Raw genomic sequence first — 57671 nt, forward strand, 5'->3', positions numbered from 1 at the left:
GCGCGTTGGACGGCGCAATGTCTGGCGGGAGAAATCGCCCTGCCACAGGCTATCCGTTTACAGTTGGCTTGTTGTCTGGTGGCGGCCGAACAAGCGCCGACAATGGAACAGGCCGTCGCGACAATCAGGAAACGGCTGGGATAAGTCGATGAGTGCGGTATCTGACTGTTATCGTGACTATTTTCCTCTCAGAGAAGGACTACCATGCAACAGAGCTTAGATTATTTTGATGCGTTGAATCGTGATTACCTTGCTGTTCATCAGGCGAAAGAAGACCTGTTCTGGCAGTTTTATATGGGAACGGGGAATGAAGATGTCTCGGCGCAATTTTCGGCAGCGGAAAGTGCCTACAAACGCTTTATCTCTCAACCGCAGCGTTTAGTTGAATTACGTCACCACATTGCGGCGTTAGCGTCTTGTCCGACAGACGATCGCCAACAGGCATTACTGCACGGCTTGCAAGGGTGGTATCGCTTTTTTGACTGTAATGTGATTGAAGACATGCAGGCTCAGGCGCTGATGGATGAGATCATTACGGCGGAAAGCGCACTGTACGAGAAGCGAAAAGCGTATGAAATGACACACCTGAATGCGCAAGGGCAACGCGTGTCAGCATCGTTGGGCGAGCTTCTGACCAATCAGGCAACGAATGATACGGAAGGCTATCGGCAAAGTTCTCAGCAGGCGCTACGTGATTTAGAACAGTGGCTATTGCATAACGGTTTCCCTGAGTTGATCGGCCTGCGTAACCGCTTTGCCCGCCAGATGGGATATCGCAATTATTTTGACTACAAGATCAATAAAACCGAGCAGATGTCGCCGGAACAGCTTTTCGCGATCCTGGATCCGTTTGAGGAGCAAACCCGTGAGGCCAATGTTCGTCGCCTGCGTGAACTGGCTGAGGAGAAAGGTCAGGATGCGCTGCAACCGTGGAATATTCGCTATGCCAGTACGGGGGATGTGACTCGGCAGCTTGATCCTTACTTCCCATTTTCAGCTTCTCTGGCTCGTTGGATCAATAGTTTTAAACGCCTGCGTATCGGTTTTAATGGGGCAGAGTTACAGCTCGATTTGTTGGTGCGTAAGGGGAAATATGAAAATGGATTTATGCATGCACCCGTCCCTGCATGTGTTCAGCAGGGAAAATGGGTTCCTGCTCGCATTAATTTCACTAGTCTGGCGAAACCGGATCAGGTAGGAAGCGGTGCCAGCGGTATCAACACGCTGTTTCACGAAGGTGGTCACGCTGCGCATTTCGCCAATATTCGCCAGAATGCACCGTGTTTTTCACAGGAGTTCCCGCCAACGTCGATGGCCTATGCGGAAACGCAGTCCATGTTTTGTGACAGTTTATTGCACGATGCTGACTGGCTTAAACGTTATGCCAAAAACGTGCAGGGTGAGGCGATCCCTGATGAGCTGATTCATGCAGATATCAGCACGCGTCAGCCGATGCGTGCCTTTAATGAACGTCACATCCTGCTGGTGCCTTATTTCGAATGGGAGCTTTACTCGTGGGATGATGAACAGCGCACGCCAGAGGCGATGACGCAACTCGCTCGTGAGGTAGAACAGCGAATTTTGGGGATCAACGGAAGCCCTCGTCCGACGTTGGCGATCCCGCATTTACTGTCAATGGAATCAGCCTGTTCCTATCAGGGTTATTTATTGGCCCTGATGGCTGTGGAACAAACCCGACACTATTTTCTGCAACGGGATGGTTACTTAACCGATAATGCGGCCATCGGTCCCGATTTGGCAAAACATTACTGGTTACCCGGTAATAGTGTTAGCCATGATGATACGCTGAGAAGTCTGACTGGCGAAGGCTTCAATCCGGCTTATCTGGCGCAGGCTTGCAACCTGACGGTTGATGAAGCCTGGCAGCAGGCGGAACACACGATGGCTCAGGCGCGATTACGTCCTCAGCCTGCTGCTGATTTTGATTTGGCGGCGCATATTCGTATTGTTGATGGCGATCGTGTGCTGGCTGATAATGAAAACGGTGACGATGAGATGTGTCAGGATTTTGCCGAGTTTATTGAGCGAGAATATTCACGCTAAGATGAAAACTAAAGGGTGCTTTCGCACCCTTTAACGTATGAGTGAAAACTCAGGAAACGTGCTGTAAAAACTCACGTAAGCGATCGCTTGGTGGATTGGTGATAAGTGTTTCTGGATCACCATCTTCAGCAATTCGCCCTTTATCAATAAAGATGAGCCGTGAAGCCACCTTATGGGCAAAGCCGACTTCGTGAGTCACGATAACCATTGTCATCCCTTCTTCCGCGAGATCCTTCATGACCGTCAGCACTTCGTGGCGTAACTCAGGGTCAAGTGCGGAGGTCGGCTCATCAAACAGCATCAACTTTGGTTTAACCGCCAGTGCCCGAGCAATGGCCACGCGCTGTTGTTGCCCGCCAGACAGTTCGGAAGGGTAGTGATTGGCCCGTTCGGATAAACCGACTTTTGCCAGGAGCTCTTTAGCGAGTTTTTCCGCTTCGGCTTTACCCGTTTTACGTACGCGAATCGGACCAAAAGCCACGTTTTCCAGTGCCGTTAGATGAGGGAAAAGGTAGAACTGTTGGAACACCATACCGGCTTCCTGGCGGATCAACCGTTCATCCACTCGCGGATCGTTAACTTTCAAGCCATCAACAATCAACTCACCGCTGGTGATCTCTTCAAGCTTATTGATACAGCGTAATAGCGTAGATTTACCGGAGCCAGAAGGCCCGATGATCACGACAACTTCACCCTGGTTAATTTTCAGATCGATATCATGTAAAACTTTCGTCTGACCAAAGTGTTTAGAAACATTTTTAAATTCAATCATATAATCTTAAGTCTTCTTTCCAGACGACGTAGGATGAAACTGAGAACCAGCGTGATAAACAAATAAATCACGGCCACCGCACTCCATATTTCCAGTGCACGGAAATTACCTGCGATGATTTCCTGGCCGGAACGTGTAAGTTCCGCCACGCCAATGACGATAAATAACGACGTGTCTTTGATACTGATGATCCACTGATTACCCAGCGGCGGCAGCATGCGGCGCAGCGCCAGTGGCGCAATTACGTGCCGCAACGTCGCGCGGCGTGACAGCCCCAACGCCAGACCCGCTTCACGAAAACCGTTATGGATAGACAATACTGAACCACGCGTGATTTCCGCGATGTAGGCACCCGAGTTAATCATGATCGTCACGACGGCGGCGGCAAAAGGGTCGATCCTTACGGAGGTCAAAATCATTGGTAACGCGAAGTAAATGAACATCACCTGAACAACAATCGGTGTGCCTCGAATAATTTCAATAAATACCAACGCGATACGGCTGGAAAACCACCCGCCGTAAGCGCGGGCAAAGCCCGCGAGAACGCCGATAACCAAGCCACCAAGCAGGCCTAGTACCGAGATCAACAATGTCATTTTTGCCCCTTCTAACAAAAGGGGCAGAGAAGGCCAAATGGCACTCCAATCAAACTGCATGGAATATCTCCAGATTAAATCGGCAATTACTTAGGTTCTACACCAAACCATTTCTTGTAGATTTCAGCATAAGTGCCGTTGTCACGCAGTGTTTGAAGTGCGCCATTAACTTTTTCACGCAGATCGCTGTTTTTCGGAAAGGCGATGCCGTATTGCTGTGCTTTGATGGAATCACCAACCGCTTTGAACTGACCGTTACCCGCGGTTTTGATGAAGTAAAGAATATTGGGCGTGTCATGCAGGACAGCATCAGCACGATTAGTTCCTAACTCCATGTAGGCGTTGTCAATATTTGGAAACTGGCGCAAGTCTTTGGTCTTGATGTTCGCTTTGGCATAGTCAACGGAGCCTGTACCGCTTTTCACGGCAACGACTTTGCCAGTTAAATCCTGCTCACCCTTGATCTCATTGTTGTCGGCTTTAACCATTACCAACAGGCCACTGTTATAATAGCCATCGGAGAAATCGATTGCTTTTTTACGCTCGTCAGTAATCGTGATCCCAGCCAGTGCCAGGTCAACGTTTCGGGTTTGCAATGCGGGAATGATTCCGCCAAAGTCCATGGGTTTCAGGGTGTACTTCAGGTCGAGTTGTTTGGCGATGGCATCCCAAAGATCGATATCAAAACCAACGTATTTATCGCCTTGTTTGAACTCGAATGGAACGAAAGCGGTGTCGGTTGCGACAATCAACTCTTTTTCTGCAGCATAGCTGGAAACGCTCATCGCTAACGTTAATGCAGCCAAAGAGGCTTTAAGTAATGATTTCATCAAATCCTTCCTATTTATACTGGTTGGAGATGCCCATTATTTCATAAGGGCAATGTTTTTACAGGCATGATCAAGCATAGTACGAAAGTAATGGCCGTACGAAAATAAAAAAACCTTTAAAAACATTAAATTATTGACAGGTTGTTTGACTTGATCTGTCATTTTTATGTAATCACCCATGCTGATGATAAGTATTTTTTATCCAATATCATCCGTTCAGGGTAACGTTATGATTAAGAATCTATCCCACCAGGGCTATTCATCTGCCATTTGCATCAGACAGCACTCAAAACCCCACGTACTGCACGTACATTCCGGCTGTTGCGCACTGTCTGTGTCCAAACGGATTGAACCATAACGTCTACCGGAATAGTTTCTAACTCATTCATACAGGGGAAACAACCGTTGATTGTTGTTATCTTGAATTATTATGGGAGAAAGGTAATTTTTTGAGCACTAAAGCGTAGAAAATAGTGAATGACAATGCAGATGGGCGATATCGTGAGCAATCGGGAACTTGATAGCAGCAGGATAGAAAAGCAATAAAAAGAGAAGGACCGCCGAGGCGGTCCTGTGATACCTGATGACTCGAGAGCGGTGGATATCTCAACGATTATTCAATGTTGGATTCGATAAACCACAGGAATTTATCCAGATCGCGTGATGCCGCCGTCAGAATATCGGCGGTATCTTCATCCTCTGCCTTAGCGATCGCTTTACGCACATCGTTCGCAACGACGGCATAACGTTCCGCTAGCGCTTTCAGATGCTCTTGTACGCTGTGGATATTGGTTGGGTAACTTTTCAGCGACGTCTCTTTGCTGACAATTTGCACGGTCCCCAGTGCGATGCCACCGAGCTGGACAACACGTTCTGCCATTGTGTCCTGGTGTTCAGTAATTACAGTACGGAACCCATCAATCATTTCATGTACGGCAATGAAGTTTGCGCCACGCATGTTCCAGTGTGCCTGTTTCGTGATCAGGGACAGATCAATAAAATCAACTACCAGGTGGTTTAACAGCTTGATAGTAGAGGTCTTCACGCCATCATCCAAATCGTTGCGAGTATAGATAAGTTCGGAAGATGCGGATTCAACCAGTTTAGCGGTACGCATAATATAGTCCTCTTATTTAATTTTCATCATCTAACTGTTTAATGAGGTTTATTATAGCAGCGATAAAATGAGATATTGAAAAGAATCATCTATTAAATTAATAGCTATTTTATTTCTGCTGATTTAGCAGGTTTTATTGTCATTGTGGCACCGATAGAGGCAATTATAATAAATAAAAGCGCCATCCACTGGGTAAGCATTAAATGTTCATTAAGAAAGAAAATGCCGGAAATGGCGGCGATGGCGGGTTCCATACTCATTAAGGTGCTGAAGGTTCTGGCTGGCAGTCGGGTTAATGCTATCATCTCCAGAGAATAGGGGAGTGCAGTGGAAAGAATCGCGACAGCAATACCCAGTGGTAATATAGAAAGAGAAAACAGTGCGGGTTCTGAATAAATAATGCCAATAGGACAAAAAATAAATGCGGCGATGAATGAACCTACGGCAACCGTTCCAGGTCCATGATTCAAGCCCGCTTTTTGACCAAAAAGAATATATAACGCCCAGCAAACGCCTGCACCAATGGCACAAAGTGCACCTGTTATATCGACATTGCCGATATTATGGCCAAAGGGTAATAAGAACCATAGCCCAAGGACTGCCAGAATGACCCAAAGGAAATCAATCAACCGGCGTGATGATAACATCGCCACCGCAAGGGGGCCGGTAAATTCCAGGGCGACGGCAATGCCGAGGGGAATCGTTCTCAATGAGAGATAAAAGAGAAAATTCATTCCTCCCAGCGTGATACCGTAAACGATAAGCGACAGTCGGTTACTGCCAAAATGCATCCGCCAGGGCTTAAAAATGAGGCAAAGGATGAGTGTGCCGATGCCAAGGCGCAGCGCGGTTATCCCTGTCGCGCCGACAATTGGAAACAGGCTTTTAGCCAGCGCGGCACCACTTTGAATAGAGATCATGGATATCACGATCAGAAAAATTGAAAGTAACGCTGAAAGACGTTGGGAAGAAAAGGTCATTCTTACGGCCTTAATTGCAGGATAAATATTGAGTTAACTAAGGGATACGCTGCTGCCAGACTAATCAATTGTAAAGGATTTGTCCGGATAAAGCTTACTTTTATTGACTTTTATTTACGATATATTTAATGACTGTATTTTTTATGCGAATTAATTAGCGCATAAACTGAACGGAAAGTTAAGAATTGTCTGTTTTGGTGATAAAAAAAGAATTAATTTTTGAACCTGTTGTCCTCTAAAAAAAACCAATGTAATTAGCGTAGTAGCATGGCTTTGAAAATATTTGTTACATCAAAGGTATAATTGAAAAATATTTACTACACGGCATGACTGTCATTTTTTTGTTATATTTATGCCGTTGGGTATTTTTTCGTAAGATGAATTTGAGGCTGTATATATGAAAAAAATCGCGTGTCTTTCAGCACTGGCTTGCGTATTAGCCGTTAGTGCAGGTTCAGCAATGGCTGGTCAGAGTACTGTTACTGCTGGTTATGCTCAGGGTGATGCCCAGGGTGTTGTAAATAAAGCAAAAGGCTTTAACCTGAAATATCGTTACGAACAAGATAATAACCCATTGGGCGTAATTGGTTCTTTTACTTACCTGCAAGATAGTAATACAACTGATGGTTTTTATACTAAGGGCCAATACATGGGTATTACTGCGGGTCCTGCTTACCGTCTGAATGATTGGGCGAGTATTTATGGTGTGGTAGGTATCAGCCACGGTAAATACACGGGTAACGAAACTGATGGCTCTTTCCACCAGAGCAATGACGATTATGGCTTCACCTATGGTGCTGGCTTGCAGTTCAATCCAATCCAGGACGTTGCTCTGGATGTTGGTTATGAACAAAGCCGTATCCGCAGTGTTGATGTCGGTACCTGGGCAGTTGGCGTCGGTTACCGTTTCTAATTCCAATCGAGTGGATTTTCCCTCAACGTTGGTTGTTAGATGTGTCGATAAAAAATCCGTCCTTGTGGACGGATTTTTTTATGCCCAGTTTCCCTGCCGCTGGGGGCAGTAAAGCTTTTAACCTTCTGTCGGGCGATAACGCCATAACCAGCGTCCGCTAACCATACGCTGGTAGTAAAAAAAGCCGCGAACAATCCAGTCAAGGAACATGCCCATCCAAACGCCAATGACGCCGAACCCAAGGATGACGCCAAGAATATAACCAGCAATGACGCGACATCCCCACATGCCTGCCATGGCGATCCACATCGTATAGCTGGCATCTTTCGCGCCTTTTAAGCCTGCAGGAAGCACCCAGGATGCCGCCCAAATCGGCATGAACAGCGCGTTTAGCCAAATCAGATGCTGGACAACTTCAATTACTTCTGGTTCATCGGTATAAAACGAGGCCATGTAGCGTGCGCCGGGAATGGACATCACCGCCAGGATGCATAGTCCAAAATTGGATAGCCAAAAAATATAGTTTAACTGTCGGGTCGCTTGCATGATCTGCCCCTTACCTAAGCGCGTACCGACAATAATCGTGGCTGCTGAACCAAGAGAGTTACCCGGCAGGTTGATGAGTGTTGCGATAGAAAACGCGATGAAGTTGCCAGCGATGACCTCGGTTCCCATACCCGCGACAAACCGTTGAGTAATCAGTTTACCCACATTAAACATGACGGATTCAATACTGGCAGGAATGCCAATACTTAGCACTTCATACAAAATCGTGACGGTAAACGGCGCAAAATAAGATTTGAAGGGGATTCTCAGTGCGCCGTTGAAGCCATGCATGAGCGTCAGAATGACCAGTAGTGCGCCAATATAGCGGGAGATCGTAATCCCGATACCCGCGCCGATAAAGCCAAGGCCATCCCAGGCGAAAAAACCGTAAATCAGTATGCTACTGATCACGATATTGAGAATATTCATCCCAATATTAATGACCATGGGGAGCTTGGTATTACCTGCACCGCGTAAGGCACCGCAGCCCACAAGTGCGATGGCGAGTGCGGGATACCCCCAGACCGTCCAACGAAGGAATGTTAATGCCAGAACTTTGACAGACGCTTCGGCTTCGCCAGCGATCAGTTCAATAATGGCTTCACCCGCGAATTCAACCAGTGCAACCAGCAGGAGAGAGATAATAACGAGCAGAGAGATAGATTGCCGTGATGCCGCTCGAGCCTGTTTTCTGTTCCGCTGACCGAGGCTAAACGCGACGACAACGGCGGTACCCAAGGCAACCGCAGTAAAAAAGGCGATAATAACCATATTAAAACTGTCTGCCAAACCCACGGCAGCCATCGCTTCTTTACCCAACCAACTCACCAATAGGGTACTAAACAGCCCCATCAAAACAACACACAGTCCTTCTATAAAAATAGGAAAGGCGAGTGGTGAGATTTCGCGCCAGAACAGCACTCGATTTGAATATCGCTTTTTGTACCAATCAGTGTTTCGATATTTGCTCATTAGACGAGCACGGTGGTTTCTCAACATTTTCCCGCTGAATTCCATAGAAAGCAGATAGATGCGTGAACCTTCCGGTTAACGCCCCTGTGCAATGGGTAACTAAAAAATAAAGCTGAGCGGTGTGCAATGTTCAGGGGAATCGATGATCTTATTGCTATCTTGTTCCCTTTTTACGTATGGATTAACCCGCGACACGCATTGGTTTTCTGAAATCAACCATTTCTTTACAGATTAACAGTCACATACCTGATGCTCCAGTGCATTGTAGTCAATTATATCTGAAATAACTTGCTCTACCGTAATATTTAATTTAGATTTTACTTAATTAGTCTTTTCTAAATTATAGGCAAGTAGAGGTGATTGATCATGCCAGCCCCGCTTTCTGTCTCTCCTTTAGATGCTCATAAGCTACTGAATGAAGGTGCAGCGATGGTTGATATCCGGGAATCACAAGCGTTCGCCCGTGAACATATCGTATCGTCTTGCTCACATCCTCTGAATTCACTACCTGAACAATCGCTTCCGGTAGCATCTGATGCTTCAATCGTTATTTTCTATTGTCTTTCAGGTATGCGTACCCAGCAAAATGCAGCATTGTTGGCCAACGCAGTGGCACCAGCGCGGGCCATGTTGATGGAAGGAGGCATTAACGCGTGGAAAAATGCGGGATTGCCAACAGTCATCAATCGCAAACAGCCCATTGACATCATGAGACAAGTCCAGATTGCTGCTGGTGCGCTAATTCTCTGCGGTGTAGGACTGGGATACAGTGTTAGCCATGTTTTCTTTATGCTGTCTGGCATTGTTGGTATCGGGCTTTTGTTTGCCGGGGTGAGCGGTTTCTGTGGTATGGCTAAATTGTTGATGAAAATGCCGTGGAATGCGCGCCAGAATCACACCTCATAACCTGAGTTGTGAGGTGTGATTCGGAACAGGTAAATATTAGTACAGCATGATCAGAATGTGACGTTCACTTTTGCCCAATAGGTTCTTCCTGGTTCATTGACGGCGGTGTTTGCGGAATAGCCAAAACTGCTGTTTCCCGCAAGGTTGAGATGTTCGCTGTAATCTTTGTTAAACAGATTATCTACGCCAGTGCTGAACTTAACGTATTTGTTCATACGGTAAGCCATGTTAGCGGAGAAAATCGCAAAACCGGGGCTATTGTCGAAATCTTTACCGACCACGTTACCTTCGTTCACCGCGAAGCGATGTTGACTGCTGACCAACCGTAATAAACCTGCGCTGCTCCAGTCACCTTTTTCCCACGTCAGCCCCAGTCGGGCTTCTAGCGGTGGAATTTGGGGTAAGGGTTTATGGTCGTCGGTGTTTTTCGCCCATGAATAGGCAAGGCTAGCGTCTGTTTTCCATTCATCGGTGAGCTTGTAACTCATTCCCATTTCTCCACCCATGATCGTTGCATTGACGTTATCCGCCTGGCTGTTGCGTGCGTTCATCGGATCATAGCGAAACAGAATAAAATCGTTTACTCGACCGACATAGGCTGAAATCCAGCTATCCATGCGCTTGCCGCTATATTGTGCACCGATATCAAGTTGAGTGGTTTTTTCTGTTTTGACATTATCGAAAACATCGGTTGTTCCATCGGGGCCGTAAGTCGGTGAAAAAAGCTCCCAATAATCAGGAAAGCGCTCGGTGTAGCCTATACCGGCATACAACATCACGGGGATGTCGGATAGCGTATGCTCATAGCGGATAAAGCCTGCGGGCAGTGTATCTGTTCGTTTCTGAGCGCCCGCATGAGTGAAATTATCTACTGATACACGGTCCAAACGCGTGCCGCCGATGACTTTGCTTGTTTCGTTTGCATTCCATGTTAATTCGCTGAATATGCCGTAATCCTGGAAACGAGCATCTTTGCGCCAACCGCTATTGTTTTTACTACGATGGGTATTCAACTGCGTATCTACGCCGCCACGTAATTCGTAATCCGACCACAGCCAGGTACCCATCATTCTCCCGCCGATGGTTCGGCGATCTAATTGCATCGCCATTGGCATGCTCATGGATGACCCCATACCTCCGTGCATCCCTCCACCCATACCACCGCTGGACATACTGCCTGGGGAGCGGAGGGAATAATTATCCATGACATGGTCGGCATAGTTGTAATAAGCATTGGCTTCGAATTTGTCGAACGTGTCACTTATATTGGATTTTTCGAACCTGATACCCAGGCTTTCCCGCTTAAATTGCGAGCCATCCATACTTCTTCCGGCGTATCGGGCTTCACCATCACCTTTCCCTGCTGTGAGTTCCAGCAACGTATCCTTATCGGGTGTCCAGCCTAGTGCAATGTCAGCGTTCCACTTATCCCATTTTGAGGGAACCCGTTTTCCATTACCGTCTTTGTAGTCGTCAGAGCGCGATTTATTACCAAGCAGTCGCAGATAGCCATCCTGATTGCCTAAGCTGATGTCCGCATTTTCATCCCATCGGTTGTTGGACGCGGCAAGGAGGCTGGCATTCCCTTGTATTCCCGCTTCATCAAAACGAGGTTGTTCACGATCGAAACGCAAGGTACCTGCTGAGTTGCCGGGTCCCCACAGCACCGTTTGTGGTCCTTTAATGAATGACAGTACGTCAAAATTTTCTGGTGAGATATAAGACGTCGGTGCGTCCATTCGCGCCGGGCAGGCACCTAACATTTCGCCATTATTAGTCAAAATACGTAAGCGTGATCCAAACATACCTCGAAAGACGGGATCACCATTGGTTCCACCATTGCGAATTTGGGAAAAGCCAGGGATCGTTTTCAGATAATCGGAACCGTCGCTGGCTGGCACGGGCTGTCGTGGAGTTTTAGGTGAGGTGACAAGCGTTAGTGGAGAGAGGTTCGGTGCTGTCACAATCATCACTGAATCATCATCCATTGTTTCGTGGTTATGATTCATTTCAGCCTGCGTTGAGAGTGAAAAAAGCATCATCATCACGAATGAGGCAACCGGCGTGTGGATAAAATAGGGGGTTTTCATGTTAATGCCTTACTGTTTTTTGACGACGTCACAACGTCCGGCTTCGGCGAGGATTCCGTATCCGATGAGCAAAGGGTCAATCGCGCAATAACGCCATCGACCACGACGTCAGTGATTTTTCTGAATGTTGTTTTTAATGCAGAGTGGCAAAAACATGTTTAGGGGGCGCTCTGGCTATCTGTGGTGCCCAGGGGCGACAAATTCGTGGACGGTGGTGGTCGGCAATGTGTTTGCGTTTAACGCTTATGGTTAGCAACCAGGCCAGCGCGATAATAACCAGTAGGATAAATGGCAGGTGGATCAATAGCTGGCAATACCCACATGCAATATCTTCCATTGGCGACATACCGGTAGTGGGCATGAGTATGTTGTGTGCCATTTTGCCGTGTGTGCAATGGGCAGAGAGATCCACATCATGGTGCGTATGTGCCATGTCTATGGACACGGATGACATCTTGTCAGTGCAAAGCGTCTGTTGCATCTGTGATTTTGATATCACGGGTGCAATAAACAGCATCGCCATGGAAAAGAGTGCTATCCAGGCGGCTAAGCGTTTAAAAAATGACTGTTCGTACAAGACGTTGCCAGCTTTCCATGATTCCGTAGTCAGAGTGTATCTCATTCGTATTAAAATTATCACCACTAAAGCCGATCTCGGGAGAGCTCGATTCATTATCCGCGGCTTGTTGGTTATCGGGATAATGGGGCAAATGCTGATGTAAATAGGAAATAGCTTCTCAGCGGTGCATAAGTTGTTCACACTATTGGTATTTACTCGTTATGGATAGATGAAATGAAAAACAAGATACGCGTGGGATTCCTGTCAATGGCGGTGTTGACCACGCCGGTGATGGCGGAAGAAAGGGGTGAATCTTTCAGCTATAAAGATTGGGAGGTCGTTTGCGATAACACATTGACCTGTCGCGCGGCAGGGTACAGCCCTGAAGAAGGAAAAGGCGGTTCCGTTCTGTTAACGCGCCGTGCAGGTATGGGGACGGCTGTTGCGGGTGAAGTCATGTTAGCCGAGATTGAATCTGACGATAATACGCCAGTACCTAAGCTAACGCTCTGGATTGATGGCCAACCTGCTGGGGACGTGAAGAGCGGGAAAGAAGGTGACTGGCAACTGTCGGAAAAACAGGCCCAGGCTCTTATACGTGCCGTGAAAGGCAGTGGAAAAGCAGAGTTCAAAGGTGGTCCTGAACCTTTTGTGATTTCCGGGGAGGGAGCCTATGCGGTGCTGTTGAAGATGGATGATGTGCAAGGGCGAGTGGGAACACCCGGCGCGTTGACTAAAAAGGGCAATGGACCGGAAAGTCGCGTTAAGCCTGCTGTCCCTGCGCCGATTATTCAACGAGTGAAGCCAGAAAAATCAACGGAGAGACCGTTGACGGCGTCAGAAACTGACGCGATCAAACCGTTGCTTTTGGCAACGTTGTCTGAGGAGGATTGGTGCGATCGCATTCAGCCATTGGATAACCAGGAGCCGGAGACAATTACTTTAACCCCGCTCAATCATTCTCTTGCTCTCATCACCGCGCTTTGCTGGCGGGCCGCTTACAATGAAGGCTATGGATATTGGGTGATTGACCGTCAACTTAAGGGAAAACCCCATCTTATTACTATTTCAGGATCTTCTTATGACGATGGGGAAATTTTTACAAGTCAAAAAGGACGTGGGTTAGGAGACTGTTGGGGCACTGAAAGTTGGGTATGGGATGGTGAAACCTTTCGTAAAAGCCGAGAGGCAACAACAGGGATGTGCCGTTACCTTCGTCTCGGCGGCACCTGGGATTTGCCAACCTGGGTCGCAGATGTAAAGCCTATGAAATAAACTAAAAAATAGCGCTGGGTTGTTTTGGTGTAACATTTAATGTCTTCCCAGACCGGAAGGGTTGAGAAGACATTATTTCTTTTTAAACGCGACACTCAATAGCATAGCGGCAGGTAAAATAGCGATTACCACATCAAATCGTCAGGCACTTTAAAATCGGCATACGGATCATCTTCGTCTTGCTCTTCCTGGCTCAGTGCGCTGTGTAATACGATGCTGTCTGCATCTCGTTGCGCTATTTTATCAGCTACGCTTGCGGGGATGATGGCATATCCACTGTCACTACTGTTATCGGTGACTAAACGCGCAATAGCGAGACGACCGCTAATGAGTTGATTTTGGATTGCCTTATCCACAATAACCTTTTTAATAACGTTATTATCTGTGAAGTTAAAATCAATATCGCCTTTTGCAATGCTGATTTTGTTCATTTCAATAAGCTGTTTCACCTGTGCTTTATATTCTTTCGATAATACGGCTTGTTTTTGTTGTTCGCTTAGCTGTTTATCACGCTCAAGTTGTGCTTTTTTATTTTCTTCCACCGCCTCTCTTGCCTCACGCGCCTGAACGCGTGATTTCTTCGCTGTCCGTTGGACTTTAGCCATTTTCTTGCTGGTCACTAATCCAGCTTTTAGCATCTGTTCTTGTAAGGTGAGTTTTGTCATCTTCGTATCTAAATTAGGGGGCAATGGTGGGATTATACCTGTAATTTTTGGGACTGTGCCACGTTACAGTCCCTGAATGCCGAGTGGCGTGGATCTAGCGGCGTTATCCGAGTTCTTTCAAACCTTGAGCAGTTTCACTGTGGCATCCACGTCTATCTCATCTTCCGAGAAGATCAACGTCGTTCCTTGAAAGGTTGTGATCGCCAGTTTTCTTAGCGAGCGCATGTCGCCTGGTTTATCAGTTGATTTCGGTCTGATACTACTCATCAGTATCCCCACTGATAGCACCGCGTTTTCTTTATCAATACGGGTATCGGCAGGCACCTCTTCGCTATAAACCAAATAAGACTTGATCGATGTGAGTTTGAGGCGCTCGCCAGCGATATAAATGTATTTACTTTCCGGTACCACTTTCACAGCGTAAGCTGACAAACCCTTGTTATTTGTGGTGGGCTCGAAGGTGACCGCCGCCTCTTTCTTGAGCAACTCTGGGTTGGCGACTTTGATCACATGAAAATAGCGGTTATCACCGTTTTCATCTTTGATAAATCCAAAACCTTTATCTTTAAACCAGGTTGTGATCGTTCCGTTCATCGCCATTGCTACCTACTTAATCGTTTGTTTATTCAGTTTTTTGCGCGAGCAAGTTCGATAGATAACAGGCAACAAAAAACTGCACACGAAAGAAATTGAGTTTGTAGTATAACTTAATGTTTTTATTGTTTTAATCATGAATTTATTTTTTGTTTACGATTAAAGCGACGTGTCATCATGGAAGGATCATTTACACGTATCTATCCGCGCTTCTCTCACGGCTTCAGTCAGGAGAAGGGCCACGTTCAAGAAAGGTTGAAAGTGCGATGTAACTGCGTACAGAACGTACGCCTTCCAGACTTTGAATTTCCATCAGGAAGTTTTCCAACGACTCGGTATCCGCAGCCCGTACTTTTATAAGAACGCACCCATCGCCCGCAACCGTATGCAACTCCTCAACTTCATGTCGACTCGTGAACTGAAGAAGTGCACGTGTCGCTTTATAGCTGCTGGTGTCGATCACGAGAAATGTTAATAGCGTTCGGCCTAGCTTACAGCCATCCAGCACTGCAACCGTCCCTTTTATTACCCCGTCACGTTTCATCCGCTTTACGCGATCGTGAACTGCTGGCGCTGAGAGATTCACAATGTTGCTCAATTCGGTGTAACTGCGTCCTGCATCTTCTGCAAGCGCACCTAATATTTTTCGGTCAATTGCATCGAGATCTACTGGTTTATGCTTTAACTGCCTAATACCATCTTTTTCTTTATCAAAAGCATCCATTTGAGTTCACTTTCAGAATGAAAATATGAATATACTCAGTTTTACCTAATGTTATTAAGTCAGCAAGTATATATTGGAGTTGCAATGCCCATCGCACTTTTAGCTCTCGCCGTCGGCGCATTCGGGATAGGTCTTACTGAGTTCGTTATCGCAGGAATTCTCCCTCAAATTGCCGCTGATTTTGGTATCAGTATTCCGACCGCCGGTTTTATGGCTACATCCTACGCGCTTGGGGTGTTTGTCGGTGCCCCGTTGTTGACGGTTCTGGGTGCCAACGTTCCTCGTAAGACCATGTTGATAGCACTGGCGTTCATTTTCACACTAGGCAACATCATTACCGCAACGGCACCGACGCTGGCTCTGGCGATCGCAGGCCGTGTCATTACGTCTTTCAATCACGGCGCTTTTTTCGGGATCGGTTCGATCATCGCCGCCTCACTGGTTGCTCCGGGGCGTCAGGCAAGCGCAATTGCTTTTATGTTTTCCGGGCTAACGCTGGCAAACCTGATCGGTGTTCCGGCAGGGACCTGGCTTGCTCAGGCTGTTAGCTGGCGGCTTGTTTTCTGGGTCATTGCAGGTATCGGTCTGCTTACGATTGCATGTGTCGCTCTGCTTGTCCCGCATATCGAAAAAGGGAAAGCGATTGCGTTGCGGGCGGAATTACGAGCCTTTGTCGATCCTCAGGTGTTGTTAGTCATGGGGATTACCATATTTGGTCCGGCGGCTTTTTTTACTTCCATCACTTATATTGCACCGATGATGATCGAGGAGGCCGGTTTTTCTGCCAGTAATGTGGCGTGGCTGATGGTACTTTTTGGTTTGGGATTGGCCGTAGGAAACTGGATTGGGGGGCGTTTCGCCGATCGTTCGCTTTTTGGCACGCTTTTCGTCACCCTAGCGGCACAAGGCATTGTTCTTTTGGTTTTTTGGGCCGGTGTCGAAAACCCAGTCATTGCCAGTGCATCGGTATTCCTCATGGCAGCGTTCGGTTTTGCGACGGTTTCACCTATTCAGAAACTGGTCATGGATCGTGCCAGCGATGCTGGCGCACCTACTATGGCCGCCTCGGTGAATATCGGCATGTTTAATCTGGGAAATGCGCTGGGTGCCTGGGCTGGTGGAGCGACTATTGCTGCTGGTTTTGGTCTGGTTTCACCTAATTGGGCCGGAGCCATTCTGTCGTTTATTGCGTTGGGGCTTGCTTTTCTTGCATGGCAGAGCGCGCGTAAAGAATATGAATTACAAGAGCAAACTGAATGAGGAAATCAAATCCCCCTTAGTGGGCGATCTGATTATCTCTCATGAACAAGGTGCGGCCTTGGATAAGGCGAGCAGCTGACCGCATGTCTTAATCAAAAGGCCGCACTTGTCAGAGATTTTTATCTACGCTGAGTGTTATCGATTTTGTTGTTTCAAGTGTTTCCAGTCTGAGGGTTAATGCCTGTCGGATAGAATGATAGGCTTTGCTGCCGAGAGCCAGCCGAAAAGGGAGATTCTCGCTGTCTACGGCAGCAATAATGGCATCCGCCGTTTTTACTGCGTCACCTTTTATCTCAAGAGAACCATCAACCAGAGAACGGCGAACGATACCTGCTGGCGTCTGCTCATAACACGCCATAGGTTCTGCAATATCGACCCCAGACACGAAGTTCGTGTCTGTTGGGCCCGGTTCTGCTATCAGAAAATCGATGCCGAATGGAGCAACTTCCTGAGAAACCGACTCTATAAATCCTTCAACTCCCCATTTTGTCGCGTGATAAAGGCTAAAGTTCGGCCATGCCATTTGGCCGCCTTCGGATGAAATTTGAACGATACGACCACCGCCTTGTTTACGCAGGTAGGGAAGTGCGGCGCGGATAAACTGAATAGAACCAACCAGATTCGTTGCGATCTGCCGTGTAATTTGAGCATCACTGACTTCTTCTGCGGCGCCAAATAGGCCATAACCGGCATTACTGACCAATACATCAATCTTTTCGTTGTCGAGAAAGGCCTGTTTGGTTGCTGATTTAACTGCTGCGCTATCCGTTACATCAAGAATAATGATCTTTAGCTTCTCGCCATACATCGTTTGTAAATCAGCCAGTGCACCTTGCTTACGTAAAGTGGCGATGACCTTGTCGCCGCGTGAGAGTAAGCGCTCTGTCATGAGGCGGCCCAAGCCTGTGGAGGTGCCAGTAATAAACCAGGTTTTGCTTTTCATCAGAATGTCTCATCATATTTAATGTGCAAAACATAAATTACCGCCTTGTTAGTGATACGATAAGCCGCAACAAATGGCATGAAGAGGTGAAATATATTCACCAATGAAAATTCCATCTTTATCAGACTTGAATGCTTTCGTCGCAGTCGCTGAGCAACGTAGCTTTAGGAAAGCGGCTGAACTATCGGGTGTTACGCGTTCATCATTAAGCCATACCATCCGTGGATTGGAGGAGAAACTTGGCGTTAGGTTGTTCCATCGCACAACGAGAAGTGTTTCATTAACTGAATCTGGTGAGCAGTTGATCAGACGTATTACTCCGCATATTGCAGGGCTGGAACAAGCGGTGATTGAGATTGCCCGAACCCAGGGGCAATTACTTGGCACGTTACGTATCAATGGATGTGAAGAGGCAATCCAACTCTTACTCCAAACCATCGTTCCTGAATACCAGGCAAATTATCCCAATGTAGAATTGGACTTAGTTGTTGAAGGAAGGCTTGTTGATATTGTGGCTGAAGGCTTTGATGCTGGAATAAGGCTGGCTGAAAATGTTCCTGTTGATATGGTTGCGGTGCCTATCGGGGAGGATATTCGGTTTCTAGTGGTTGCATCACCACTCTATCTTGCAAAAAATTCAGCGCCTGAAACACCGTATGAATTACTGAAACATCAGTGTATTCGCCAGCGATTACCCGGCGGTAAGCGCTATCGCTGGGAGTTTTCTCTCAATGGTCAGAATATAGCTTTGGACGTGCCGGGAACATTAACGCTTAATCGTTCACCCTTGATGGTTGATGCCGCGATAAGAGGTTTAGGGCTTGCCTTTATCCCTGAAATTCATGCGAGACAGGCATTGAACGATGGGCGTTTATTAACTGTATTAGAGAAATGGAGCCTGACCGTCCCCGGCCTTCGTCTTTATTTTCCGGCTAATCGGCACATGCCTGCAAGCCTCAGAGCGTTAGTTGATATGATCAAGCGTTGATAGCGAATTTCTGGCTACCTTACCGCGCTCAATCGAATTGTTTTTCATAAGCATCTAGATGATGTTTAAAGAACTTTTCATAAATTTCTGCGGTACTAACTAAAATTGTTACTTCTATAAATGGTTCGCCTAATTCTTCTGAAATATCTTCGATAACGATGAAGTCATTGGCTATCTCCTCATCTGTCCCTCTAATGAATAGTTTACAGCCAGTTTTATCTGCGTTTGGTGAATAAAACTGAGTGGGCTTAAAAGCCCCATGAACGAATCCCATCGGAGGATCGCCAAACTCTAATTCAGAGAAGCCGATAATTTTGTTCCCTTTTCTAATTTCGAATGCCACTTGGTTTTCCTTGAAAGAACGAGAGAAATTGAATTTGTTATTCAATGTTATGATTTTTAGATAATTTTTATTATTGACTTTTACTTCATAGTAAAAATTGTAGTCCCATAGAGAAAAGTCAGTTTAAAAATGGCTATATCTCACCCGTTGTATACGCTGGTTTTTAGCGCTGGCTGTGCTGTAAATTTAATTTAGCTTTACTACGCTCCAATACCATCATTTTTCGGGTGTGTTGCCATAAATACCATCTAGCAACATAAACTTGCGCCACTCGGCTGTACTCAAATAAAGGGATCTGTGCATCAACTCGCCGACACGTTTCCCACCCCAGCCGGACGATCTTGATTGTTGGTTATATTCTTTGTCGTCTTTCATGGCTGTGTGCCGGTTAGTTGGTTGATGTGCGTTGATTAAAGATTGTTCACCATTTTGACGGTAAACGCCTGTGCGTATGAAAAACTCGCAGAATCTGAATTATATTATCTTTCACGCGGTAAGGGATGATGTAGGGATAGTGCGTTAACACCAGCTCACGCGTTCCCAGCACACGTCCAGGTCTTCCCATTGCTGGCTGTTGCGGTAGTAATTCCGTCAACCTTTGGACTTCATCTATGAATTGGCTGGCGGCTTGTGGATCGTCCTGCGCGATATAGCGGTACTCGGCTTCCAAATTGGCCGCGGCTTTACGCAGCCATTTAATTTCCATGCCTTGCCGTACCTAATTTTTTAAAGAGATTGTTCATCTCATCTGATGAGACAAAATCACCCGCATCAGCCTCTTTTATAGCTTGCTCGATCTCTGCTATCTGCCAAGCTTCCCGCGCAAGATAGTCTTCAATGGCTTGCCCAGCCAGAAAAGAGCGGGTACGTCCTGTAGCTTTAGCCAACGCATCAAGCTGAGCGGTTGTTTCATCATTCAATCGAACGGACATGACACCCATATCGCCACCTCACTACATTGTATGTTTTGTATACATTGTAGTTACTAGGGAGATAGGAGGCAAGCGACTACTTAATGTGTTGTTCTCTATCCAGGTATGAATTAGCCGCTGGCGTCTGTTAAGACATGCAAGCCAAGATAAAATGTAGTTAGTCAAACCATCAACAGGTAATCTGGCAACACGGGAAAAGTGCGCCATCAGTACTGCTGTTTCATCGCGTCTATAAATATTCAGGAGGATTCAATGTCTTCAGCTTTTCAACATCGTTTCATTCTTACAGGTGGCCCAGGGTCAGGCAAAAGCACGATAATTGATACGATTATAAAAAGAGGGTTTTGGTGTTCTAAAGAAGCAGGAAGAGGTGTTATACAAGACCAGGTTAACATCGGCGGCGATGCATTACCCTGGGCCAACCAGACTGCATTTGCAGAGCTCATGCTAGCTTGGGAAATGCGTTCGTGGCACGAAGCAGAAGGGCAAACACAACCATGCTTCTTCGACCGTGGAGTTCCTGATGTTGCAGGTTACTTACGTCTTTCCGAACTTACCATACCAAGGCATCTGGAAAATGCCATCGAGAAATTTCGCTATAACCAAACCGTATTTATTGCACCACCCTGGCGTGACATATATGTGCAGGATACAGAGCGCAAACAATCTTTCGATGTCGCTGTCGCAACATATCACGCAATGGTGAAAACATACCGTACGTATGACTACCAGTTGATTGAATTACCATGCGTTTCTGTAGAAGAACGTGTGGATTTTATCCTTTCCAGAATAGTTCGTTGATAAAACGACAACTACACGTAATGGTGTACCACCATGCCTGGATCTGCCGTCTTCTAGTGAACATTTGGCGAACGTGTTTAGGTTGATGGCTTGCTCTTGTTCGCGTTGCTGTTGCTGGTGGAATTGTGGATTGATGCTTTTTTCTAAGAGAGCTTTGGCTGCTTCCCGCATTTGTCTGGCATCAGCTAAAGAAATTGCCGGATAGCTGCCAAACGTCAACGTAGTGCGCTTTTTAGTCTGTGGGTGGTAATAGCGAAAACGCCATGTCTTTGTGCCGGAAGGTTTGACGAACAATAGCAGCCCGCCACCATCATGTAGCGACAATTCTTTGTCTATTGCTTTAGCAGCTTTGACTTCCGTGTTTGTGAGGGGCTTTGCCTGAATTGCCATGATCGTTACCTTTGGGACTACGGTTTTATGGGACTACGTTGATTTAGTCCCAAATGTAGTCCCAAACTTTCCGGCTGTAAACGGGGTATGCCGATAGATAACAGGCAACAAAAAAACCGCAAACTCAGTGAGAATGCGGGTTCTTGTGGGGTTTCCGGTAGTAAACGATACTAACCGAAGTTGTATTTGGTCGGCACGAGAGGATTTGAACCTCCGACCCCCGACACCCCATGACGGTGCGCTACCAGGCTGCGCTACGTGCCGATGCTATGGGCGCTTATACTACCTTTTCCTGACCTTATTGCAATAGCCGTATGGAACGACTGCTTTAGATTTAGGCAGTTAGTTCGCAATAAAGCGTCTTTCGCTGGTTAGAACCTGAAGAAGTAACGTAAGTTGTGGTTTTTCATCGTCTAATTTACGACCATTTTCATCATAAGCACGATAATTACCATTGCTTTCCAGCACGATAATTTTTTCCGGCGTGGTGATCATTAATGAACCACCATTGCCATTTGCCAACCAGTTATTACGTCGTTGAGCGGCGAATAAATCCTCACCTTGAGAGTAATCATCGGTCGCGTTTTTAGCGTGCAATAAGCGTTGCATCAGTGTAGCCATCACATCTTTGTGATCTGTCATCTTGGTAATGGTCTGAGCTGGGGTTCCCGGCCAGTGAACGACCAGCGGTATTTTCCACTGTGAACGGCGGAAGATATTTTTCTTATCATCACCTGCATGGTTGCTTTGCGTCGACGTTATCACAATAACCGTTTTTTCCAGCTTGTTCTGTTCCTGAAGCGTGGCGATGATTTTACCAATCTGCTGATCAACATCTTGATTGCGTCGCAATGGATCGGCCGTTGATGTCTTGCCGAGACCGTTTAATTCAAGATAAGAGAACCAAGGGGCAGTGTTATTATCACGGTTTAACCAATCCAGCCATTGTGAGGTGATAGCTTCATCGCTTTGCTCTTGTGGCACAGGAAGGGAAAAGTCGGACAGTAATGCCTGACGATACAGCGCATTATTGAAACCATTGGCAGAAAACAGCCCGAATTGATACCCCTGTTGGCTCAACCCGCTCATTAATGCAGAAGGTTTGCGGGCATTTAATACGCCATCCATGTAGGTCGTTGAAACACCGTAAAAAAGATTAAACAGCCCGGCATTCGTCTGTGTACCTGAATCGTAGTGATCGCTGAAGCGGATATTCTGTTCGGCAAAGTGCAATAGGTTAGGCATATTGCTCTGGGTGCCATTAACCGGGACGTCATTGATGACGATCATCAGCAGATTATAACCACTGCCGCTGTCGCGGAAGGTAATGTCATTTAGCGGATATTCCACGGTCATCGCTTCAGGGTTACCTTGCTGGGACAAGCGGCGCTGATACTCTTGTGCATCCAGAAGACCATGTTTTTCCAAAAAGCGGCGGGCGGTCATTGGATAAGAGAGCGGTAAATTCGCTCTTTGCATGGTAATCGGACGATAGAAATTGGCATCGGCCCAGATATACATCAGGTGTGACGCGAAGAAGGCGGAAATAAATACGCCAGCCAACGGTTTACCGAAACTACGGCGATTCAGGCTGCGTAGTTTTTGCCAACACCAGGTACCAAATAGCATCTCCACCATAAAAATCAGTGGAATACCAATGAACATCCATTGCCAGTCGCGAGCTAACTCACTTTGGTCAGGGTTGACAACCAATTCCCACACCGTGGGATTGAGATGCAGATGAAAGCGGGTGAAAACCTCAATATCAACCAGAAGCAGCGTGAGCCCCGCCGTTGACAACGCGGCGGAAAGAAATCGTAGCAAACGCTGCGACATGACAATAAAGGTTAATGGGAAAATAACTAACAGATAGGCAGCGAAGCCGATAAAGCTGAAATGCCCCAGCCAACTGACCAACGCATAAATACGACCAAACAGGGAGCCTGGCCAGTCGACAACAAACAGATAGCGGCTACCCAGCCCCAGACTGAGCAAAATATTAAACAAGGCGAACCAATGCCCCCAACTGATCATCTGGGAGACTTTTTCGCGGTAGCGCTGCCGATTGGTTACCATACGTTGGTCAAAAATTAATGAGCTTTATCTACTTGTTTAATCGAAGCCTGTAATGCTTCGGCGAAAGATCGGGCTAAAACCTGACGTTGGGCAGGTGCGACGCTGGTATTAATCAGGTTAGTCACCATATTACCCAGCACCATTAAAGCAAGATCGGTTGGAGCATGGTGCTTTTCCAAAATATTGACCATCTCTGAAAGCAGTTGTTCAACGTGTTCGTCACTGTAGCGGGATGATTGTGGCATAAAATGGTGTTTCTCAAGCTGGTAAAGTCGCCTATCTTACCGTAACGACTCATCCTTTTCCGCACTTTTATCATTTATCATCATGGACTGTCCGTGCGTTTACGGCCAGGATGATGCGGCTTTTCGGTTGCAGCCATATCGCTTCAGTGTTTGAATACGCTCCTTGCTAAAAGGAGAGTTTATCATGAGTCTGGATATCGGCCAGATTGCCCTGCATCAGCTAGTTAAACGTGACGAACACACGCTGGAAATGGTGTTGCGTGATTCCCTGCTGTCAACCAATGCGACGGTAGAGGAGATGATGGCTGAATTGCATCGTGTCTACAGCGCTAAGAGTAAAGCCTACGCTCTGTTTAATGAGCAGAGCGAATTGGCGGACGCGCTCAAATCCTGCCGTAAAGGAAATGAAGATTTCCTGGGATTTACACGAGCGGCGACGGGGCGTTTGCGGGATGAATTGGCTAAATATCCGTTTGCCGAAGGTGGGATAGTACTGTTTTGTCAGTATCGTTATTTGGCGGTGGAATATTTGTTGATTGCTGTGCTCAATAGTTGCAACAGTATGCGGGTCAACGAACAGTTGGATATCAGCAGTACGCACTATCTGGATATCAACCATGCCGACATCGTTGCCCGTATTGATTTGACGGAGTGGGAAACGAATCCAGCCTCGACGCGCTATTTGACGTTCCTTAAGGGCCGGGTAGGGCGGAAAGTTTCTGACTTTTTCATGGATTTTCTGGCAGCATCAGAAGGTCTGGATACCAAGGCGCAAAATCGGGGGTTGCTCAAGGCCGTTGATGAGTATTGCGACGATGCGCAGTTGGATAAAAATGAGCGGCAGAATTATCGTCAGCAGGTCTATAGCTACTGTAACGAGCAGTTGCAGTCGGGTGAAGAAATTGAGTTAGAAGCATTGTCTCAGGAGTTGCCGCCGTTAGGGGAGAAGACGTTTCAACAGTTTTCAACGGAACAGGGATATGAATTGGAAGAAAGCTTCCCTGCCGATCGCAGTACGCTACGACAATTAACGAAATTTTCTGGCAGTGGCGGGGGCGTTAGTCTGAATTTTGACGCACTATTATTAGGTGAGCGTATTTTTTGGGATCCGGCAACAGATACGCTGACTATCAAGGGAACGCCACCCAATCTGCGCGATCAGTTACAACGTCGTTTAACCGGTGGTCATCAATAGGCTACAGGCATAAAAAAACGCCGCATAAGCGGCGTTCTTCCCCGGCGTCCCGGATCGATTTCTGCGCAATTATACGCGAACGAAGTCGATATGAGTCAGTTTTGGCTTGAACACGTGACGTTGTACAGCCTGAACTTTAACTTGAATTTCTTTGCCATCGATAGACAGGATAACGGTTTCACCGTAGAAACCAGGTTTCATTTCCTGGTTTTTAACGCTGTCGTGATCCAATTCGATAGCAACTGGCGCTTCTGAACCACCATAAACGATGGCCGGAAATTTACCAGCGGTACGCAGGCGGCGGCTCGCACCCTTACCCTGCTCTTTACGTGCTTCTGCTTTGATAGTAATCATTTTTTTCTCTACTCAAGAAAGTAACCCTGCTACAGGCGACCCAGCAGCAGGTTGGGTTGTTCTGCTTTTGCGGTACAAAAGCGGGCTGAATTTTAGCGGAATATGGCGTGACGGGCAAACAAAACTGCGAATTAGTTAACCCCGCAATTCGTTTGCACGGCGAAAACGTCCCTCGTAGTCGAACATTTTTTCCCTGAGTTGCCAGAATGCGCCTTGTTTACGGGCGATAACAAAGTCGGGGGCGCGTAATTGGTTTTGCTGTGTGACGATGTCATGCACGGTCTGCCAGACGAAAGGGACACCGGGTGCTCGCAGATGAACACGTAAAAATAGCAATTGGAAAATATGACGTTGCGCTGGGGTATGTAAGCGAAAACGTTCGCTGACATCCGCACCGTCTTCATCATAATAGGTAATTTTCAGCCAGGCCCCTTTGGCATCTTGTCCGGGGATAAGTTGCATGCCGCTACAGCGTAACACCAGCGCATCCTTGAGTTTCAGCGCTGCTTTTAGCATATCGTCTGGATCGACCAGCACCGCTTCACACTGGTGACAACGGCGGGCAGCAATATCATTTTCTGCATCGCACTGAGGGCATAGTTTAAAACGAAAGCGGAAATCACATTGTTTGCGCTGATGATTTTCCTCCGGTGCCCATCCCTGACAACGACGGCCATAGTGTTCAATCACGCTGCCATCGGGGGTGGTTTTCCCCCAGAAGATATTGGCAAAACCACATTTGGGGCAAAAAACTTGTACTGGTTGACTATCGGTATGTGGTTTGCTGTTGCCGACTTCAGGCGTGTAGAGATCGTGCGGGTTGCCGGCATAATCGAGGATAAGGCAATTCGTTTTTCCGGGGAAAAGGCGTAAACCGCGTCCCACAATTTGCTGATATAAACTCACGGATTCTGTTGGACGTAGGATGGCAATCAGATCAACATGGGGGGCGTCAAAACCCGTTGTGAGTACCGCCACGTTTACCAGATATTTCAGCGACTGCTGTTTAAAGGCCTCAATCAGCGCATCGCGCTCAGCTGTTGGTGTTTCCGCGCTAACTAGCGCTGATTGCTCAGCGGGTAACAGCGCGTAAATTTCTCGCGCATGTTCGACCGTTGCGGCGAAAATCATCACCCCTGAGCGGGTTTGAGCATAATCGATGACCTGTCTAACAATAGGGGGCGTGATACGTTTCTGGCGCTTGAGCTCTTTGTTCAGATCGCTTTCGCTAAATAAACCGTTACTTTTTGTTGTCAGCTTGCTGAAATCGTATTGCACAATCGGCATGTCCAACCGCTCCGGCGGCACGAGGAAGCTATGTTTGATCATGTAACGCAGCGGTAGTTCATAGATGCAATCGCGAAACAAGCACTGTTCGTCGCCTCGGATCATTCCATGATAATGATATTGATAAATCCATCCTTTACCCAGCCGATAGGGCGTGGCGGTTAAGCCGAGTAGCCGCAGTTGTGGGTTGGTTTTTTGCAGATGCTGGATGATTTGCTGATATTGGCTGTCGTTATCATCACCAACGCGATGGCATTCATCAATAATCAGCAGTGAAAAAGCGCCTTCAAACTGCGTCAGATTGCGTGCGACCGACTGTACGCTGCCAAACACCACCTTTCCCTGACTGTGGCGTTGTTGCAGCCCAGCAGCGAAAATATCGGCTTCCAGCCCCAAAGCGCAGTATTTGGCATGATTCTGCGCCACCAGTTCTTTCACGTGCGCCAACACCAGGACTCGACCACGAGCGAGTCTCGCCAGTTCGGCAATGACAAGGCTTTTCCCTGCGCCAGTTGGCAAAACAATCACTGCCGGGTGGGTATGGCGGCGAAAATAATCGAGTGCGGCAGATACGGCCTCGCGTTGGTAAGGCCGTAAGATAAAAGACATCGTTTAGTGCTGACAGATTTTACTGGCGCTGGTGGTAAAACCGCTCTCAAGCGGAATGAATTTGCCGCGTTCAGCCAGAAATTGCACCAGCATCGCAGCCGTCATGTTTTCGGCAGAGCAGGTATGGAATCGTGCTGCACGGCCGAAACGGTCTTCAATCGTAGCAACCAATTGTTCTGTGGTAAAAGACTCGCCGGAGGCGATCATCATTTGCAACACTTCATGACCATGAATGGACGACATATCGGGATTCCTCAATGTGAAAATTTGTCCCTATTATGCCTGTTGATAAACGTTACGGCGAGAAGATGTGGACGAAACAACAGTGTATTTCCTGTTGAATTCTAGGATGTCAGGCAAAGCCTCGTTATACTATTACACGTTGGTGGCGAGTATCGTTGCCTTTCTTCATTTTCATGATGCTTTCAGGTATCGCGTTACCTGCATTTGCGTCATGATTTAATACAGGTTGTTGATTTTTAATGCGATTAGATAAGTTTTTATCTCAGCAATTGGCTATCAGCCGTTCACTAGTGATTCGGGAACTACGTGCTCAGCGCGTGACCGTTGATGGCGAGATTGTGAAAAGTGGATCGTTTAAAGTGTTACCTGAACATGAGGTGGCATTCGATGGCAATCCATTGGAGCAGCAAAATGGCCCTCGTTATTACATGCTGAATAAGCCTCAAGGCTATGTCTGCTCGACGGACGATCCCGATCATCCCACTATCCTCTATTTCATGGATGTCCCTGTCGCTCATAAATTACACGCAGCAGGGCGTTTGGATATCGATACCACGGGGTTGGTTTTATTGACGGATGACGGGCAATGGTCGTACCGTATCACATCGCCGAAACATCATTGTGAGAAAACATATCTGGTGACGCTGGAGTTGCCACTGAACCCTGATACGGCCAGCCAGTTTGCCGCGGGCGTACAATTGCATAACGAAAAAGATCTGACCAAGCCCGCCGTGTTGGAGAAAATTACCGATCATCAGGTTCGACTAACTATCAGTGAAGGTCGTTATCATCAGGTCAAGAGAATGTTTGCTGCGGTGGGTAACCGGGTTGTGCAATTGCATCGTGAACGTATTGGCGGCATTCACCTCGATAGCGAACTTGAACCGGGTGAATTTCGGGTATTGAGTTCACAAGAAGTCGAAAGCGTCGGGCTATAATTTTTTATCTCTGCGTCATTCTCGCTGCCTTGATGGGGCGGGATGTTTTTTTATTCTACGAAGTCCATTTTTCCTGACCGGGAGCGACGTTCAGTGCAACAAAACCGACCTTCTCATATTGGGTTGATTCTCATTCTTGGCTTGATTTCCATGCTCACGCCCCTCGCGATTGACATGTACTTACCCGCATTACCGACGATTGCCGCCGAATTAGGTGTGCCGGATGGGCGCGTGCAGATGACGCTCAGTACCTATGTGCTGGGTTTTGCTATTGGGCAGATGTTCTATGGGCCGATGGCCGACAGCGTTGGGCGGAAGCCTGTTATTTTGGGGGGAACGCTGATTTTCGCGCTTGCAGGTGTGGCATGCGCATTATCACAGACGGTGGAACAACTGGTTCAGATGCGCTTTTTGCATGGTCTGTCGGCCGCCGCATCGGCGGTAGTCATTAATGCGCTGATACGTGATATGTTTTCCAAGGATGAATTCTCTCGCATGATGTCATTTGTGGTGCTGGTGATGACGGTAGCGCCGCTGATTGCGCCTATTGCCGGTGGGGCGCTGCTGCTATGGTTTAGCTGGCATTCAATTTTTTGGGCTATTTCTGGCGCAGCCTTTTTGACCGTGATTCTGGTTTTCTTCTTTATTCACGAAACGCTTCCTCCAGAGAAACGGCAAAAATTTCATTTGCGCACCACGCTAGGTAACTTTGTGACGCTTTTCCGCCATAAACGCGTATTTAGTTATATGGTGGCGAGCGGGTTGTCATTCTGCGGTATGTTCGCTTTCCTAACCGCTGGGCCGTTTGTTTATATCAATTTACATGGCGTTTCCCCCCAACATTTTGGTTATTACTTCGCATTGAATATTGTCTTTTTGTTCATGATGACACTGTTTAATAGTCGCCATGTCCGCCGTCTTGGGGTGCTGACAATGTTTCGTATCGGCTTATTGATTCAATTCGCGATGGGTATCTTGTTAGTCGTTATTTGCCTGTTTGATTTAGGTTTTTTACCACTGGTTATTGCGGTTTCAATTTTTGTTGGCTGCATTGCAATGGTGGCTTCTAATGCAATGGCCGTCATTCTGGATGATTTTCCGCATATGGCGGGAACTGCGTCGTCACTGGCAGGGACACTACGTTTTGGTTTAGGCGCGGTGACAGGTATGGCGCTATCGATCATGTCTTTTAACAGTGCCTGGCCCATGGTGTTATCCATGGCTTGTTGTTCAATCGTCGCCTTTTTGCTCTATTGTTATGCCAGTCGAGCCATTTGATCCCATCACTTTTTAGTCCCAGTCCAACTCCCGCGTTAGCGGGAGGCCTGCCTTTGCCATGCAACTCGAATGATTTGGGGGAGCGATTCTTTCTATTTAGGCGCTATTTCGCCGAGAAAAGTGATACCGGCTTATTGCGTATCAAGGGATTGCTTATCTTTATTTGTTCAAAATATGTAAAATGTATGAATTAAAAGTAAATAAACAAGCCTTTAGGGGTTGTGATGTTAACGAGAAAAGGTTAAATATAATCAGAAAAGAGCAGCAATTCGTGATCGCGTCGACACTAATAAGTCTTGCAATCGCTTAATCCACTGACTAATTGATGTCAATTAACCTGAGTGATGTTGGTTTTTTGTACATGAAAAAGTGGAAATAAGTGTGATGGACACGCTATCATAATAAATATGTTATTATTTTGTGAATTTTAAGTAAAACTTAACCTGAGGAAAACAGTAGTGGATAGTTTCCAACTTTCGGTAGTTCATCGTTTGCCGCAAAGTTATCGCTGGTTATCGGGTTTTGCTGGCGTCAAAGTTGAACCGATTCCGCTCAGTGGCAGAGAAGAAGATAATAATCTGATTGGTCTTAAACTGTTAAGCCATGACGGAGAGGCCGCATGGAAAATTATGCACCAATTGAACCAATCTTTAGATGAAATTCAGGTTGAATGTGCGGTTTTGGAATGGGAAGGCGAGCCTTGCCTGTTTTTACACCGTAACGATGAAAGTACCGCGATGTGCCGCTTGAAAAATGTCGGTGTGGCGATTGCTGAGTCTGTTTCCGCGCATTATCCATTTTGAAGAGTGGCGTCAGCGATCTGATGCCACTCCCCCAGCGACGTTTTGCCCAAGCGTTTCTCTCATTTTAAAGCCGGTCCGGCGTGGCTCAGGATGAAAGCTGTAACAACTCCCGCGTGTAGGCTTTTTCCGGGTGGCTGAAAACTTGCCTGCATTCGCCTTGCTCCACAACTTCACCTTGTTTTAGCACCATAACCTGATGGCAAAGGGCTTTCACCACCTGAAGGTCATGGCTGATAAAAAGATAGGCAAGCTGATGCTTCTGTTGCAATGATTTTAATAACGTCAGGATTTGCGCTTGCACTGTTCTATCCAGCGACGATGTGGGTTCATCCAAGATTAGCAACTCAGGTTGCAGGATCAGTGCACGAGCAATGGCGATTCGCTGGCGCTGTCCGCCGGAAAATTCAGCGGGATAGCGGTGCCTCGTCTCTGGATCCAAACCAACTTCCTGCATTGCGGCAATGACTCGTTGTTCGCACTCTGCATGGCTTAAGGCTTGATGTACGGTTAATCCTTCCGAGATGATTTGTTCCACATTAAGGCGTGGATTTAACGCTGAGTTGGGATCCTGAAACACGACCTGAATACGACGACGAAACGGGAGCATTTGTTTACGTGTGAATTCATGCAACGGATGCCCATCGAACCAAATTTCGCCTCTGGATTGAAGCAACCGTAGCAATGCCAGGCCGGTAGTGCTTTTACCTGAGCCCGATTCGCCAACCAACCCGATACTTTCACCACGACGCAGAGTAAAGTTCACGCCATTGACCACCTGTTTTTCGGCGACAGTACGTCGTAACAATCCTTTCTTTACCGGGAAGGCAATCTGCAACTGTGTAACCCGCAGAATAGGTTCAACGTCTTCTTTGATCGGTAAAGGCTCTCCTGACGGTTCTGCCTCTAACAACTGGCGGGTATAAACATGCTGCGGTGCTAAAAATAGCGTCTGACAGGTGTTGTGCTCTACGCACTGACCTGATTTCATGACGGCAACATTATCTGCCAGTTGACGAACAATGTTTAGGTTGTGGGTAATGAACAGCAGACTCATGCCCATTTCCTGCTTAAGTTCGTTAAGCAACTTCAGAATTTGCGCTTGTACCGTCACATCTAATGCGGTTGTTGGCTCATCCGCAATCAGTAAATCTGGTTGTGTTAATAAGGCCATCGCGATCATGACACGCTGGCGTTCGCCGCCTGAAAGCTGGTGGGGATAATCGGCTAATCGGCTCTTGGCTTGCCGGATACCGACACGATCCAGACAATGAATCACTTCACCTCGGGCCGCATCATTGCGCATGCCACGGTGTAGCGATAAAACCTCAACCAGTTGTTTTTCGATGCTCTGTAAGGGATTGAGGGAAACCATGGGTTCCTGAAAAATCATGGCAATGCGGTTTCCTCGAATCTGCCGTAGCGTTTTTTCATCCGCGTGCAACAACGACTGACCAGAAAAACGAATGTCACCCTGTTGATAGATAACCGGTGGAGAGGGCAATAGTTTGAGTATGGAAAGCGCAGTGACGCTTTTACCCGACCCGGACTCGCCGACCAGCGCTAACGTTTCGCCTGCATTGACCTCCAGCGAAAGCCGATCAACGACGCGCAATTCCTGTTCCCCACGGCGAAAGGCAATGCTGAGATTATCAATGTGTAATAAAGGTGAATGAGACATATCAATGCGCCTTGCTTGGGTCAAAGGCGTCGCGCACCGCTTCGCCGATAAAAATAAGTAAAGACAGCACAATAGACAGCACCATAAAAACGGTTATCCCTAACCAAGGCGCTTGAAGGTTATTTTTTCCTTCAAGGAGTAGGGTGCCTAATGACGGCGAGCCCATTGGCAAGCCAAATCCCAGAAAATCCAGTGAGGTCAGCGTCGTGATCGAACCGCACAGAATAAAGGGAAGATACGTTAGGGTGGCTACCATGGCATTGGGCAGCATACAGCGGTACATAATCATCCGATCGCTGACGCCCATGGCCTGTGCGGCACGAATATAATCAAAATTACGTGTACGGAGAAACTCCGCCCGAACCACCCCGACCAGGCTCATCCAGCCAAACAATACCGTTATGCCTAATAGCCACCAGAAGTCAGGCTGGATCACGCTGGAAAGCAGGATGATGAGAAACAGGGTAGGCATCCCTGACCAAACTTCAATAAAGCGCTGTCCCCACAGGTCTAATTGTCCACCGTAATAGCCTTGTGTCGCGCCAGCGGTAATCCCAATCAGGCTGGAAAGTATCGTTAGCGTCAGACCAAATAACAGTGAGATACGAAAGCCGTAGAGCACTTGCGCAACAACATCTTTGCCTTGGCTATCCGTTCCTAGTAAGTTTTGCCACGAAGGAGGGGAGGGGAAAGACACCGTGGTTGCAAAGTTAATCGTGTCGTAACTGTAGTGAATAAGCGGCCATATCGCCCATCCATTACTGTTAATTCGTTGTACGATATAGGGATCTCTGAAGTCGGCCGTGGTCGCTAGCTGTCCGCCAAACGTTGTTTCGCTGTAGTCGACAATAAATGGCGCATAAAACTGTCCGTCATATTTCACCAGTAACGGTTTGTCATTAGCGATCAGTTCAGAGCATAAAGTCATGATAAAGAGCACCAGAAAAATCCATAGTGCCCAATATCCACGGCGGTTACTCCTGAAACGCGCCCAGCGCGCCTGATTAATCGGGCTTAATCGGCTCATTGGCGTCCCTCAAAATCAATACGTGGGTCAACCAGCGTATAGGTCATATCGCTGATAATATTTAATAACAGTCCAATCAGAGTGAAAATATACAGCGTACCGAACATCACCGGATAATCGCGTTGCAACGTAGCGTCATAGCCTAATAAACCGAGGCCGTTAAGTGAAAACATCACTTCTATCAACAGTGACCCAGTGAAAAACATACTGATAAACGTGGCCGGGAACCCCGCGATGACCAGCAGCATGGCATTACGGAATACATGGCGATAGAGAATACTTTTTTCATCTAATCCTTTCGCGCGCGCCGTGACGACGTACTGTTTACGGATTTCATCCATGAATGAATTTTTGGTCAGCATGGTTAGGGTCGCAAAGCCCCCAATCACTGATGCTAAGACGGGTAGCGCGATGTGCCAAAGATAATCCGTAATCTTGCTGTACCACGGTAGCGTGTCAAAATTACTGGACACCAATCCGCGTAACGGGAACCAATCGAGGTAACTTCCGCCTGCAAACAGGACGATTAACAAGATGGCGAAGAGAAATGCAGGAATGGCGTAACCAATGATGATCAGCGAGCTACTCCAGGTATCAAAGGGCGTACCATTTTTGACGGCTTTTTTGATGCCTAACGGAATAGAAACCAGATAGATGATTAATGTGCTCCATAATCCCAGCGTAATGGAGACCGGCATGCTTTCTTTAATCAATTGCATCACTGATGAACCGCGGAATAAGCTGTCACCGAAATCAAAACGCATGTAATCCCACAATAGTTTGAAATAGCGTTCGTGGATCGGTTTATCAAAACCGTAGCGTTTGGTGATTTCCTCAATAACCTCTGGATCGAGGCCACGTGAACCACGGTAAGCATTTTCAATATTGGGTGCGCCACCGCCGCCTGAGCGAGCGAGCCCGGCATCCAGACCTGAGCTGGCAACATAGCCACTACCATGTCCCATTTCAATGGCGGCAATCGCCTGATCTACCGGGCCACCCGGGGCAATTTGTACAATAAAAAAATTGATGGTGATAATGGCCCATAGCGTCGGGATCACCAGTAAAAGGCGGCGTAAGAGATACATTCCCACAGCGGCTCCTTAACGTCGCTCTGCTGGCAGCGTGGCTGCCTGTTTAACATCAAACCACCAGCCGTCAAACCCGAGTGAATAGGCTGGCGTTACGGCAGGCATGGCGAACTTGTTCCAGTAGGCAAAACGATCATGATTGGAATACCACATAGGAATCATCAATTGATTCCAGGTCAGCACGCGATCCAGCGCTCGTCCCAATGATAACAACGGTGCTTTTTGTCCCTGATGCCGGGTAATTTCGTCAACCAGCGCGTCGATAGCGGGATCGCTTACGCCGGGTGTGTTGTATGTAGAATCGATGTACTGCGAACTCCAGCGTATTTGCAGGTCGTCATTCGGATAAAGAAAGGCGCGGTACACCGTTGCCGTCATGTCAAAGTCGCGCTTACGCAGCCGACTGTTAAATTGAGCACTGTCGATGTTTCTGATATCCATCGTAATGCCCAGCTTTTTCAGGTTTTGCTGGAAAGGCAAAACATACTGGGAGTTTCCTGCACTCGGCAACAGTAATTCGAAGATAAACGGTTTGCCTGTCTGACGATTAACTAATTTCTGGTTTTTAAGTTCCCACCCGGCTTCTTTCAGTAATTCCAGTGCTTTTAGCCAGTTATCTCGATCGTATCCGCTACCGTTGGATGAAGGCGGCTGGTAACTCGGACCAAACACTTCCGGAGGAACGCTATCTTTCAACGGTAATAGCCAGGTTAATTCTTCGGCGCTGGGTTCGCCTTGAGCGGCATATTCCGTATTTTGAAAATAGCTGTCAGTACGTTGATAGGCACCATAATAGAGCGCTTTGTTCATCCAGTTAAAATCAAACGCTAGCGTCAGTGCCTGTCGGACGCGGCGATCCTTGAATAATGGGCGCTGAATGTTGAAGGCAAGCCAGCGGGTATCCTGAGCAGAGTGGTTCTCCTTGTCTTGCTTAATAATGTAACCACGGGAAAAATTCCCTCCTGCGTATTGGGTTGCCCAGTGTTTCGGTGACCCTTCTGTGCGCATATCAAATGCGCCGGCCTTAAAGGCTTCCAGAGCAACGCTGTCATCCAGATAATAGTCGTAACGTATTTTATCGAAGTTATATTGGCCTTTATTTACTGGTAGATCGGTTCCCCAGTAATCTTCTACACGTGAATACGTGACGTATTGCCCAATGCGGTAGGCGGTAATGCGATAGGGCCCGCTGGCGGGTGGTGGGGTAGATAATGGTTCGCTGAAGTTATGATTTTTCCAGAATGCTTCAGGCATTACTGGCAGCGTGAGCAAACTGAACATCCGGTTTTTGTCGGGTTCGGGGAAATCGAAACGTACCGTTAGCGGTGAAAGTGCAGTCGCGGTAATACCTTTGAAATAGAGACGAAACTGCGGGACGCCTTGCGTCATAAACATGTTGTAAGTGAATGCGACATCGGTTGCGGTAATCGGCGAACCATCATGGAAACGCGCGCGTGGATTGATATCGACTTCAATCCAGCGAAAATCGTGAGAATGGCGAGTGGTGAGTGCAATCAATGGATAATAACTGCCAGGCTCATCATCGGATGAAACGAAGAGTGAATCGTAAAGTCGTTCGGTTCGGGCTGCAGCGACGCCGCGCAATGCAAAACGATTAAAGTTATCAAATGTGCCGAGAGCACTCAGCGTGATACTACCACCTTTTGGCGCATCGGGATTAACGTAGTCAAAGTGGCGGAAGTCTGCGCCGTACTTAGGTTCACCCAACAATGCGAATGACGTGCTCTGCTCTATTGAGGCAGCATATCCACTCTGGGTCGCGACATAAAGTAATACAGCAGCCATAACGCGTTTCAACATCTTTACGATAATCTCCTGCAATCGGATAGCAACAACTTCATAGCCCGTGAATAGGCTGGTACGCCTTGTTCCAAACAACGAGCATGTGCCGCTTTTACATGCCGTGAAATCCATGGTGCATGGTGTTTTCTACCGCATAAAGTGATTGAAATAACTAGTATTAACATCACAACATCTATCATCTTGTCTTTTTATCATGAAATAGACAGGGAAACCTACCCTAATTGTGGGTTAGCCGTTTGCTATGTATCGTTGGTTTAATTGAACACCATAAAATCTTCATAAAAAATCGCTGGGAGCGATTTTTAACGTAGTTTGGCAACGGTCCTTGTGGTTATGGGCAGGAACACCTGTCATAAAAAACGCCGCTTAGTGATAAGCGGCGTTTTTATCGTCTCGTTTGGTCTGTCAAAGTACATCAAGAAAGCGAAAATTGTTTAACTGCTTGTTCCTTTATCCAGAACACGACGCGCTTCCTGGTAACGTTTGTTCCAATAGGTTTCTCCCATATTGGAAATAATGACGCCACTGCTTGTCGATGCATGAACAAATTGATCGTTGCCGATATAAATACCAACATGACGGCCAGTTGAGCCAGCACGGAACAGAACCAGATCACCGGGGCGTAGCTTGGTTCGCTGAATTTTTTGGCCGACTTCCTGCTGTTCATAGGTAGAACGAGGTAAGTCCATTCCAAATTGTTCACGGAAAGTACGCTGAACGAACGCGGAACAATCGATACCGCGACGACTGTCACCCCCTAAGCGGTAACGAACACCTTTCCAACTTGCATATTGGCTAAGTAATTTGGATTTAATATCCACATTACGAACCATTGCTTCAAATTCATCCTGAGAGGCTTGCAGTAAAAGACTATCTTTGTCATTAACCGCATGCATATCAGTTTGATTTTTCTGATTGAATGCACTGTTACTACCACATGCAGAAAGCGTCAACGCTATCGCAACAGCAGGCAACGCCCGCCAGATATATCTCAGAATCGGTTGAGACTTGACCATTATTGTTATGTTCCCTTGATGTCCTTAACGATACATACCGTTATGTAATAAATGCCAAACCAAACGAGAGTCAGACTAAAACAGAGTTTCTTTTTCGCCAAATGTTCATCGATAAAAATGTGCAAGAATGCACATTATTTCTTTCTGAACCCATAGAACACTGCGCGGGAAAAAGCAAACTTCAGTGAGACTACCGTAACGATAAACAGATTGCGAGAAATTTTAGACATTTTATTTATAAGAATTAATGATGTAATAAGCGAAAAAATGTCGATACTGAAAACGCTAAAACATCGGTATTTTTATCGACTATATATGTCAAAGAAGACAGTATCTTTACAATGAGTCAGAAATGTATGGCTTTATTGCATCCCATCGAGCGCTTCTTTTATTAGCCGAGGACGGATATTTCACTGACGATGTTGCCCAGGAAGTTTACGTTCAAGAAAGGTAATTAACCTATCGCTGGCAGGCGTCAGCAACCACCAACTCAGGCCCACCAGTACGATGGACAATGAACCAACGGCGATATCAGTAAACCAATGAGCGCCAATCATGATGCGGGGAAGTGAAAATATTACGACTATCGCAACGCTTAGGATAAATGCGCGATGGGTGAAATAACGCAGCATAAAGGCAGCGAAGATGAGCAGCATCATGCCATGATCTCCCGGGAAACTGTCGCGGGAAGCATCTTTGGTTACGATACCTGTCAGGTCAGAGACTCGGTTGATATGGGTAAAATAGAGCGTGGGGCTGGCATGTTGAATGGGCAACAGATGGCCTAGTTGGTTCAGGACGACCGCTGTTAATAGCATAACAATACCAATAATCAGTAAACGCCGACGCTCAACCGGTATCGCTTTCCTATAAAACGATAGATATAGCATCCCCATGGCAATCAGGGCGAATCCATCGAACACGCGGTTATTGGTCATGGCGACCAGATGCAGGAATGTTGGACTTTTAACCAATAATTCATTGAAGTAAAAGAAAATACTGCTATCTAACTGAAACCAGATACCTTGTTCCTGGGTAAGATACCAGGAGAAAAACAGGGAAATGCCAAGAGCATTGAGCAAAAGGACATAAAAAAGATTACGCAGGGACATACATTTAATGACTCGATACCTAACAAAGTAAAACTGATCATCCATCCTCTTTCGAATCGCAGGTGCTCGAGAGAACCACGATGCTTTCCTGCTATTCGAAATATGTTGGAGATAAGTTTACTCGGCGGTAGTTAAACGAGCCTTTAACAAAGCCGTTTGCAGCGTATTCCATTCACTTGCTGTGTTATGAATGATTTCAATCCGGCTGTCGAGTGGGGCGATGGCCTTGGTTTCAATACGCAGATCGTATCCTTGACGATTGACGACCAATGTGCCTTCTTTTATTCGCATGACACCTTTTACTCGCTCGACCGGTGACAAACGTACCCAGTCCAAGAGTGCAGCGGTGTCAAAAATGGTATCTGGAGAGAAAATCCAGCCACAGGCATGGTAACCTTGCCCCTGATTTAACGCACGGCGCCAGGGTTGTCCGCTGGGGAGTCGTAACGCAGCCAATCCATTGGTTAATGAATGTGAATGATGATGTTCGCCGTCAGGTAACTCACGGACATTGTGTCGTGGTTGATCCAGCAGTAAAGGATCGATCTGACCCTGACTCACGCTGACCACAGACCGATCGTCGCCGTTGGTACGTTGCCACTGCTGTAAGGTGGCAATATCGACATTCTGATAAGTATCGTATTTATTGGCGATAATAATATCTGCTGCGGCAAGTTGATCGCGAAAGTTTTCATTTTCACAGTAACGGGTATCACTAAGCTGGCGTGCATCGAGCAGACACAGCGTCGCCTGTAACGTCAGCCACGGTATATAGGTCTCTCCGGTAAGCAAAGAAAGAATTTGTTTGGGATGCCCGAGACCCGTGGGCTCAATCAAAAGTCGATCTGGTTTTTTTTGCTGCAATAGCATATTCAGACCCACTTGCATGGGGAGACCATTAACGCAGCACATGCAACCACCGGGGATTTCTTTTATGAATGCGCCGCTGTCATTCAGCAAGGCACCGTCAATACCGATTTCACCAAATTCGTTAACGAGCACAGCCCATATTTCATTCTCCGGCTTCTGTGACAGTAAGTGACGAATGGTTGTGGTTTTACCGCTGCCTAGAAAACCGGTAATAAGATTAACTTTAGTGAGCAACATAACCTCCTGAATGCCTTCGGCGTCCTAAAACATATCGGCATACTATATAGAAGATGATGCGGAACGTTAATGTATACCCGTCATACTTCAAGTTGCATGTGCGTTGGCTGCGCTACTCGGCCCGTCGTGGGCCTCGCCCTAAAGGGCCGCTGCAAGCAGCGTTCAAACCTGCCTCTGGCAGATTTGTCAGTCACCCGAATCACTTACTCAAGTAAGCTCATCGGGATTCCTTCGCTTGCCGCGTTATTCGGCCTTATGGCCTCACCCCTTCGGGGTCAGCGCAAGCGCTGTTCAAAAACGCTTTGCCGTTTTTGTCCTGAAACTTGAATTATTTTGGGTATATATGCGGAAAGGGCCAGAGACGTTCGAATAAAAGCAACACCGCCGTTTGACGGTGTTGTCGCGTTGTGTTTCAGCGGTTAGTCCGCGCGTCCCATATAACGGCGTTCAGGAATATGAATGCGAATTTTTTCCCCAGCGCTGAGATATTCAGGCACTGGAATGGTCAGACCCGTACTCATGGTGGCGGGTTTATTGCGGGCACTCGCAGAGGCACCTTTAATACCTGGTGCCGTATCGATAATTTCCATATCGACCGTTTGCGGCAGTTCCAGGGCAATAATCTGTCCATCCCATGACAGCACCTGGATACCCGGCATTCCCCCTTCAGGGATAAACAGAAGTTCTTCTTCTATTTGGTCTTTCTTAAAATTGTAAGGCGTGTAGTCCTCATCATCCATGAAGACATACTCGTCACCATCGATATAGGAGAAGGTTACGGCACGACGAGTCAGCGTGATCGTGTCAAGAATGTCGTCACCTTTAAAGCGTTCTTCCACCTTTAAACCAGTCCGGACGTCAGAAAAACGCATTTTATATAATGTGCTGGCACCTCGGGCGCTGGGACTTTGGATATCAACGTCCTTCACGAAGAGTAATTTGCCGTTGTAGTTAACGACCATACCGCGCTTGATTTCGTTCGCTCTTGCCATAAAAATTACCTGTTATAAAGAGTGGGATTTTTGTGGCGACACGTTACTCGCGAGACTGGATTCAGGCAAGCAGGATTTCATATTGCACGTATCATTGATTGCCATTTGTCATTCACCACCGTAGTTACCTTGTTATTGAGTATAGACAGGGAGAACGTGAGTTAATGTCAAAACATGGGCGATGATATTGATCACGCCAAAGGCAAGAATAAACAGCACCATCGCGTGGCCTCCTGGCACCCGATAAGGTTTTTCGCCTACGTGGCAGGATTCGGTATAGCGATGGCGAGACTTCTGAACCATTAAGGCTGGCACGATGACGGCCCAAAGCGTTGCCGCCAGACCGGCAAAACCGATCGCATAAATAAAACCATTGGGGAAAATCAGCGCAGCCAATGTCGGTGGCGTGAACGTTACCAACGCCGCTTTGGTTCTGCCGCCTGTGGTGTCAGCGAACTTAAAATAATCGCTAATGTAATCAAATAAGCCAAGAGAGACGCCCAGAAATGAACTGGCGAGGGCCATATAGGAAAAAGCGTTCAATAATGGGATCAGGTAGGGTGTTTTCGCCACACTACCCATTTGTTTCAGCAGGCTATCAATATTCCCACCATCGGCTGCGATAGTGATAAAGGCTACCCGAGGGATATTTCCCTGTATCACATATTGCCACAGCAGATAAATAACCAGCGCAATGAGTGTACCGTACAGGAGACTACGTACCACGGCTTTTGCATCTTTTCGATAGTATTTCACTAACCCCGGGATATTACCGTGATAGCCAAATGACGTCAGTAAATAGGGTAGGGCGGCCAGTGCATAAGGCAAATAGCGCTGATCCTGTTGCTGGGTATTGAGCAAAATTTGGTTATTAGCCTGAATAAACATATCACTGACGGAAAGGGCGAATGTAATCACCATGCCGCCGATTAAAATGGTGCTGAGACGATCGACCGCGCGGGTGGAAAGCCAAACAATCAAGGCAACCAGCAATGAAAATAGAAACCCGAAAAGCGAGTGCCCAAGATTGAAATATCCTTCCAGCGTATGCGTAATAATCGAACCGCCAGCAGAAATGTAAGCATAAGTGAGAATATAAAGAACAAAGGCAATGGAGATACCGTTGATAGCGCTCCACACGTTGCCGAGTAGATCCTTTACCATCGTATGAAAGCTGGCACCCGCTGGATAATGTAAATTGGTTTCCAGAATCATCAGGCCAGAAATCAGCATACAGGCCCAGGTATAAATCAGAAGCAGAACCGAACCGCTAAACCAGACACCTGCGGTCACTATGGGAATTGAAAACATCCCGGCCCCAACGGCTGTTCCGGAGATAATCATTGCTCCGCCTAAAATAGACGGGCGGGAAAGAGGGGCTGTGGTTGTCGCCGTTGACATAAAAACTCCGGAATGGGTAGGCTCGTCATATTTCATGTTGCTAGTAGGTCGTTCAAAGTCATAATAATTTGACCTGCAACTCGGATGATTTCGGTATTAATACACTATCTGTTGTTGTACTAGATATGTAGTTGTACTAGCGCAATGGTACGTGTGAGCGACAATAATGTAAACCATAGGATGAACTTACCGAGTGCTTTTATCGAGGGTTTATGATTAATAAATGTTCGAATAGGCAGCATTTTCTACTATTAAACCTCATCGTATCGGTAAAAGACGTCGCAGATATGCACGCTGAAATGACAGGATTAAGCATTGGTGTTTATACCGATGGCTGTTATGGTGACGAGTGATTCCCATGCTTGGGTTTACTCACCGGAGAGCTTGCTGATGGACTGTCGCCCCGATTGTGGCGCGTGTTGCATTGCGCCCTCAATATCCAGCCCACTGCCGGGCATGCCTAATGGCAAACCGGCTAATATACCGTGCATTCACCTTGGTATGGATATGCGCTGTGGGCTCTTCCATTCGCCGCTCAGACCAGCGGTGTGTGCAGGCTTACAAGCTAGGGCTGATATGTGTTTTAGCCATCGGGATGAGGCGTTGATCTATCTGATTACGCTGGAAGCGGATACCGCTCCGTGATGACGTGCGTGAGCTAAGCGTCTTTAATCCGCCACATGCAGTAGCCTGAACCCAGAATCATGATCAGTGCAATGAAGAAAACAGCATGATAACTCCAGATTTCCGCCACGATACCCGCAAGCGATCCGGAAATAATCCAGCCAACGCGGGTGGTATTCGTGAATAATGTGGTGGCTGCACCAGCCTGGCCTGGCATTAAATCCTGAAAATACAGCATACCGATGCCTGCAAGAATGCCGATAAAAATCGCGTTCAGCAGTTGTAAAGCTAATAGTGCTATCTCACTATCAAGCGACAGCAATCCGGCATAAAACAATACCCCGGCAGAAATAGCCAGTCGCATAAGGAAACGTTTACCGAAGCGTTTGGCAACATATCCAGCGATCAACATAGTTGGAATTTCTAACCCTGCTGCGGTTCCCATCATGATCCCTGCCAGCTTTTCAGGTAGGTACAGTTCATGGACCAGATATAACGGCATATTGATAATGTAGATGCCATTACACGTCCACATTAGCGTGCATGCGCTAAATAAAAGTAGGGTATCCCGGCGATTATTGCGGGGAGATTCCAGTGTCGCAGCCGTTTTTACGACCATTTTTGGCATGGAAGGAAGAAAAAGTCGAACCAGTATGCCGCAGAGTACAAAGACCAACCCAGCGGTCAGATACATGGTTGTAAAGCCAAATCCTAATGCTAAAGCAAATGCGATGGGGGGGCCGATAACCCAGGATAGCGAGATTTGAGCGCGGAGAACAGAACTGAACATGGCCGCTTCCCGCCCTGTACGATCGGCGTGTTCCCGTGCTAGTGCAAACAACTGTGGGTTGGCGGTTGAGCCAAAACTACTCAGTAATACACCAATGAATAGCAGAATAAAGTAATTACGGTTCCAGGCAAACAGTATGCAAGCCAATGCACCAAGCAAACAGCATTGAAAAATGAGCGTTTTTCTATCACCTTGCCGATCTGAACGCGTTGCCAGAACCTGACTGACGATAATGCCGATCACCGCACTACCCGTATAGAACATACCCACCAAAAATGGGCGAACCTGTACTTCACTGGAAAGGAAAAGGCTAAGCGTTGGAAGCTGTAAGGCCCCAGCCGTTCCGGTCAGGAATGCAATAACTAAAAATGCTGACGAAGTCAGATCGAGCGGACGTTTAGCCGAGTGAACAGGTGTGTGCATAAATTGATAATGTTTAAAAAACAGGCAGAGGTAATCATCGGACGCGTCATACTACTCGTGTTTAGAGGAAAACAGAAAACCTGTTTCATTTTTTTATTCAGCATGGCTTCAGCTGATGCCGGATTTTTTACCCGCGATGATGATTCACGCCGATGAAAATGTGCGTGATGTCAAAATTTTGTTATTTTGCTGATGCAGAACACTTGCATAAAATGCGCAATAGAAAGAGACTCATTGAAACGTTTCAGCGATATTTTTTTGAAACGTCATTCACAGTAGACACATTTTTTTCTCATAAAAGCTGAAACGATTCAACTTCAGCAAGAGAGGAGAGCCATGTTCCAGTTGTCACAGCAAGATATTCATTTAGGCGCAGTGGCCAACAGCAAGCAAGACGCTATACAGCTTGTTGCCGCCGCGCTGACGGAGGCCGGGTGCGTCGGCGCGGCCTATGTCGATGGGATGCTACAGCGCGAGCAGCAGACGTCGACCTATTTGGGCAGTGGTATTGCCATTCCTCATGGTACAACCGATACCCGTGATTTGGTTCTGAAAACCGGCGTCCAGGTTTTTCAATTTCCTCAAGGTATTGCGTGGGGAGACGATCAGACAGCATATGTTGTGTTGGGTATCGCTGCTCGTTCTGATGAGCACTTGGCGTTATTACGTCAGTTAACTCATGTGCTGAGTGATGATCGTGTCGCTACTCGTTTGGCAAGTACGACGTCAAGTGAAGAGCTACGCAGTTTGTTAATGGGTGAGCAAACGCTGGCTGATTTCCGTTTTGATACATCGTTAATTTCGCTGGATGTGACAACGGATAACCTGATGACACTGCAAGCGCTAAATGCGGGTCGTTTGCAACAAATTGGTGCGGTTGATGCCAGCTTCGTCAGCGCCGCTGTCGGTAATAAGCCGCTGAATCTTGGTCAGGGCATATGGTTCAGTGACTGTGCCGAAGGCAACATCAGCAGCGCGGCGGCTGTTGTTCGTCCGGCTGTGCCTTTCAACGTTGAAGGCGAAACGGTGGCGCTTTTGGTGACCATCGCAGCCGCGGATGAACAGGCGCTGGTGCCGATTAATTATCTGAGTAATTTGATTGTCACGCAAAAAGCTGAACGTCTGCTGAATGCTGACGCAGCAACGATTTTAGCATTATTAACCAGCGATGTGCCGGAGGAAAGTACCGTGCTGACGGCGGAGTTTACTATCCGCAATGAGCATGGCTTACATGCACGTCCGGGAACCATGTTGGTTAATGTCATTAAACAGTTCAGTAGTGAAATCACCGTAACGAATCTTGATGGGACCGGTAAACCGGCAAATGGTCGTAGTCTAATGAAAGTCGTCGCTTTAGGTGTAAAAAAAGGTCACAAATTACGTTTTACTGCGAGTGGCAGTGATGCGGAGCAAGCGCTGGTCGCCATTGGCGAAGCGATTACCTCTGGTTTAGGGGAGGGAGCAGCATGAGCAGGCGAGTCGCGACGATTACGTTGAACCCAGCTTATGATCTGGTTGGCTATTGCCCTGAAATTGAACGGGGTGAGGTTAATCTGGTTCAGACGGCGGGTCTGCATGCCGCAGGCAAAGGTATCAACGTTGCTAAAGTACTGAAGGATCTCGGGATTGACGTTACGGTTGGTGGGTTCCTGGGTAAAGACAATCAAGATGGTTTCCAGCAACTATTCAGTGAACTGGGTATCGCCAATCGTTTTCAGGTTGTACCCGGACGCACACGCATTAACGTGAAACTGACGGAAAAAGACGGTGATGTCACCGATTTTAATTTTTCTGGTTTTGAAGTGACACAGCAAGATTGGCAGCGTTTTGTTAATGACTCACTGAGCTGGTTAGGGCAATTCGACATGGTTGCGGTTAGCGGCAGTCTTCCTGCCGGTGTCGATCCTGATGCCTTTACCGACTGGATGTCTCGTCTGCGTAGCCATTGTCCGTGCATTATTTTTGACAGCAGCCGTGAAGCGCTGGTGGCAGGCTTGAAAGCGGCGCCGTGGTTGGTGAAACCGAATCGAAGAGAGCTGGAGATTTGGGCTGGGCGTAAATTACCTACGTTGGAAGATGTCGTCGATGCGGCGCACGCGTTGCGCGAACAGGGTATTGCGCATGTGGTGATCTCATTAGGGGCCGAAGGCGCACTGTGGGTGAATGCGTCAGGTGCCTGGCGAGCATTGCCGCCGGCCTGTGAAGTGGTCAGTACAGTAGGTGCGGGCGATTCCATGGTGGGTGGGCTGATTTATGGTCTATTGATGCGTGAGTCCAGTGAGCATACTTTGCGTTTGGCGACAGCAGTGTCTGCATTGGCCGTCAGTCAAAGCAACGTTGGTATTACCGATCGTCCTCAGTTGGCCGCAATGATGGCGCGTGTCGACCTGAAACCCTTTAATTAACAGCAGGAGACCATAATGAGAACGCTGCTGATTTTAGATAAATCACTGGGGCTGGCGAGGAGCCAACTGGTGAAAAACCTCCTTGGCGCCGCCGCGACACAAGTCGGGGTGACGTGGACAGAGCAAATTGACGACGCTGAGCTGGTCATCATGCTGGGCACAGCGGCCGTTGCCGATAGCGCGTTAAACGGTAAGCGCGTGTTTATCGGTGACGTGGTTCGCGCAGTCAGCCAGCCAGAATCTTTTCTGACGCAGGCTCAAGCTGAAGCAACAACTTACCAGACCATCGCGTCAGCTTCTGTTCAGCAAAATACGACGGCTAAGCGTATTGTGGCGGTAACCGCATGTCCTACGGGGGTTGCGCATACGTTTATGGCGGCAGAGGCCATTGAAACCGAAGCGAAAAAACGTGGTTGGTGGGTGAAGGTCGAAACTCGTGGCTCCGTTGGTGCAGGCAACGCGATTACTGCCGAAGAGGTCGAATTGGCTGATGTGGTCATTGTGGCTGCTGATATCGAAGTGGATTTAAGTAAATTTGCCGGTAAGAAAATGTATCGCACGTCTACCGGTCTGGCGCTGAAAAAAACGGCACAGGAGTTGGATAAAGCGCAGTCTGAAGCGACGGTGTATCAGCCAGCGGGACAATCAGCGTCAGAATCTCACCGTACATCAGGGGAAAAAGGGGGAGCAGGCCCGTATCGCCATCTGTTGACGGGGGTGTCTTATATGTTGCCCGTGGTGGTTGCGGGAGGGTTATGCATCGCGTTGTCGTTTATGTTTGGTATCGAAGCGTTTAAAGAGCCGGGAACGTTGGCGGCGGCGCTTAAAATGATAGGCGATTCCGCGTTTACCCTGATTGTGCCAGTATTGGCCGGTTATATTGCGTTCTCTATTGCCGATCGACCCGGTCTTGCGCCTGGCCTGGCTGGTGGTGTACTGGCCGTGACGATGGGCGCGGGCTTTCTGGGAGGGATCATCGCGGGTTTCCTCGCGGGTTATATCGTTAAAACGATCAACAATCATATCCACCTGCCGCAGAGTATGTCGGCGCTTAAGCCGATTTTGATTATTCCACTGTTGGCAACCTTGATCATGGGATTGATCATGGTTTATGCCGTAGGTACTCCGGTGGCAAAAATCTTGTCGGGCCTGACAAGCTGGCTGCAAACCATGGGAACGGCGAATGCGGTCATTCTTGGCGCTGTTTTAGGGGGAATGATGTGCACCGATATGGGGGGCCCAGTTAACAAGGTGGCTTACGTATTCGGCACCACATTGCTCAGCACTCAGGTTTATGCCCCGATGGCTGCGGTCATGGCAGCGGGTATGGTTCCACCTCTGGCGATGGGACTAGCAACGCTTGTTGCCCGTAAGAAATTTAATGCGACGGAACGTGAAGGGGGGAAAGCGGCATTAGTCTTGGGGCTGTGCTTTATTTCCGAGGGTGCAATTCCTTATGCTGCGCGCGATCCCATGCGTGTCTTACCGTGCTGTATTTTTGGCGGCGCACTGACTGGCGCGTTATCCATGATGGTCGGTGCAAAACTTATGGCACCACACGGTGGGTTGTTTGTGTTGCTGATCCCAGGCGCAATTACGCCGGTTATCGGCTATTTGGTGGCGATTCTTGCCGGTACGCTAGCTGCTGGCCTGATGTACGCGCTGCTGAAGCGTCCTGACGAACAAATGGTAAAAGTCGGGTAACCGACAACGGTGGCATATCGCTATGCTAAAAAAACGCCCGCAGGCACAATGTCTGCGGGCGTTTTTCTTTATTAGCCGATCGCGCTAGGACTGAGATTTCAGCCAGGCAATTTCTTCGCCCCAGATATCTGGATTCACGGTTTCCAAAATCATTGGGATGCCATCAAAACGAGGGTCTTTCATTATATAGCTAAAGACCGTTTTACCTATATTTCCTTCCCCAAGGCTATGATGTCGGTCAACCCGGCTATTGAATCCACTTTTCGCATCATTCAGATGCATGCCTCGCAGATAGCGGAATCCTACCACGCGCTCAAATTCGGCAAACGTCGATTCACAGGTTTCTTCGGTTCGTAAGTCATAACCCCCGGCAAAAGCATGACAGGTATCAATACATACGCCAACGCGACTTTTGTCTTCCACGCCATCAATGATTGCCGCCAGATGCTCGAAGCGGAATCCCAGATTACTGCCTTGCCCGGCGGTATTCTCAATGACGGCCGTTACGCCTTTTGTTTGTTCCAGCGCGATGTTGATAGATTCGGCTATTCTGGCCAGACAGCGCTCCTCTGTGATCTGTTTCAGATGGCTTCCAGGATGGAAATTTAGCAAACTCAGTCCGAGTTGCGCGCAGCGCGACATTTCGTCAATAAACGCGATACGTGATTTCTCAAGCGCAGCTGTTTCCGGGTGGCCGAGGTTAATCAGATAGCTATCGTGAGGCAGAATCTGCGCGGGTGTGTAGCCATAATGTTCACAAGCCGTTTTAAAACGCGCGATGATATCTTCACTGAGCGGTGCCGCTTCCCACTGGCGCTGGTTCTTGGTAAAGAGCGCAAATGCTGTCGCGTTCAACGCATGGGCACGAATAACCGCTTGATCGACACCACCGGCTGCACTGACGTGCGCACCTACGTATTTCATGGTCTTCTCCTCTTTATGACGCAGCATTATGGCATTGTCGAAGAGGCTCATGAGACATTAATCGGAAAATTATCCTATTTACTGCAAGTGAAATAACTGTTCTCCCGCCAGATTAATCCCAGCGCCGCCGATCACCAGCCAGAAAAATAGGATGAGGGCCAACAACATTGGTTTTGCTCCTGCTTGTCGGAGTGCACTGAGGCGTGTGGTCAACCCTAATGCAATCATCGCCATCATGAGCAACAGGTTATCCAGCGTCAGTAATAAGTCGACCATCTTGGTGGGAAGAAGCTGACAGGAGTTGAATGCCGCGACGGCGATAAACCATAAGGCAAACCAGGGAAATATCAGTGGTGTCGTGGCTGTTGTTGCGTTTTGCTGTCGTCTGTTTTTGAGAAAGAAACCAAGGGCCAGCAAAAACGGGGCAAGTAACATGACTCGCAGCATTTTAGCGATAACCGCAATATTTTCTGTCTCAGGATTAATGGCATGTCCAGCGGCGACAACTTGAGCAACCTCATGAATGGTGGAACCCAGATACATGCCAAATCCCTGTGAGGTAAGCGTCAGCCAGTGATAATGGAGATTAAGCTGATATAACCACGGGTAAAGGAACATGGCTGTTGTTCCAAAAATAACGACGGTTGAGACGGCGATAGCGATGTTATCGCTGGATGCTTTAACGACGGGCGCGGTAGCCAGAATGGCCGCGGCCCCACAGATGCTGCTGCCTGCACCGATCAGAATAGTCGTTTCGTGCTCAAGCTTAAATACGCGTTGCCCGAGCCAGTAAGCGAGCAGAAATGTTGATGCAACGATGGTCAGATCAATCGCGATACCGGAGATGCCTACGGTCGTAATTTGCTGAAAACTGAGGCGGAATCCGTAAAGTATGATACCCCAGCGTAGGAGATGATGTTTTGCCCATTGCACCCCAGCGTCTCCGTAGCGATGTAGGCGAGGGTAGCATGTGTTTCCGAGTAAAATCCCTATTATGATCGCCAGTGTTAATGATCCTGGTCCCCATTGTGACACTTTAGGAATATTTGCCAGCCAGAGAGTAAAAAAAGTGATTAGACTAACGATAAGTAAACCGGGAAATCGTGTCTTTACGCCGAAATATGGCCTGATATGGTGTCGTACTGCAAGGCGGGCAATCATCTTGTATACCTGTTCTGAGAATATCGAGCTGAGGGCCTAGCCTATAATCAGAAGGGTCAAAATAGAAATTGATTATATACTTATAACTTATTGGTATTTTCGATAAAGAATTCATTATGCACATTACGTTACGTCAGTTGGAAGTTTTTGCAGAAGTCCTGAAAAGTGGTTCCACTACGCAGGCTTCTGTTGTTCTTGCACTCTCTCAATCCGCTGTTAGCGCGGCATTGGCCGATTTAGAGGGGCAATTGGGAGTACAACTTTTTGATCGTGTGGGTAAACGGCTCGTCGTGAATGAACATGGGCGGTTGTTGTACCCGAAAGCACTCTCGTTACTTGAACAGTCGCTGGAAATTGAGCAACTTTTTCTCCATGACAACGGCGCATTGCGCATTTATGCCAGCAGTACTATCGGTAATTACCTCTTACCCGCCATGATTGCCCGCTATCGGCAGGATTTTGCTGAGATACCTTTGGAGTTGCATGTCGGCAATACTCAGGACGTGATTTCGGGCATTTCGGCGTTTAGCGTCGATCTTGGGCTTATTGAAGGCCCATGCCACCATACTGATTTGGTTACCCAGCCTTGGCTGGAAGATGAATTAGTCGTGTTTTGCTCTCCTGATAATCCGCTCAGTCAGCAGACAATTTCATTACAGGCACTGTCCGATGCGCCTTGGATATTGCGTGAGCAGGGCTCGGGGACTCGAGAGGTCTTGGATCATTTGCTACTGACTCAGTTACCTCATTTCCGTCTGGTGATGGAGTTGGGGAACTCTGAAGCGATTAAACATGCTGTTCGGCACGGTATTGGTATCAGTTGCCTGTCCCGCCATGTTATTGCCGAGCAGTTGGCAACGGGCGCGTTAGTGGAATTAGCGGTGCCGCTACCCAAACTCACCCGTACGCTTTACCTGGTACATCATCGGCAGAAACACATTTCTAATGTTTTGCAGGGTTTCCTGAATTATTGCTATGAAGTGGCGTAAATAGCAGGAGCTCTATTGCTAATGATCGGGCTCGAGTTATGAACCTCTCTTATAACTCGACGATCTTATCTATCCAGTGGAAAACGATTTGCTACAATCCCGCCTCGATTTTTCAGCAAGAGCACGCAGGATACTAATGGCTCAGCAAGATATTCAGTCTCAGGGGACACATACCCTGCGCCGTGAGCTTAAAGCACGGCATTTAACGATGATCGCCATTGGCGGTTCGATTGGCACAGGGTTGTTTGTGGCATCCGGCGCGACAGTTTCACAGGCAGGGCCCGGTGGCGCACTGTTATCGTATGCACTTATTGGTTTAATGGTGTATTTCCTGATGACGAGCCTGGGTGAACTGGCGGCGTTTATGCCCGTTTCTGGTTCTTTTTCAACCTACGGTGCTCGTTATGTCGAAGAAGGTTTTGGGTTCGCGCTCGGTTGGAACTATTGGTACAACTGGGCGGTGACGATCGCGGTAGATCTGGTTGCTGCTCAATTAGTCATGGGGTATTGGTTCCCTGAAGTGTCTGGCTGGATCTGGAGCGCGTTATTTTTAGCGTTGATGTTCCTGTTGAACTACATTTCCGTAAAAGGGTTTGGTGAAGCGGAGTATTGGTTTTCACTCATTAAAGTCAGTACGGTTATTGTTTTTATTGCCGTCGGTATCCTGATGATTACCGGGATCATGCGCGGTGCTGAAAACGCCGGTTTCCATAATTGGCAGATCGGCGATGCACCTTTTGCGGGGGGCTTTTCTGCCATGATCGGTGTGGCAATGATTGTCGGCTTCTCATTTCAAGGAACGGAATTGATTGGCGTTGCCGCGGGAGAATCTCAGGATCCGGGTAAAAATATTCCACGTGCGATTCGTCAGGTATTTTGGCGTATTCTGTTGTTTTATATTTTCGCCATTTTGATTATTAGCCTGATTATTCCTTATACGGACCCTAACTTGCTGCGTAATGATGTGAAAGACATTTCTGTCAGCCCATTCACTCTGGTTTTCCAAAATGCGGGTTTGCTGTCAGCTGCGGCGGTGATGAATGCCGTTATCCTGACGGCGGTACTGTCAGCGGGTAATTCCGGTATGTATGCCTCGACACGCATGTTGTTTACGTTGGCTTCTGAAGGCAAAGCCCCGCGTATTTTTGCTAAATTGTCGAAAGGTGGCGTCCCTCGTAACGCGCTCTATGCGACAACCGTCGTTGCTGCACTGTGTTTTCTGTCATCCATGTTTGGTAACCAGACCGTTTATCTGTGGTTGCTGAATACATCAGGGATGACGGGCTTTATTGCCTGGTTGGGGATTGCGATTAGTCACTACCGCTTCCGCCGTGGTTATGTCATGCAGGGGCACGACCTTAATCGTTTACCGTACCAGTCAGGGTTTTTCCCTCTGGGGCCGATCTTTGCCTTTGTGCTGTGCCTGATTATTACGCTGGGTCAGAATTATCAAGCGTTTCTGGAAGATAAGATTGACTGGTATGGTGTCACTGCCACGTATATTGGCATTCCGCTATTCCTGCTGATCTGGTTCGGCTACAAACTGTATCGCGGTTCTCGTTTTATCAAATACCAGGATATGACCTTCCCGGATTACAAACCGTAATCGATTGTTGCGGCACGGTTTGTCCGACGAAATCATTTGTTTTCACCAAGCTGCCTCATTTCGATGGGGCAGCTTTTTTATGCCTGCAATAACGCAATAATGAATGAATTTCACTCTATTAAATATTGTTAATTGTGTTAATGCTGTCTACGCTGAACGCGTGTATGAATAATACGCCCGTCATTAAACACACCGACGTTAATTTGATGTGGTCGGTTTGTTAAATGAAATAATTAATCTGCTATCTTTTTTAAAAACGTATAACGTTTAATTTATTGTTTTAATGAATAATTTCACGAGATAAATTTCGTGACTCGGCGATTTTATCGTCGATACTCAGGGTTTTATGTATAAATAATAATCAGGTTTGACATTATGCTAAAAATTACCTTTTTGGACAAAGGTGCGTTACCTGAAACTATTTTCCTGAAAAAAAATAGCTTCAGACGACCACAATGCCGCCATGAATGGATTGAATACAGCTACACAGCACCCAATCAAGTTATTGAGCGGGCAAAAAACAGCGACATTATTATTACCAATAAGACGATGCTGACACGAGAGACACTCTCGGCATTACCAGACTTAAAATTGATCGCGGTAACGGCAACCGGAATGAATACCATTGATACGGTAGCGGCTGCCGAATTAGGGATTGAGGTAAGGAATGTACCTAATTACTCGACTCAGGCCGTATCGGAACATGTCATTGCGATGATCCTGGCGCTGAAACACAGCCTGATGGGATGGTATCGCGATCAGCTCAGTGACCGCTGGGCAGACCAGATGCAGTTTTCCTATTTTGATTATCCTGTAAAGGATATTGCGGGTTCTACGATGGGAATTATTGGTGCTGGCGCGATTGGTCGCGAGGTCGCTCGTCTGGCATCGGCATTAGGAATGAAGGCTATTTTTGCCGAGCATAAAGGGAGTGTGCGATGTCGCCCTGGATATTTGCCTTTTGAACAGGTGTTGCAATCTGCGGATATTATTTCGCTGAATTGTCCTTTAGTGGATGAAACGCGACACTTGCTGAATACACAGACGCTGGCGTTGTGTAAACCGACGGCGTTTATTGTTAACACTGCTCGGGGTGGGTTAATCGACGAGGCTGCGCTACTCTCGGCTTTACAGCAACGTCGCATTGCTGGCGTGGCGTTAGACTGTCTGACGCAAGAACCGCCGAGTAAAAATAATCCGTTGATGATCGCGGCGAAAACATTACCTAATCTGTTGATTACCCCTCATATCTCCTGGACGTCGGCGTCCGCTTTACAGACCTTAATGGAAAAAACCATTGAGAATATTGATGAGTTTGTTCAGCAACGCGGATATTAAAGAGAGATGTTGTGATGAGTTCGGTTTATCGGGGTAACTGGTGAAAAGTATGTGATCTCAACGTTTCTCAAACTTGAGAATGGATAAACGGGTGGTGATCATCCGCCCGTTTATTTCCGCTATCAATCTGCTTTTGTTATCCCCAGTCACTGTATTTTATCGTAAGGGAATGAACTTCTGATATAGCGCGAGTAATAGCGGTATTTGGCAGTGCTTGCCATTAGCTCTTCATAAATCATCCGCGCCACGCCAGAGTACTGATATATGCTGCCATTAAGTAGTTCGACTTCCAGCAAGCTTTTTTCCGCATCATATCCGATAGCAAACAATTCTGTTGATGAAACCCGTTTTCTTTGCAAAATTAAGCACTCCTAAACGATTAATACCACATTAGGACAGTGGAATTGTCTACTGTGATAGGCCCTTCTGGCGTGAAGTTACCGTCTTCTCGTCTTTCTAAATCGGCTACGTGTCCTACGTTACTCGTTCATCAGTAAAAGTGCGATAGTTACAGGCAATGGTTAGTGAGTATTATGTAAAACTGTTTACTCGGTAACAATGTTTACTCGGTAATAATGTTTACTGGGCTGCCGCGAGGTGAGTCAGATTGTCGTCATCAATGTGGAATACAAAGCAGGAACGGGTTATCCCATTCCTGCGTGAGCGAACCTGGTAGTTGTAGAATACGGCTTACGATTCCCGTAAATATTGCGCGTGGAAGCGCAAATGATCTTCGATAAAACTGGCAATAAAGAAATAGCTATGGTCATAGCCAGACTGTGTTCGCAGCGTCAGCGGCCAATGATGTTGTTGCGCCAATTCAACCAGTTTTGCGGGTTGCAGTTGGTCTGGTAAAAACTGATCGCAATCGCCTTGATCAACCAAAATGGGCAGCCTGTGTTGGGCGCTTGCCAGCAAGTGGCAACTGTCATACTGCTGCCATTGTGTTTCATCACTCCCCAGATAGTTCTCGAACGCTTTGAGTCCCCATGGAACCTGACAAGGATTAGCGATTGGCGCAAAGGCCGATGCGGAAAGGTATTGTCCCGGGTTGCGCAGAGCTAGCATGAGCGCGCCGTGACCTCCCATTGAATGCCCGCTGATTGACGCTCGTCCATTTACGTTAAAGTGCTGTTTGATCAGCGCAGGTAATTCCTGACTAACGTAGTCATACATCTGATAGTGTTCAGCCCAAGGGGATTGGGTCGCATTGACGTAAAAACCTGCACCTTGCCCGAGATCGTAGCTTGCATCATTGGCCACTTCATTACCCCGCGGGCTGGTATCTGGCATCACCAGCACCAACCCAAGCTCGGCGGCGATACGCTGTGCGCCAGCTTTGGTCGTGAAATTCTCGTCATTACAAGTCAGGCCAGATAGCCAATAAAGCACCGGTGGTGGCGTATCATCGGGGGTTGGGGGCAGATAGATGCTGAATGTCATGTCACTGTTCAGTGTTTCGGACAAATGCCGATAGCGCTGTTGCCATCCACCAAACATTCGATGTTCTTCCAGAAGTTCCAGTGAGGGGGTCATCTCTGTATTGCCTCCTTTATATACCCGTCATTCTTCAAGTTGCATGTGCGTTGGCTACGCTCACTTACCCGAATCACTTACTTGAGTAAGCTCATCGGGACTCCTTCGCTTGCCGTCTTCCTGAAACTTGAATTATTTAGGGTATAAACGATTTTCTCTACGCGATTAAGCGATGGTGTTGGATGATTTATGCGACGAGCAGTCCCTCCTTTCAGAGGAACTGCTTAGGCTCACCATGAATGCTATTGTTCAATACGAATACCGTTGTTCAACATGCATATCGTTGTCCAATAGCGTCGCCTCAGTGTGCTGTTAGCTAAAATGAATAACCGAACGGATCGATTTTCCTTCATGCATCAAATCAAACGCGGTATTGATTTCATCCAGCCCCATGGTATGAGTGATAAAGTCATTCAACTGGAACTCCCCTCCCATATAGCGTTCGACAATGCCTGGTAACTGGCTGCGGCCTTTTACGCCACCAAAGGCGGAGCCGCGCCATACGCGACCGGTTACCAGTTGGAAGGGGCGTGTAGCAATTTCTTCGCCTGCACCCGCAACGCCAATAATGACGGATTCCCCCCAGCCTTTATGACAACATTCCAGCGCGGAACGCATCACATTCACGTTACCGATACACTCAAATGAGAAATCAACGCCGCCATCGGTCAGTTCGACAATGACATCTTGAATCGGTTTGTCATAATCTTTCGGGTTAATCAGGTCAGTGGCACCGAGTTTACGAGCCAGCTCGAATTTACTGGTATTGAGGTCGATGCCAATAATGCGCCCGGCACCCGCCATCTGTGCGCCGATAATCGCTGACAGGCCGATACCGCCGAGCCCGAAGATGGCGACGGTATCACCTTTCTTCACTTTAGCCGTATTGATGACCGCGCCCATCCCGGTGGTGACGCCGCAGCCTAACAGACAAACTTCTTCCAGCGGTGCGTCTTTACTGATCTTAGCCAGTGAGATTTCAGGTACAACGGTATGCTCTGCAAATGTCGATGTGCCCATGTAGTGGAAAATAGGCTGCCCATTTTTAGAGAAACGCGTGGTGCCATCTGGCATTAAACCTTTGCCCTGTGTGGTGCGGATAGCCTGACACAGGTTAGTTTTGCCTGAACGACAGAATTTACATTCGCCGCATTCCGGGGTGTACAGCGGAATAACGTGATCGCCAACGGCCACACTGGTGACACCTTCGCCGATCGCTTCAACAATACCGCCGCCTTCATGCCCCAGAATTGCAGGGAAAACGCCCTCAGGATCTTTACCTGAAAGGGTGTAGGCATCGGTATGACAAACGCCAGTAGCGATAATGCGCACGAGCACTTCGCCTTTCTGAGGAGGCATCAAATCGACTTCTTCAATCGATAATGGCTGGTTTGGACCCCAGGCGACGGCGGCACGGGTTTTGATCATTTGCATGGTGTAACTCCTCTTGCGGCAATATGTGTGCAAACGGTTAAAATTGATTATGGGTTAATCTTGGTCAAACGTAGTATCAGTCGAGGATTGCTCAATCATGAGCTTTTTAAGCGCCTCAACGTTGGGGCCAAAAGCATCGCGCCGCCATATAAGCCAGGTGGCGGTTGTTGCAATGTCCACAGGTAATTCATGTGTCTGGACCCGTTCATGTGAGGGCAGTAATTCAAGAACGGAAGCGGGAATAAGCGCCAGCCCGGCGCCACTGGCGACACACGCAAGCATGGCATGATAGGACTGAATTTCCATGATATTGCCGAAAGCAATACCAGCTTGACGGAACCACTTTTCCAGCCGGGAACGATAAGCACAGCGAGCGGGAAAAGCGAACAGCGTATCGTCTTTCGCCTCTTGTGGATGACGAATAGGCGTGTGATGACTATCTGAAATCAGCACAAGATGTTCAGGAAAAGATTTGCAACCGTTCAGTTCATCATATGAAACGGGACCATCGACGAATGCCGCTGCCAGTGTCCCTGCGCGCACCCGATCGATAATGTCGCCGGACGTACCGGTGATTAATGACAGCGTGACATCGGGATATCGCAGATGGTAGGACGCAAGTAGGCTTGGCAGCCGGGTTGCCGCAGTACTTTCCATTGAGCCTAATGCGAAGTTGCCAGAAGGCTCTCCGGTGCGAGTCATACTGATCGCTTCTTCACTGAGTGCCAGAATGCGCTGTGCATAACAAAGGAAGTTGTGTCCGATAGGTGATAACCGTAAACGTTGTTTTTCACGAATAAAGAGGTCGGCTCCCAGTTCTTGCTCGAGCTGCCGTAAACGCGTTGTCAGATTTGAAGGTACTCGATGCAGTTGCTCTGCCGCACGAACGACGGAACCGGCTTCGGCAACGAGACAAAACATGCGTAATTGCGTCAAATCCATCTCTTTCTCTTTTCGTAATCAACTTGGTTTTAATTATTCACTTTTTGTGAGTTTAACGGTAAGTCACTCTGTTCGCAACTTTCATGTAACACATAAGGGAAAAACATGGCTTTAAAAATCGCATTAAGTGGGTTTTTAACGTTGATGGTTGCAATGGGAATTGGTCGTTTTGCTTTCACGCCTCAGGTTCCTCTGATGATTTCGGAACATCAATTGACATTGATCAGCGTGGGCATCGTGGCGGCCCTCAATTATTTGG

At 47.5% G+C, this 57671-nt stretch carries 56 protein-coding genes, 1 tRNA gene and 1 pseudogene (2 of these 58 cut by a window edge); 20 read left to right on the forward strand and 38 right to left on the reverse strand.

Annotation, left to right across the window (positions count from 1 at the left end):
* Positions 1-144 carry the end of a DNA-binding protein YbiB gene (ybiB, locus tag ACKPVM_RS09970; RefSeq protein WP_409308895.1) on the forward strand. 825 nt of this gene lie to the left of the window's left edge, so the window shows 144 of its 969 coding nt (coding positions 826-969); the start codon falls outside the window, past its left edge; its stop codon occupies positions 142-144.
* 60 nt (positions 145-204) lie between these two features.
* On the forward strand, positions 205-2064 hold the full coding sequence (locus ACKPVM_RS09975; RefSeq protein WP_409308896.1) for a M3 family metallopeptidase: 1860 nt from the start codon (positions 205-207) through the stop codon (positions 2062-2064).
* Between the two features lie 49 nt (positions 2065-2113).
* On the opposite strand, the gene glnQ is transcribed toward ACKPVM_RS09975, so the two are convergent.
* The 5 genes from glnQ to rhtA all read right to left on the reverse strand — a co-directional run bounded on the left by glnQ (position 2114) and on the right by rhtA (position 6359).
* A complete protein-coding gene (glnQ, locus tag ACKPVM_RS09980) occupies positions 2114-2836 on the reverse strand; it encodes a glutamine ABC transporter ATP-binding protein GlnQ (protein WP_409308897.1) in 723 nt (240 codons plus the stop codon).
* Positions 2833-3492: a glutamine ABC transporter permease GlnP gene (gene glnP, locus ACKPVM_RS09985; protein ID WP_409308898.1), complete on the reverse strand. Its 660-nt coding sequence runs from the start codon at positions 3490-3492 to the stop codon at positions 2833-2835. The genes glnQ and glnP overlap by 4 nt, the downstream gene beginning before the upstream one ends.
* 26 nt (positions 3493-3518) lie before the next feature.
* The gene (gene glnH, locus ACKPVM_RS09990; protein ID WP_409308899.1) at positions 3519-4262 is read right to left on the reverse strand and encodes a glutamine ABC transporter substrate-binding protein GlnH; all 744 of its coding nucleotides are present in this window, start codon (positions 4260-4262) and stop codon (positions 3519-3521) included.
* A 613-nt stretch (positions 4263-4875) separates the two neighbouring features.
* The gene (gene dps / locus ACKPVM_RS09995; RefSeq protein WP_409308900.1) at positions 4876-5379 is read right to left on the reverse strand and encodes a DNA starvation/stationary phase protection protein Dps; all 504 of its coding nucleotides are present in this window, start codon (positions 5377-5379) and stop codon (positions 4876-4878) included.
* A 104-nt stretch (positions 5380-5483) separates the two neighbouring features.
* On the reverse strand, positions 5484-6359 hold the full coding sequence (gene rhtA / locus ACKPVM_RS10000) for a threonine/homoserine exporter RhtA (protein WP_409308901.1): 876 nt from the start codon (positions 6357-6359) through the stop codon (positions 5484-5486).
* Between the two features lie 397 nt (positions 6360-6756).
* On the opposite strand from rhtA, the gene ompX reads away from it, so the two are divergent.
* Positions 6757-7272 carry an outer membrane protein OmpX gene (gene ompX, locus ACKPVM_RS10005; protein ID WP_409308902.1) on the forward strand — a complete coding sequence of 172 codons (516 nt, stop codon included), beginning with the start codon at positions 6757-6759 and terminating at the stop codon, positions 7270-7272.
* Positions 7273-7389: 117 nt separating this feature from the next.
* Here ompX and ACKPVM_RS10010 read toward each other — a convergent pair whose 3' ends face one another.
* The gene (locus tag ACKPVM_RS10010; protein WP_409308903.1) at positions 7390-8790 is read right to left on the reverse strand and encodes an EmmdR/YeeO family multidrug/toxin efflux MATE transporter; all 1401 of its coding nucleotides are present in this window, start codon (positions 8788-8790) and stop codon (positions 7390-7392) included.
* A gap of 366 nt (positions 8791-9156) precedes the next feature.
* On the opposite strand from ACKPVM_RS10010, the gene ACKPVM_RS10015 reads away from it, so the two are divergent.
* Positions 9157-9696, forward strand: coding sequence for a rhodanese family protein (locus tag ACKPVM_RS10015; RefSeq protein ID WP_409308904.1), 540 nt, complete (start codon positions 9157-9159; stop codon positions 9694-9696).
* Between the two features lie 50 nt (positions 9697-9746).
* Here ACKPVM_RS10015 and ACKPVM_RS10020 read toward each other — a convergent pair whose 3' ends face one another.
* Together ACKPVM_RS10020 and ACKPVM_RS10025 are read right to left on the reverse strand one after the other, a co-directional pair.
* Positions 9747-11786: a TonB-dependent copper receptor gene (locus tag ACKPVM_RS10020; RefSeq protein ID WP_409308905.1), complete on the reverse strand. Its 2040-nt coding sequence runs from the start codon at positions 11784-11786 to the stop codon at positions 9747-9749.
* Between the two features lie 133 nt (positions 11787-11919).
* Entirely contained in the window at positions 11920-12408 is a 489-nt protein-coding gene (locus ACKPVM_RS10025) for a DUF2946 domain-containing protein (protein WP_409308906.1), read from the reverse strand.
* Between the two features lie 171 nt (positions 12409-12579).
* Between ACKPVM_RS10025 and ACKPVM_RS10030 the strand changes: the two genes are divergently transcribed.
* On the forward strand, positions 12580-13620 hold the full coding sequence (locus ACKPVM_RS10030) for a DUF1176 domain-containing protein (RefSeq protein ID WP_409308907.1): 1041 nt from the start codon (positions 12580-12582) through the stop codon (positions 13618-13620).
* 125 nt (positions 13621-13745) lie between these two features.
* Here ACKPVM_RS10030 and ACKPVM_RS10035 read toward each other — a convergent pair whose 3' ends face one another.
* The 3 genes from ACKPVM_RS10035 to ACKPVM_RS10045 all read right to left on the reverse strand — a co-directional run bounded on the left by ACKPVM_RS10035 (position 13746) and on the right by ACKPVM_RS10045 (position 15603).
* Entirely contained in the window at positions 13746-14285 is a 540-nt protein-coding gene (locus tag ACKPVM_RS10035) for a DUF2058 domain-containing protein (RefSeq protein WP_409308908.1), read from the reverse strand.
* Positions 14286-14402: 117 nt separating this feature from the next.
* Positions 14403-14885, reverse strand: a complete 483-nt coding sequence (locus ACKPVM_RS10040) for a cold-shock protein (RefSeq protein WP_409308909.1) — start codon at positions 14883-14885, stop codon at positions 14403-14405.
* A gap of 217 nt (positions 14886-15102) precedes the next feature.
* Entirely contained in the window at positions 15103-15603 is a 501-nt protein-coding gene (locus tag ACKPVM_RS10045; RefSeq protein WP_409308910.1) for an Lrp/AsnC family transcriptional regulator, read from the reverse strand.
* Between the two features lie 84 nt (positions 15604-15687).
* Here ACKPVM_RS10045 and ACKPVM_RS10050 point away from each other — a divergent pair, with 84 nt between their 5' ends.
* Positions 15688-16863 (forward strand): MFS transporter, encoded by a 1176-nt coding sequence (locus tag ACKPVM_RS10050; protein WP_409308911.1) that lies wholly within the window; start codon positions 15688-15690, stop codon positions 16861-16863.
* 109 nt (positions 16864-16972) lie between these two features.
* On the opposite strand, the gene ACKPVM_RS10055 is transcribed toward ACKPVM_RS10050, so the two are convergent.
* Positions 16973-17806 carry an SDR family oxidoreductase gene (locus ACKPVM_RS10055; RefSeq protein ID WP_409308912.1) on the reverse strand — a complete coding sequence of 278 codons (834 nt, stop codon included), beginning with the start codon at positions 17804-17806 and terminating at the stop codon, positions 16973-16975.
* 103 nt (positions 17807-17909) lie between these two features.
* On the opposite strand from ACKPVM_RS10055, the gene ACKPVM_RS10060 reads away from it, so the two are divergent.
* On the forward strand, positions 17910-18794 hold the full coding sequence (locus ACKPVM_RS10060; protein WP_409308913.1) for a LysR family transcriptional regulator: 885 nt from the start codon (positions 17910-17912) through the stop codon (positions 18792-18794).
* 28 nt (positions 18795-18822) lie between these two features.
* Here ACKPVM_RS10060 and ACKPVM_RS10065 read toward each other — a convergent pair whose 3' ends face one another.
* The 3 genes from ACKPVM_RS10065 to relB all read right to left on the reverse strand — a co-directional run bounded on the left by ACKPVM_RS10065 (position 18823) and on the right by relB (position 20078).
* Complete coding sequence (locus tag ACKPVM_RS10065) at positions 18823-19137, reverse strand: hypothetical protein (protein WP_409308914.1); 315 nt, start codon at positions 19135-19137, stop codon at positions 18823-18825.
* 421 nt (positions 19138-19558) lie between these two features.
* Positions 19559-19843, reverse strand: coding sequence for a type II toxin-antitoxin system RelE/ParE family toxin (locus ACKPVM_RS10070; RefSeq protein WP_409308915.1), 285 nt, complete (start codon positions 19841-19843; stop codon positions 19559-19561).
* A complete protein-coding gene (gene relB, locus ACKPVM_RS10075) occupies positions 19833-20078 on the reverse strand; it encodes a type II toxin-antitoxin system RelB family antitoxin (RefSeq protein WP_010286544.1) in 246 nt (81 codons plus the stop codon). The genes ACKPVM_RS10070 and relB overlap by 11 nt, the downstream gene beginning before the upstream one ends.
* A 243-nt stretch (positions 20079-20321) precedes the next feature.
* Between relB and ACKPVM_RS10080 the strand changes: the two genes are divergently transcribed.
* On the forward strand, positions 20322-20870 hold the full coding sequence (locus tag ACKPVM_RS10080) for an AAA family ATPase (protein WP_409308916.1): 549 nt from the start codon (positions 20322-20324) through the stop codon (positions 20868-20870).
* Positions 20871-20921: 51 nt separating this feature from the next.
* Here the strand turns inward: ACKPVM_RS10080 and ACKPVM_RS10085 are convergent.
* From ACKPVM_RS10085 to ACKPVM_RS10100, 4 genes and pseudogenes are all read right to left on the reverse strand, one after another.
* Positions 20922-21260: pseudogene (locus ACKPVM_RS10085) on the reverse strand (integrase arm-type DNA-binding domain-containing protein); the annotation flags it as partial.
* Positions 21261-21447: 187 nt separating this feature from the next.
* A tRNA-Pro gene (locus tag ACKPVM_RS10090) sits at positions 21448-21524 on the reverse strand.
* A 78-nt stretch (positions 21525-21602) separates the two neighbouring features.
* On the reverse strand, positions 21603-23336 hold the full coding sequence (yejM, locus tag ACKPVM_RS10095; protein WP_409308917.1) for an LPS biosynthesis-modulating metalloenzyme YejM: 1734 nt from the start codon (positions 23334-23336) through the stop codon (positions 21603-21605).
* Positions 23337-23350: 14 nt separating this feature from the next.
* Positions 23351-23581: a YejL family protein gene (locus ACKPVM_RS10100; RefSeq protein WP_409308918.1), complete on the reverse strand. Its 231-nt coding sequence runs from the start codon at positions 23579-23581 to the stop codon at positions 23351-23353.
* A gap of 184 nt (positions 23582-23765) precedes the next feature.
* On the opposite strand from ACKPVM_RS10100, the gene yejK reads away from it, so the two are divergent.
* On the forward strand, positions 23766-24776 hold the full coding sequence (yejK, locus tag ACKPVM_RS10105; protein WP_409308919.1) for a nucleoid-associated protein YejK: 1011 nt from the start codon (positions 23766-23768) through the stop codon (positions 24774-24776).
* 69 nt (positions 24777-24845) lie between these two features.
* Here yejK and rplY read toward each other — a convergent pair whose 3' ends face one another.
* The 3 genes from rplY to ACKPVM_RS10120 form a co-directional block, all read right to left on the reverse strand.
* A complete protein-coding gene (gene rplY, locus ACKPVM_RS10110; RefSeq protein WP_409308920.1) occupies positions 24846-25130 on the reverse strand; it encodes a 50S ribosomal protein L25 in 285 nt (94 codons plus the stop codon).
* Between the two features lie 135 nt (positions 25131-25265).
* A complete protein-coding gene (gene radD, locus ACKPVM_RS10115; protein WP_409308921.1) occupies positions 25266-27026 on the reverse strand; it encodes a DNA repair helicase RadD in 1761 nt (586 codons plus the stop codon).
* A 3-nt stretch (positions 27027-27029) separates the two neighbouring features.
* Entirely contained in the window at positions 27030-27269 is a 240-nt protein-coding gene (locus ACKPVM_RS10120) for a YecH family metal-binding protein (RefSeq protein WP_409308922.1), read from the reverse strand.
* Positions 27270-27508: 239 nt separating this feature from the next.
* Between ACKPVM_RS10120 and rsuA the strand changes: the two genes are divergently transcribed.
* The 3 genes from rsuA to ACKPVM_RS10135 all read left to right on the forward strand — a co-directional run bounded on the left by rsuA (position 27509) and on the right by ACKPVM_RS10135 (position 30288).
* The gene (gene rsuA, locus ACKPVM_RS10125) at positions 27509-28207 is read left to right on the forward strand and encodes a 16S rRNA pseudouridine(516) synthase RsuA (protein ID WP_409308923.1); all 699 of its coding nucleotides are present in this window, start codon (positions 27509-27511) and stop codon (positions 28205-28207) included.
* 93 nt (positions 28208-28300) lie between these two features.
* Positions 28301-29485 carry a Bcr/CflA family multidrug efflux MFS transporter gene (locus ACKPVM_RS10130; RefSeq protein ID WP_409308924.1) on the forward strand — a complete coding sequence of 395 codons (1185 nt, stop codon included), beginning with the start codon at positions 28301-28303 and terminating at the stop codon, positions 29483-29485.
* Between the two features lie 458 nt (positions 29486-29943).
* Entirely contained in the window at positions 29944-30288 is a 345-nt protein-coding gene (locus ACKPVM_RS10135) for a YejG family protein (protein WP_409308925.1), read from the forward strand.
* A gap of 85 nt (positions 30289-30373) precedes the next feature.
* Here ACKPVM_RS10135 and yejF read toward each other — a convergent pair whose 3' ends face one another.
* The 9 genes from yejF to mtr form a co-directional block, all read right to left on the reverse strand.
* Positions 30374-31966, reverse strand: a complete 1593-nt coding sequence (yejF, locus tag ACKPVM_RS10140) for a microcin C ABC transporter ATP-binding protein YejF (RefSeq protein WP_409308926.1) — start codon at positions 31964-31966, stop codon at positions 30374-30376.
* Position 31967: 1 nt separating this feature from the next.
* A complete protein-coding gene (locus ACKPVM_RS10145; RefSeq protein WP_409308927.1) occupies positions 31968-32993 on the reverse strand; it encodes an ABC transporter permease in 1026 nt (341 codons plus the stop codon).
* A complete protein-coding gene (locus ACKPVM_RS10150; RefSeq protein ID WP_409308928.1) occupies positions 32990-34087 on the reverse strand; it encodes a microcin C ABC transporter permease YejB in 1098 nt (365 codons plus the stop codon). Before ACKPVM_RS10150 ends, ACKPVM_RS10145 begins: the two co-directional genes overlap by 4 nt.
* Before the next feature lie 9 nt (positions 34088-34096).
* Entirely contained in the window at positions 34097-35905 is a 1809-nt protein-coding gene (locus ACKPVM_RS10155) for an extracellular solute-binding protein (RefSeq protein WP_409308929.1), read from the reverse strand.
* A 437-nt stretch (positions 35906-36342) separates the two neighbouring features.
* A complete protein-coding gene (gene mepS / locus ACKPVM_RS10160) occupies positions 36343-36924 on the reverse strand; it encodes a bifunctional murein DD-endopeptidase/murein LD-carboxypeptidase (protein WP_409308930.1) in 582 nt (193 codons plus the stop codon).
* Positions 36925-37334: 410 nt separating this feature from the next.
* Positions 37335-38036 (reverse strand): phosphatase PAP2 family protein, encoded by a 702-nt coding sequence (locus ACKPVM_RS10165; protein WP_409308931.1) that lies wholly within the window; start codon positions 38034-38036, stop codon positions 37335-37337.
* A gap of 117 nt (positions 38037-38153) precedes the next feature.
* The gene (locus ACKPVM_RS10170) at positions 38154-39140 is read right to left on the reverse strand and encodes a CobW family GTP-binding protein (RefSeq protein ID WP_409309032.1); all 987 of its coding nucleotides are present in this window, start codon (positions 39138-39140) and stop codon (positions 38154-38156) included.
* A 422-nt stretch (positions 39141-39562) separates the two neighbouring features.
* On the reverse strand, positions 39563-40135 hold the full coding sequence (gene yeiP / locus ACKPVM_RS10175) for an elongation factor P-like protein YeiP (protein WP_409308932.1): 573 nt from the start codon (positions 40133-40135) through the stop codon (positions 39563-39565).
* 132 nt (positions 40136-40267) lie between these two features.
* Complete coding sequence (gene mtr / locus ACKPVM_RS10180) at positions 40268-41536, reverse strand: tryptophan permease (RefSeq protein ID WP_409308933.1); 1269 nt, start codon at positions 41534-41536, stop codon at positions 40268-40270.
* A gap of 390 nt (positions 41537-41926) precedes the next feature.
* Here mtr and ACKPVM_RS10185 point away from each other — a divergent pair, with 390 nt between their 5' ends.
* The gene (locus ACKPVM_RS10185) at positions 41927-42181 is read left to right on the forward strand and encodes a YkgJ family cysteine cluster protein (RefSeq protein ID WP_409309033.1); all 255 of its coding nucleotides are present in this window, start codon (positions 41927-41929) and stop codon (positions 42179-42181) included.
* A gap of 13 nt (positions 42182-42194) precedes the next feature.
* Here ACKPVM_RS10185 and ACKPVM_RS10190 read toward each other — a convergent pair whose 3' ends face one another.
* Complete coding sequence (locus tag ACKPVM_RS10190; protein ID WP_409308934.1) at positions 42195-43373, reverse strand: sugar efflux transporter; 1179 nt, start codon at positions 43371-43373, stop codon at positions 42195-42197.
* Between the two features lie 336 nt (positions 43374-43709).
* Here ACKPVM_RS10190 and fruB point away from each other — a divergent pair, with 336 nt between their 5' ends.
* From fruB to fruA, 3 genes are read left to right on the forward strand one after another with little or no spacing between them, the layout of a single operon-like run.
* Complete coding sequence (gene fruB, locus ACKPVM_RS10195; RefSeq protein WP_409308935.1) at positions 43710-44843, forward strand: fused PTS fructose transporter subunit IIA/HPr protein; 1134 nt, start codon at positions 43710-43712, stop codon at positions 44841-44843.
* Complete coding sequence (fruK, locus tag ACKPVM_RS10200; protein WP_409308936.1) at positions 44840-45778, forward strand: 1-phosphofructokinase; 939 nt, start codon at positions 44840-44842, stop codon at positions 45776-45778. The genes fruB and fruK overlap by 4 nt, the downstream gene beginning before the upstream one ends.
* A 15-nt stretch (positions 45779-45793) precedes the next feature.
* Positions 45794-47482: a PTS fructose transporter subunit IIBC gene (gene fruA, locus ACKPVM_RS10205; protein WP_409308937.1), complete on the forward strand. Its 1689-nt coding sequence runs from the start codon at positions 45794-45796 to the stop codon at positions 47480-47482.
* An 84-nt stretch (positions 47483-47566) separates the two neighbouring features.
* Here the strand turns inward: fruA and nfo are convergent, their stop codons facing one another.
* Positions 47567-48406: a deoxyribonuclease IV gene (gene nfo, locus ACKPVM_RS10210; protein WP_409308938.1), complete on the reverse strand. Its 840-nt coding sequence runs from the start codon at positions 48404-48406 to the stop codon at positions 47567-47569.
* Between the two features lie 78 nt (positions 48407-48484).
* Complete coding sequence (locus tag ACKPVM_RS10215) at positions 48485-49567, reverse strand: YeiH family protein (protein ID WP_409308939.1); 1083 nt, start codon at positions 49565-49567, stop codon at positions 48485-48487.
* Positions 49568-49683: 116 nt separating this feature from the next.
* Between ACKPVM_RS10215 and yieE the strand changes: the two genes are divergently transcribed.
* The 3 genes from yieE to ACKPVM_RS10230 all read left to right on the forward strand — a co-directional run bounded on the left by yieE (position 49684) and on the right by ACKPVM_RS10230 (position 53500).
* Positions 49684-50556 carry a DNA-binding transcriptional regulator YeiE gene (gene yieE / locus ACKPVM_RS10220; RefSeq protein WP_409308940.1) on the forward strand — a complete coding sequence of 291 codons (873 nt, stop codon included), beginning with the start codon at positions 49684-49686 and terminating at the stop codon, positions 50554-50556.
* A 136-nt stretch (positions 50557-50692) separates the two neighbouring features.
* The gene (locus tag ACKPVM_RS10225; protein WP_409308941.1) at positions 50693-52162 is read left to right on the forward strand and encodes an amino acid permease; all 1470 of its coding nucleotides are present in this window, start codon (positions 50693-50695) and stop codon (positions 52160-52162) included.
* A gap of 375 nt (positions 52163-52537) precedes the next feature.
* A complete protein-coding gene (locus ACKPVM_RS10230) occupies positions 52538-53500 on the forward strand; it encodes a 2-hydroxyacid dehydrogenase (RefSeq protein ID WP_409308942.1) in 963 nt (320 codons plus the stop codon).
* Positions 53501-53646: 146 nt separating this feature from the next.
* On the opposite strand, the gene ACKPVM_RS10235 is transcribed toward ACKPVM_RS10230, so the two are convergent.
* From ACKPVM_RS10235 to ptrR, 4 genes are all read right to left on the reverse strand, one after another.
* The gene (locus ACKPVM_RS10235) at positions 53647-53859 is read right to left on the reverse strand and encodes a KTSC domain-containing protein (RefSeq protein ID WP_409308943.1); all 213 of its coding nucleotides are present in this window, start codon (positions 53857-53859) and stop codon (positions 53647-53649) included.
* Positions 53860-54190: 331 nt separating this feature from the next.
* Complete coding sequence (gene fghA / locus ACKPVM_RS10240; RefSeq protein ID WP_409308944.1) at positions 54191-55036, reverse strand: S-formylglutathione hydrolase; 846 nt, start codon at positions 55034-55036, stop codon at positions 54191-54193.
* A 312-nt stretch (positions 55037-55348) separates the two neighbouring features.
* On the reverse strand, positions 55349-56470 hold the full coding sequence (locus ACKPVM_RS10245; RefSeq protein ID WP_409308945.1) for an S-(hydroxymethyl)glutathione dehydrogenase/class III alcohol dehydrogenase: 1122 nt from the start codon (positions 56468-56470) through the stop codon (positions 55349-55351).
* A gap of 54 nt (positions 56471-56524) precedes the next feature.
* Positions 56525-57412 (reverse strand): putrescine utilization regulator PtrR, encoded by an 888-nt coding sequence (gene ptrR, locus ACKPVM_RS10250; RefSeq protein ID WP_409308946.1) that lies wholly within the window; start codon positions 57410-57412, stop codon positions 56525-56527.
* A gap of 105 nt (positions 57413-57517) precedes the next feature.
* Between ptrR and ACKPVM_RS10255 the strand changes: the two genes are divergently transcribed.
* Positions 57518-57671 carry the 5' end (the start) of a YbfB/YjiJ family MFS transporter gene (locus ACKPVM_RS10255; protein ID WP_409308947.1) on the forward strand. The gene runs 971 nt beyond the window's last position, so only the first 154 of its 1125 coding nucleotides appear in the window; it begins with the start codon at positions 57518-57520; the stop codon falls past the right edge of the window.

Source organism: Pectobacterium hainanensis, assembly GCF_046237015.1.
Classification (GTDB): Bacteria; Pseudomonadota; Gammaproteobacteria; order Enterobacterales; family Enterobacteriaceae; genus JBJYIN01.

Coding starts and splice junctions, on each gene's coding strand:
- ACKPVM_RS09975 (WP_409308896.1), top strand. CDS start 205: ATGCAACAGAGCTTAGATTATTTTGATGCGTTGAATCGTGATTACCTT.
- glnQ (WP_409308897.1), bottom strand. CDS start 2,836: ATGATTGAATTTAAAAATGTTTCTAAACACTTTGGTCAGACGAAAGTT.
- glnP (WP_409308898.1), bottom strand. CDS start 3,492: ATGCAGTTTGATTGGAGTGCCATTTGGCCTTCTCTGCCCCTTTTGTTA.
- glnH (WP_409308899.1), bottom strand. CDS start 4,262: ATGAAATCATTACTTAAAGCCTCTTTGGCTGCATTAACGTTAGCGATG.
- dps (WP_409308900.1), bottom strand. CDS start 5,379: ATGCGTACCGCTAAACTGGTTGAATCCGCATCTTCCGAACTTATCTAT.
- rhtA (WP_409308901.1), bottom strand. CDS start 6,359: ATGACCTTTTCTTCCCAACGTCTTTCAGCGTTACTTTCAATTTTTCTG.
- ompX (WP_409308902.1), top strand. CDS start 6,757: ATGAAAAAAATCGCGTGTCTTTCAGCACTGGCTTGCGTATTAGCCGTT.
- ACKPVM_RS10010 (WP_409308903.1), bottom strand. CDS start 8,790: ATGAGCAAATATCGAAACACTGATTGGTACAAAAAGCGATATTCAAAT.
- ACKPVM_RS10015 (WP_409308904.1), top strand. CDS start 9,157: ATGCCAGCCCCGCTTTCTGTCTCTCCTTTAGATGCTCATAAGCTACTG.
- ACKPVM_RS10020 (WP_409308905.1), bottom strand. CDS start 11,786: ATGAAAACCCCCTATTTTATCCACACGCCGGTTGCCTCATTCGTGATG.
- ACKPVM_RS10025 (WP_409308906.1), bottom strand. CDS start 12,408: ATGAGATACACTCTGACTACGGAATCATGGAAAGCTGGCAACGTCTTG.
- ACKPVM_RS10030 (WP_409308907.1), top strand. CDS start 12,580: ATGAAAAACAAGATACGCGTGGGATTCCTGTCAATGGCGGTGTTGACC.
- ACKPVM_RS10035 (WP_409308908.1), bottom strand. CDS start 14,285: ATGACAAAACTCACCTTACAAGAACAGATGCTAAAAGCTGGATTAGTG.
- ACKPVM_RS10040 (WP_409308909.1), bottom strand. CDS start 14,885: ATGGCGATGAACGGAACGATCACAACCTGGTTTAAAGATAAAGGTTTT.
- ACKPVM_RS10045 (WP_409308910.1), bottom strand. CDS start 15,603: ATGGATGCTTTTGATAAAGAAAAAGATGGTATTAGGCAGTTAAAGCAT.
- ACKPVM_RS10050 (WP_409308911.1), top strand. CDS start 15,688: ATGCCCATCGCACTTTTAGCTCTCGCCGTCGGCGCATTCGGGATAGGT.
- ACKPVM_RS10055 (WP_409308912.1), bottom strand. CDS start 17,806: ATGAAAAGCAAAACCTGGTTTATTACTGGCACCTCCACAGGCTTGGGC.
- ACKPVM_RS10060 (WP_409308913.1), top strand. CDS start 17,910: ATGAAAATTCCATCTTTATCAGACTTGAATGCTTTCGTCGCAGTCGCT.
- ACKPVM_RS10070 (WP_409308915.1), bottom strand. CDS start 19,843: ATGGAAATTAAATGGCTGCGTAAAGCCGCGGCCAATTTGGAAGCCGAG.
- relB (WP_010286544.1), bottom strand. CDS start 20,078: ATGGGTGTCATGTCCGTTCGATTGAATGATGAAACAACCGCTCAGCTT.
- ACKPVM_RS10080 (WP_409308916.1), top strand. CDS start 20,322: ATGTCTTCAGCTTTTCAACATCGTTTCATTCTTACAGGTGGCCCAGGG.
- yejM (WP_409308917.1), bottom strand. CDS start 23,336: ATGGTAACCAATCGGCAGCGCTACCGCGAAAAAGTCTCCCAGATGATC.
- ACKPVM_RS10100 (WP_409308918.1), bottom strand. CDS start 23,581: ATGCCACAATCATCCCGCTACAGTGACGAACACGTTGAACAACTGCTT.
- yejK (WP_409308919.1), top strand. CDS start 23,766: ATGAGTCTGGATATCGGCCAGATTGCCCTGCATCAGCTAGTTAAACGT.
- rplY (WP_409308920.1), bottom strand. CDS start 25,130: ATGATTACTATCAAAGCAGAAGCACGTAAAGAGCAGGGTAAGGGTGCG.
- radD (WP_409308921.1), bottom strand. CDS start 27,026: ATGTCTTTTATCTTACGGCCTTACCAACGCGAGGCCGTATCTGCCGCA.
- ACKPVM_RS10120 (WP_409308922.1), bottom strand. CDS start 27,269: ATGTCGTCCATTCATGGTCATGAAGTGTTGCAAATGATGATCGCCTCC.
- rsuA (WP_409308923.1), top strand. CDS start 27,509: ATGCGATTAGATAAGTTTTTATCTCAGCAATTGGCTATCAGCCGTTCA.
- yejF (WP_409308926.1), bottom strand. CDS start 31,966: ATGTCTCATTCACCTTTATTACACATTGATAATCTCAGCATTGCCTTT.
- ACKPVM_RS10145 (WP_409308927.1), bottom strand. CDS start 32,993: ATGAGCCGATTAAGCCCGATTAATCAGGCGCGCTGGGCGCGTTTCAGG.
- ACKPVM_RS10155 (WP_409308929.1), bottom strand. CDS start 35,905: ATGTTGAAACGCGTTATGGCTGCTGTATTACTTTATGTCGCGACCCAG.
- mepS (WP_409308930.1), bottom strand. CDS start 36,924: ATGGTCAAGTCTCAACCGATTCTGAGATATATCTGGCGGGCGTTGCCT.
- ACKPVM_RS10165 (WP_409308931.1), bottom strand. CDS start 38,036: ATGTCCCTGCGTAATCTTTTTTATGTCCTTTTGCTCAATGCTCTTGGC.
- yeiP (WP_409308932.1), bottom strand. CDS start 40,135: ATGGCAAGAGCGAACGAAATCAAGCGCGGTATGGTCGTTAACTACAAC.
- mtr (WP_409308933.1), bottom strand. CDS start 41,536: ATGTCAACGGCGACAACCACAGCCCCTCTTTCCCGCCCGTCTATTTTA.
- ACKPVM_RS10185 (WP_409309033.1), top strand. CDS start 41,927: ATGGACTGTCGCCCCGATTGTGGCGCGTGTTGCATTGCGCCCTCAATA.
- ACKPVM_RS10190 (WP_409308934.1), bottom strand. CDS start 43,373: ATGCACACACCTGTTCACTCGGCTAAACGTCCGCTCGATCTGACTTCG.
- fruB (WP_409308935.1), top strand. CDS start 43,710: ATGTTCCAGTTGTCACAGCAAGATATTCATTTAGGCGCAGTGGCCAAC.
- fruK (WP_409308936.1), top strand. CDS start 44,840: ATGAGCAGGCGAGTCGCGACGATTACGTTGAACCCAGCTTATGATCTG.
- fruA (WP_409308937.1), top strand. CDS start 45,794: ATGAGAACGCTGCTGATTTTAGATAAATCACTGGGGCTGGCGAGGAGC.
- nfo (WP_409308938.1), bottom strand. CDS start 48,406: ATGAAATACGTAGGTGCGCACGTCAGTGCAGCCGGTGGTGTCGATCAA.
- ACKPVM_RS10215 (WP_409308939.1), bottom strand. CDS start 49,567: ATGATTGCCCGCCTTGCAGTACGACACCATATCAGGCCATATTTCGGC.
- yieE (WP_409308940.1), top strand. CDS start 49,684: ATGCACATTACGTTACGTCAGTTGGAAGTTTTTGCAGAAGTCCTGAAA.
- ACKPVM_RS10225 (WP_409308941.1), top strand. CDS start 50,693: ATGGCTCAGCAAGATATTCAGTCTCAGGGGACACATACCCTGCGCCGT.
- ACKPVM_RS10230 (WP_409308942.1), top strand. CDS start 52,538: ATGCTAAAAATTACCTTTTTGGACAAAGGTGCGTTACCTGAAACTATT.
- fghA (WP_409308944.1), bottom strand. CDS start 55,036: ATGACCCCCTCACTGGAACTTCTGGAAGAACATCGAATGTTTGGTGGA.
- ACKPVM_RS10245 (WP_409308945.1), bottom strand. CDS start 56,470: ATGCAAATGATCAAAACCCGTGCCGCCGTCGCCTGGGGTCCAAACCAG.
- ptrR (WP_409308946.1), bottom strand. CDS start 57,412: ATGGATTTGACGCAATTACGCATGTTTTGTCTCGTTGCCGAAGCCGGT.